Annotated in this window: 58 protein-coding genes and 14 pseudogenes (1 of these 72 cut by a window edge); 23 read left to right on the top strand and 49 right to left on the bottom strand. The window is 67.5% G+C overall.

From position 1 onward, the window contains the following. On the top strand, positions 1–70 hold the final stretch of the coding sequence (locus tag GNX96_RS14175; RefSeq protein ID WP_163568438.1) for a DUF4352 domain-containing protein. Its footprint begins 383 nt before the window's first position; only the last 70 of its 453 coding nucleotides appear in the window; its start codon lies off the left edge, out of view; it ends in the stop codon at positions 68–70. Between the two features lie 126 nt (positions 71–196). On the opposite strand, the gene GNX96_RS51700 is transcribed toward GNX96_RS14175, so the two are convergent. The 3 genes from GNX96_RS51700 to GNX96_RS51690 are packed head-to-tail and all read right to left on the bottom strand — an operon-like array spanning position 197 to position 1,751. Then, positions 197–565, bottom strand: coding sequence for a family 20 glycosylhydrolase (locus GNX96_RS51700; RefSeq protein WP_279580314.1), 369 nt, complete (start codon positions 563–565; stop codon positions 197–199). Beyond that, positions 532–1,296, bottom strand: coding sequence for a family 20 glycosylhydrolase (locus GNX96_RS51695; RefSeq protein WP_279580313.1), 765 nt, complete (start codon positions 1,294–1,296; stop codon positions 532–534). The genes GNX96_RS51700 and GNX96_RS51695 overlap by 34 nt, the downstream gene beginning before the upstream one ends. After that, entirely contained in the window at positions 1,212–1,751 is a 540-nt protein-coding gene (locus GNX96_RS51690; protein ID WP_279580312.1) for a glycoside hydrolase family 20 zincin-like fold domain-containing protein, read from the bottom strand. Before GNX96_RS51690 ends, GNX96_RS51695 begins: the two co-directional genes overlap by 85 nt. Here GNX96_RS51690 and GNX96_RS14165 point away from each other — a divergent pair. Continuing rightward, positions 1,735–2,004 (top strand): hypothetical protein, encoded by a 270-nt coding sequence (locus tag GNX96_RS14165; protein WP_163568405.1) that lies wholly within the window; start codon positions 1,735–1,737, stop codon positions 2,002–2,004. The genes GNX96_RS51690 and GNX96_RS14165 overlap by 17 nt on opposite strands. A 99-nt stretch (positions 2,005–2,103) precedes the next feature. Here the strand turns inward: GNX96_RS14165 and GNX96_RS14160 are convergent, their stop codons facing one another. The 11 genes and pseudogenes from GNX96_RS14160 to GNX96_RS14110 form a co-directional block, all read right to left on the bottom strand. After that, complete coding sequence (locus tag GNX96_RS14160; RefSeq protein ID WP_163568437.1) at positions 2,104–2,337, bottom strand: hypothetical protein; 234 nt, start codon at positions 2,335–2,337, stop codon at positions 2,104–2,106. 108 nt (positions 2,338–2,445) lie between these two features. Further along, positions 2,446–3,024 (bottom strand): TetR/AcrR family transcriptional regulator, encoded by a 579-nt coding sequence (locus tag GNX96_RS14155; protein ID WP_279580311.1) that lies wholly within the window; start codon positions 3,022–3,024, stop codon positions 2,446–2,448. Next, positions 3,024–3,719: a YqeB family protein gene (locus tag GNX96_RS14150; protein ID WP_163568436.1), complete on the bottom strand. Its 696-nt coding sequence runs from the start codon at positions 3,717–3,719 to the stop codon at positions 3,024–3,026. Before GNX96_RS14150 ends, GNX96_RS14155 begins: the two co-directional genes overlap by 1 nt. A gap of 39 nt (positions 3,720–3,758) precedes the next feature. Continuing rightward, positions 3,759–4,589 carry an SDR family NAD(P)-dependent oxidoreductase gene (locus tag GNX96_RS14145; RefSeq protein WP_163568435.1) on the bottom strand — a complete coding sequence of 277 codons (831 nt, stop codon included), beginning with the start codon at positions 4,587–4,589 and terminating at the stop codon, positions 3,759–3,761. 136 nt (positions 4,590–4,725) lie between these two features. Further along, positions 4,726–5,070 carry a hypothetical protein gene (locus tag GNX96_RS51685; protein WP_279580310.1) on the bottom strand — a complete coding sequence of 115 codons (345 nt, stop codon included), beginning with the start codon at positions 5,068–5,070 and terminating at the stop codon, positions 4,726–4,728. A gap of 753 nt (positions 5,071–5,823) precedes the next feature. Continuing rightward, positions 5,824–6,683 (bottom strand): annotated as a pseudogene (gene mmuM / locus GNX96_RS14135) (homocysteine S-methyltransferase). A gap of 22 nt (positions 6,684–6,705) precedes the next feature. Further along, positions 6,706–7,452, bottom strand: a complete 747-nt coding sequence (locus GNX96_RS14130) for a cupredoxin domain-containing protein (protein WP_163568433.1) — start codon at positions 7,450–7,452, stop codon at positions 6,706–6,708. A gap of 83 nt (positions 7,453–7,535) precedes the next feature. Next, a complete protein-coding gene (locus tag GNX96_RS14125) occupies positions 7,536–8,531 on the bottom strand; it encodes a cupredoxin domain-containing protein (RefSeq protein WP_279580309.1) in 996 nt (331 codons plus the stop codon). Next, complete coding sequence (locus tag GNX96_RS51680) at positions 8,525–8,806, bottom strand: hypothetical protein (RefSeq protein ID WP_279580308.1); 282 nt, start codon at positions 8,804–8,806, stop codon at positions 8,525–8,527. The genes GNX96_RS14125 and GNX96_RS51680 overlap by 7 nt, the downstream gene beginning before the upstream one ends. Beyond that, complete coding sequence (locus tag GNX96_RS51675; protein WP_279580307.1) at positions 8,775–10,730, bottom strand: copper resistance D family protein; 1,956 nt, start codon at positions 10,728–10,730, stop codon at positions 8,775–8,777. The genes GNX96_RS51680 and GNX96_RS51675 overlap by 32 nt, the downstream gene beginning before the upstream one ends. A gap of 180 nt (positions 10,731–10,910) precedes the next feature. Then, positions 10,911–11,234, bottom strand: a complete 324-nt coding sequence (locus tag GNX96_RS14110) for a helix-turn-helix domain-containing protein (protein WP_163568431.1) — start codon at positions 11,232–11,234, stop codon at positions 10,911–10,913. Between GNX96_RS14110 and GNX96_RS63475 the strand changes: the two are divergent. Further along, positions 11,176–11,448: pseudogene (locus GNX96_RS63475) on the top strand (helix-turn-helix transcriptional regulator); the annotation flags it as partial. The gene GNX96_RS14110 and the pseudogene GNX96_RS63475 overlap by 59 nt on opposite strands. Here the strand turns inward: GNX96_RS63475 and GNX96_RS14100 are convergent. From GNX96_RS14100 to GNX96_RS14080, 5 genes and pseudogenes are all read right to left on the bottom strand, one after another. After that, positions 11,416–12,465, bottom strand: coding sequence for an ABC transporter permease (locus GNX96_RS14100; protein ID WP_390624011.1), 1,050 nt, complete (start codon positions 12,463–12,465; stop codon positions 11,416–11,418). The pseudogene GNX96_RS63475 and the gene GNX96_RS14100 sit on opposite strands and share 33 nt — an antisense overlap. Positions 12,466–12,733: 268 nt before the next feature. Next, a pseudogene (locus GNX96_RS14095) lies at positions 12,734–13,526 on the bottom strand (ABC transporter ATP-binding protein). Then, a complete protein-coding gene (locus GNX96_RS14090; protein ID WP_279580305.1) occupies positions 13,523–14,578 on the bottom strand; it encodes an ABC transporter substrate-binding protein in 1,056 nt (351 codons plus the stop codon). The pseudogene GNX96_RS14095 and the gene GNX96_RS14090 overlap by 4 nt, the downstream one beginning before the upstream one ends. A 499-nt stretch (positions 14,579–15,077) precedes the next feature. Beyond that, positions 15,078–15,500 carry a nuclear transport factor 2 family protein gene (locus GNX96_RS14085; protein ID WP_163568429.1) on the bottom strand — a complete coding sequence of 141 codons (423 nt, stop codon included), beginning with the start codon at positions 15,498–15,500 and terminating at the stop codon, positions 15,078–15,080. 77 nt (positions 15,501–15,577) lie between these two features. Beyond that, positions 15,578–16,518, bottom strand: a pseudogene (locus GNX96_RS14080) (AraC family transcriptional regulator). A gap of 96 nt (positions 16,519–16,614) precedes the next feature. Here GNX96_RS14080 and GNX96_RS61130 point away from each other — a divergent pair. The 5 genes and pseudogenes from GNX96_RS61130 (at position 16,615) to GNX96_RS14060 (ending at position 21,408) form a co-directional block, all read left to right on the top strand. Next, on the top strand, positions 16,615–17,091 hold the full coding sequence (locus GNX96_RS61130) for an SDR family oxidoreductase (RefSeq protein ID WP_313885666.1): 477 nt from the start codon (positions 16,615–16,617) through the stop codon (positions 17,089–17,091). Continuing rightward, entirely contained in the window at positions 17,054–17,443 is a 390-nt protein-coding gene (locus GNX96_RS61125; RefSeq protein ID WP_313885665.1) for a Rossmann-fold NAD(P)-binding domain-containing protein, read from the top strand. The genes GNX96_RS61130 and GNX96_RS61125 overlap by 38 nt, the downstream gene beginning before the upstream one ends. 437 nt (positions 17,444–17,880) lie before the next feature. Next, the gene (locus tag GNX96_RS14070; protein ID WP_163568428.1) at positions 17,881–18,282 is read left to right on the top strand and encodes an anti-sigma factor antagonist; all 402 of its coding nucleotides are present in this window, start codon (positions 17,881–17,883) and stop codon (positions 18,280–18,282) included. A gap of 27 nt (positions 18,283–18,309) precedes the next feature. Then, positions 18,310–18,951, top strand: a pseudogene (locus GNX96_RS14065) (HAD-IA family hydrolase); the annotation flags it as partial. Between the two features lie 111 nt (positions 18,952–19,062). After that, positions 19,063–21,408: pseudogene (locus GNX96_RS14060) on the top strand (glycoside hydrolase family 65 protein). A 60-nt stretch (positions 21,409–21,468) separates the two neighbouring features. Here the strand turns inward: GNX96_RS14060 and GNX96_RS14055 are convergent. Next, positions 21,469–22,545 carry a glycoside hydrolase family 3 N-terminal domain-containing protein gene (locus GNX96_RS14055; RefSeq protein WP_279580304.1) on the bottom strand — a complete coding sequence of 359 codons (1,077 nt, stop codon included), beginning with the start codon at positions 22,543–22,545 and terminating at the stop codon, positions 21,469–21,471. A gap of 181 nt (positions 22,546–22,726) precedes the next feature. Here GNX96_RS14055 and GNX96_RS14050 point away from each other — a divergent pair, with 181 nt between their 5' ends. Next, on the top strand, positions 22,727–23,662 hold the full coding sequence (locus GNX96_RS14050; protein ID WP_163568426.1) for a DNA-3-methyladenine glycosylase family protein: 936 nt from the start codon (positions 22,727–22,729) through the stop codon (positions 23,660–23,662). On the opposite strand, the gene GNX96_RS51670 is transcribed toward GNX96_RS14050, so the two are convergent. From GNX96_RS51670 to GNX96_RS14030, 5 genes and pseudogenes are all read right to left on the bottom strand, one after another. Continuing rightward, positions 23,647–23,910 (bottom strand): hypothetical protein, encoded by a 264-nt coding sequence (locus GNX96_RS51670; RefSeq protein WP_279580303.1) that lies wholly within the window; start codon positions 23,908–23,910, stop codon positions 23,647–23,649. The two genes, GNX96_RS14050 and GNX96_RS51670, sit on opposite strands and share 16 nt — an antisense overlap. Then, positions 23,864–24,223, bottom strand: coding sequence for a TetR/AcrR family transcriptional regulator (locus GNX96_RS51665; RefSeq protein WP_279580302.1), 360 nt, complete (start codon positions 24,221–24,223; stop codon positions 23,864–23,866). Before GNX96_RS51665 ends, GNX96_RS51670 begins: the two co-directional genes overlap by 47 nt. 11 nt (positions 24,224–24,234) lie before the next feature. After that, positions 24,235–25,253, bottom strand: a pseudogene (locus GNX96_RS14040) (aldo/keto reductase). 52 nt (positions 25,254–25,305) lie between these two features. Next, positions 25,306–26,096, bottom strand: a pseudogene (locus GNX96_RS14035) (isocitrate lyase/PEP mutase family protein). A gap of 57 nt (positions 26,097–26,153) precedes the next feature. Continuing rightward, positions 26,154–26,450 carry a putative quinol monooxygenase gene (locus tag GNX96_RS14030; RefSeq protein WP_163568425.1) on the bottom strand — a complete coding sequence of 99 codons (297 nt, stop codon included), beginning with the start codon at positions 26,448–26,450 and terminating at the stop codon, positions 26,154–26,156. 142 nt (positions 26,451–26,592) lie between these two features. On the opposite strand from GNX96_RS14030, the pseudogene GNX96_RS63470 reads away from it, so the two are divergent. Continuing rightward, positions 26,593–26,988, top strand: a pseudogene (locus GNX96_RS63470) (Ada metal-binding domain-containing protein); the annotation flags it as partial. Positions 26,989–27,121: 133 nt separating this feature from the next. Continuing rightward, positions 27,122–27,763, top strand: coding sequence for an AlkA N-terminal domain-containing protein (locus GNX96_RS51655; protein WP_313885672.1), 642 nt, complete (start codon positions 27,122–27,124; stop codon positions 27,761–27,763). Here GNX96_RS51655 and GNX96_RS14020 read toward each other — a convergent pair. The 13 genes from GNX96_RS14020 to GNX96_RS67205 form a co-directional block, all read right to left on the bottom strand. Then, positions 27,699–28,832 carry a glycosyltransferase gene (locus GNX96_RS14020; RefSeq protein WP_279580300.1) on the bottom strand — a complete coding sequence of 378 codons (1,134 nt, stop codon included), beginning with the start codon at positions 28,830–28,832 and terminating at the stop codon, positions 27,699–27,701. The two genes, GNX96_RS51655 and GNX96_RS14020, sit on opposite strands and share 65 nt — an antisense overlap. Before the next feature lie 29 nt (positions 28,833–28,861). Next, the gene (locus tag GNX96_RS14015; protein ID WP_163568424.1) at positions 28,862–29,044 is read right to left on the bottom strand and encodes an alpha/beta fold hydrolase; all 183 of its coding nucleotides are present in this window, start codon (positions 29,042–29,044) and stop codon (positions 28,862–28,864) included. Next, positions 29,029–29,517: an alpha/beta fold hydrolase gene (locus GNX96_RS14010; RefSeq protein ID WP_163568423.1), complete on the bottom strand. Its 489-nt coding sequence runs from the start codon at positions 29,515–29,517 to the stop codon at positions 29,029–29,031. Before GNX96_RS14010 ends, GNX96_RS14015 begins: the two co-directional genes overlap by 16 nt. Next, positions 29,463–29,771, bottom strand: coding sequence for an alpha/beta fold hydrolase (locus GNX96_RS14005; RefSeq protein WP_163568422.1), 309 nt, complete (start codon positions 29,769–29,771; stop codon positions 29,463–29,465). Before GNX96_RS14005 ends, GNX96_RS14010 begins: the two co-directional genes overlap by 55 nt. Next, positions 29,768–31,993 (bottom strand): glycosyltransferase, encoded by a 2,226-nt coding sequence (locus tag GNX96_RS14000; protein WP_163568421.1) that lies wholly within the window; start codon positions 31,991–31,993, stop codon positions 29,768–29,770. Before GNX96_RS14000 ends, GNX96_RS14005 begins: the two co-directional genes overlap by 4 nt. A gap of 441 nt (positions 31,994–32,434) precedes the next feature. Beyond that, positions 32,435–32,824 carry a hypothetical protein gene (locus tag GNX96_RS13995; RefSeq protein ID WP_163568404.1) on the bottom strand — a complete coding sequence of 130 codons (390 nt, stop codon included), beginning with the start codon at positions 32,822–32,824 and terminating at the stop codon, positions 32,435–32,437. A 153-nt stretch (positions 32,825–32,977) separates the two neighbouring features. Next, a complete protein-coding gene (locus GNX96_RS13990) occupies positions 32,978–33,289 on the bottom strand; it encodes a type II toxin-antitoxin system VapC family toxin (RefSeq protein WP_279580299.1) in 312 nt (103 codons plus the stop codon). Between the two features lie 2 nt (positions 33,290–33,291). Continuing rightward, on the bottom strand, positions 33,292–33,492 hold the full coding sequence (locus tag GNX96_RS13985) for a hypothetical protein (RefSeq protein ID WP_163568420.1): 201 nt from the start codon (positions 33,490–33,492) through the stop codon (positions 33,292–33,294). A 19-nt stretch (positions 33,493–33,511) separates the two neighbouring features. Next, entirely contained in the window at positions 33,512–34,678 is a 1,167-nt protein-coding gene (locus GNX96_RS13980; RefSeq protein WP_279580298.1) for a sensor histidine kinase, read from the bottom strand. Beyond that, positions 34,665–34,958 carry a hypothetical protein gene (locus GNX96_RS13975; protein ID WP_163568418.1) on the bottom strand — a complete coding sequence of 98 codons (294 nt, stop codon included), beginning with the start codon at positions 34,956–34,958 and terminating at the stop codon, positions 34,665–34,667. The genes GNX96_RS13980 and GNX96_RS13975 overlap by 14 nt, the downstream gene beginning before the upstream one ends. Continuing rightward, on the bottom strand, positions 34,955–35,638 hold the full coding sequence (locus tag GNX96_RS13970; RefSeq protein ID WP_163568417.1) for a response regulator transcription factor: 684 nt from the start codon (positions 35,636–35,638) through the stop codon (positions 34,955–34,957). Before GNX96_RS13970 ends, GNX96_RS13975 begins: the two co-directional genes overlap by 4 nt. 22 nt (positions 35,639–35,660) lie before the next feature. After that, positions 35,661–36,890: a DUF1501 domain-containing protein gene (locus GNX96_RS13965; RefSeq protein ID WP_163568416.1), complete on the bottom strand. Its 1,230-nt coding sequence runs from the start codon at positions 36,888–36,890 to the stop codon at positions 35,661–35,663. After that, positions 36,796–38,097, bottom strand: coding sequence for a DUF1800 family protein (locus tag GNX96_RS67205; protein WP_279580372.1), 1,302 nt, complete (start codon positions 38,095–38,097; stop codon positions 36,796–36,798). The genes GNX96_RS13965 and GNX96_RS67205 overlap by 95 nt, the downstream gene beginning before the upstream one ends. On the opposite strand from GNX96_RS67205, the gene GNX96_RS51650 reads away from it, so the two are divergent. After that, a complete protein-coding gene (locus tag GNX96_RS51650) occupies positions 38,064–38,207 on the top strand; it encodes a hypothetical protein (RefSeq protein WP_279580297.1) in 144 nt (47 codons plus the stop codon). The two genes, GNX96_RS67205 and GNX96_RS51650, sit on opposite strands and share 34 nt — an antisense overlap. A gap of 268 nt (positions 38,208–38,475) precedes the next feature. Further along, on the top strand, positions 38,476–39,198 hold the full coding sequence (locus GNX96_RS13955) for a phosphatase PAP2 family protein (protein ID WP_163568415.1): 723 nt from the start codon (positions 38,476–38,478) through the stop codon (positions 39,196–39,198). Between the two features lie 42 nt (positions 39,199–39,240). Here GNX96_RS13955 and GNX96_RS13950 read toward each other — a convergent pair whose 3' ends face one another. The 6 genes and pseudogenes from GNX96_RS13950 to GNX96_RS51640 all read right to left on the bottom strand — a co-directional run. After that, positions 39,241–40,365, bottom strand: a complete 1,125-nt coding sequence (locus GNX96_RS13950; RefSeq protein ID WP_163568509.1) for an LLM class flavin-dependent oxidoreductase — start codon at positions 40,363–40,365, stop codon at positions 39,241–39,243. Between the two features lie 29 nt (positions 40,366–40,394). Further along, a complete protein-coding gene (locus GNX96_RS13945) occupies positions 40,395–40,931 on the bottom strand; it encodes a flavin reductase family protein (RefSeq protein ID WP_163568414.1) in 537 nt (178 codons plus the stop codon). Beyond that, entirely contained in the window at positions 40,928–41,491 is a 564-nt protein-coding gene (locus tag GNX96_RS13940; RefSeq protein WP_163568413.1) for an NADPH-dependent FMN reductase, read from the bottom strand. Before GNX96_RS13940 ends, GNX96_RS13945 begins: the two co-directional genes overlap by 4 nt. Continuing rightward, positions 41,488–42,850 (bottom strand): annotated as a pseudogene (locus tag GNX96_RS13935) (NtaA/DmoA family FMN-dependent monooxygenase). Before GNX96_RS13935 ends, GNX96_RS13940 begins: the two are co-directional and overlap by 4 nt. A gap of 216 nt (positions 42,851–43,066) precedes the next feature. After that, positions 43,067–43,525 carry an LLM class flavin-dependent oxidoreductase gene (locus GNX96_RS51645; protein ID WP_279580371.1) on the bottom strand — a complete coding sequence of 153 codons (459 nt, stop codon included), beginning with the start codon at positions 43,523–43,525 and terminating at the stop codon, positions 43,067–43,069. A 56-nt stretch (positions 43,526–43,581) separates the two neighbouring features. Then, positions 43,582–43,971: pseudogene (locus GNX96_RS51640) on the bottom strand (LLM class flavin-dependent oxidoreductase); the annotation flags it as partial. A 298-nt stretch (positions 43,972–44,269) separates the two neighbouring features. Between GNX96_RS51640 and GNX96_RS51635 the strand changes: the two are divergent. The 8 genes and pseudogenes from GNX96_RS51635 (at position 44,270) to GNX96_RS13890 (ending at position 51,594) form a co-directional block, all read left to right on the top strand. Then, complete coding sequence (locus GNX96_RS51635; RefSeq protein ID WP_279580296.1) at positions 44,270–44,590, top strand: SWIM zinc finger family protein; 321 nt, start codon at positions 44,270–44,272, stop codon at positions 44,588–44,590. Further along, on the top strand, positions 44,560–44,937 hold the full coding sequence (locus GNX96_RS51630) for a hypothetical protein (protein WP_279580295.1): 378 nt from the start codon (positions 44,560–44,562) through the stop codon (positions 44,935–44,937). Before GNX96_RS51635 ends, GNX96_RS51630 begins: the two co-directional genes overlap by 31 nt. Beyond that, positions 44,850–45,557, top strand: a complete 708-nt coding sequence (locus GNX96_RS51625) for a hypothetical protein (RefSeq protein WP_279580294.1) — start codon at positions 44,850–44,852, stop codon at positions 45,555–45,557. The genes GNX96_RS51630 and GNX96_RS51625 overlap by 88 nt, the downstream gene beginning before the upstream one ends. After that, positions 45,554–46,561, top strand: a complete 1,008-nt coding sequence (locus GNX96_RS13915; RefSeq protein WP_163568411.1) for a DUF5691 domain-containing protein — start codon at positions 45,554–45,556, stop codon at positions 46,559–46,561. The genes GNX96_RS51625 and GNX96_RS13915 overlap by 4 nt, the downstream gene beginning before the upstream one ends. Beyond that, positions 46,504–47,067, top strand: a complete 564-nt coding sequence (locus GNX96_RS67200; RefSeq protein ID WP_452124477.1) for a DUF5691 domain-containing protein — start codon at positions 46,504–46,506, stop codon at positions 47,065–47,067. Before GNX96_RS13915 ends, GNX96_RS67200 begins: the two co-directional genes overlap by 58 nt. Positions 47,068–47,101: 34 nt before the next feature. Next, positions 47,102–48,190, top strand: a pseudogene (locus GNX96_RS13900) (ATP-binding protein). Continuing rightward, a pseudogene (locus GNX96_RS63455) lies at positions 48,187–50,385 on the top strand (DUF5682 family protein). Before GNX96_RS13900 ends, GNX96_RS63455 begins: the two co-directional pseudogenes overlap by 4 nt. A 13-nt stretch (positions 50,386–50,398) precedes the next feature. Next, positions 50,399–51,594: pseudogene (locus GNX96_RS13890) on the top strand (VWA domain-containing protein). Between the two features lie 36 nt (positions 51,595–51,630). Here the strand turns inward: GNX96_RS13890 and GNX96_RS13885 are convergent. From GNX96_RS13885 to GNX96_RS13870, 4 genes are all read right to left on the bottom strand, one after another. After that, positions 51,631–51,960, bottom strand: coding sequence for a hypothetical protein (locus tag GNX96_RS13885; RefSeq protein ID WP_163568408.1), 330 nt, complete (start codon positions 51,958–51,960; stop codon positions 51,631–51,633). Between the two features lie 193 nt (positions 51,961–52,153). Further along, complete coding sequence (locus GNX96_RS13880) at positions 52,154–52,462, bottom strand: hypothetical protein (RefSeq protein ID WP_163568407.1); 309 nt, start codon at positions 52,460–52,462, stop codon at positions 52,154–52,156. 174 nt (positions 52,463–52,636) lie between these two features. Next, positions 52,637–52,924: a hypothetical protein gene (locus GNX96_RS13875; RefSeq protein WP_279580292.1), complete on the bottom strand. Its 288-nt coding sequence runs from the start codon at positions 52,922–52,924 to the stop codon at positions 52,637–52,639. A gap of 212 nt (positions 52,925–53,136) precedes the next feature. Then, a complete protein-coding gene (locus GNX96_RS13870) occupies positions 53,137–53,463 on the bottom strand; it encodes an SRPBCC family protein (RefSeq protein ID WP_163568406.1) in 327 nt (108 codons plus the stop codon). A 243-nt stretch (positions 53,464–53,706) separates the two neighbouring features. On the opposite strand from GNX96_RS13870, the gene GNX96_RS63450 reads away from it, so the two are divergent. Next, entirely contained in the window at positions 53,707–53,808 is a 102-nt protein-coding gene (locus GNX96_RS63450; protein ID WP_390624007.1) for an SEC-C metal-binding domain-containing protein, read from the top strand. A 321-nt stretch (positions 53,809–54,129) separates the two neighbouring features. Then, positions 54,130–55,146, top strand: coding sequence for an IS21 family transposase (locus tag GNX96_RS13860; RefSeq protein WP_279580291.1), 1,017 nt, complete (start codon positions 54,130–54,132; stop codon positions 55,144–55,146). 280 nt (positions 55,147–55,426) lie between these two features. Here the strand turns inward: GNX96_RS13860 and GNX96_RS51620 are convergent. Beyond that, a partial coding sequence (locus tag GNX96_RS51620) for a hypothetical protein (protein WP_279580290.1) occupies positions 55,427–55,657 on the bottom strand: 231 nt, incomplete at its 5' end.

Genomic DNA, 55,657 nt, shown 5'->3' with positions numbered 1-55,657 from the left:
CGGTCCCAGCCTGCACAAACCCGGCGGGGTGCTGGTGCGGATGGGGCCGGAAGACCGCTCTCCCAAGTAGCCCGCTGGCGTCACAATCGGATTCCGATTGTCACAACAGCAACCCGCTGACCAGCGGTTCTTCCGGCTGGCGCGACAATCGGACACCCTCGGCGTACGGGTGCCCGATTGCCAGTGCCCTGTAGTACTAGACCGACCAGGGGACCTGCGGGGAGCGGTAGTAGTTCACGCCGGCCGCGGCCCACCGCGGTGCCTGCGCACCGAGCCGCACCTTGTACGCGTCCCAGTTGTGCGAGGCGGCCGTCGACCAGCCGAGTTCGGCGATACCGGGCAGCCGCGGGAACGCCATGTATTCGATGTCGGACAGCGTCACCAGGGTCTCCGACCACAGCGGCGCCTCGACGCCCGCCACGTCACTTTCCTTGATGCCGTCGATCCGGGTCACCGGATCCCAGTTGTACGAGTCCTTGACCTCGACCAGGCCGGCCCAGTCCAGCCCGAGCGGGGTGCTCTCGGTGTATTTCATGTCCAGGTAAGCCACGTTCGCCGGCGACATGACCAGTTTGGCGCCCCCTGCGCGACCGCGTTCCGCGCCTTCTCGGTGCCTGGCTCGCTGCCGACGCCGGTGTCCCAATGCTGCGCATAACTGCCGGGCAGCAGGGTGGCCGCGTTGATCTCGTCCCAGCCGATGACGCGCTTGCCATGTGCCTTCAGGATCGGCTGCATCTTGTTCACGAACGTGACGTAATCGGCGTGCGAGGTGCTGTGCGCCTCATCGCCACCCAGGTGATAGAACGCGCCCGGGGTGATCGCCGCGATTTCCCGCACCACGTCGTCGAGGAACTTGTACGTCAGCGCCTTCCCGACACACAGCGAGCTGAAACCCACGTCGGTGCCGGTGTAGAGCGGCGGCGCGACGCCGTCGCAGTTCAGCTCCGCGTACGAGGAAAGGGCCGCGTTCACGTGTCCGGGCGAGTCGATCTCCGGCACCACGGTGATGTAGCGGGCCGCCGCGTACGCCACGATGTCCTTGTATTCCTGCTGCGTGTAGTAACCACCGGCACCGCCGCCAACCTCGGTGCTGCCGCCGTGCAGGGCGAGGTTCGGCCAGCTGTTGATGACGATCCGCCAGCCTTGGTCGTCAGCCAAGTGCAGGTGCAGCACGTTGATCTTGTAAAGCGAGGCGAGGTCGAGGTATTTCTTCACGGTGTCGACCGGGAAGAAGTGCCGCGACACGTCCAGCATCGTGCCCCGCCAGGAAAACCGCGGGTAGTCGGTGATGTGCACCGCCGCCGCGGTCCACGGACCCGGCTGATGGGTGGCGCTTTCCACCTTCCCGGGGGAAAAAGCTGGCGGAGCGTGGTGATGCCGCGGAACAGTCCTTCGGTGGTGTGCGCTCGTACGATCACCGCCCCGGCGGTCGAGGTGAGGTCATAGCCCTCCTCGCCCAACGACGACGCGCCGCCGAGCGCGAGCGCGAGCACGATCGCCGAGGTGCCCGGCCGGTTCACCGGCACCGGATAGCCGGTCGACCGGCGCAGCACGCCGGCGAGGAACTGGCCGACCGAAGCGGCCTGGCCGAGGGCGACGATCGACGACTGCCGGGTCAACTGGAACGCCGGTCCGGGCAGTTGCCTGAGCGACACCGGAGCCGGTACGAGCTGCGGCAGCGCGGCCGGCTTGTTCTGCGCTGCAGCCGGCGACACCGCCGAGGTCAGGCCGAGGGTGGCGGCGGCGAGCACCGCGACCACGGCGAGGAGGGTACGGGTACGGGTACGGGTACGGGTACGGGTACGGGTACGGGTACGGGTACGGGTACGGGTACGGGTACGGGTACGGGTACGGGTACGGGTACGGGTACGGGTACGGGTACGGGTACGGGTACGGGTACGGGTACGGGTACGGTTTGGCCATCTTGTCCAACAACCCCCCTGTTCCGGCGCTCGTCAGGATGATCGAAAATGCAGGAAACAGCGTCAGCGGGGACATCTTTGAACAGAATGAGAGCAGCCGTCAAGGCCTACGCCGATCTCGTCTTTGACCACGGAAGCCCCAAAAGCCACCTTTAGGCACTTGATTGCGAACGGTGCTCGCTCAGGCCGACGCCATCGACCGCCCGAGACCGGCTGACCGGTCCGCACAGGAGGGGCATCGATGCGGGCCGAGGACGTTCTCCGTCATTTCCCAGCCGGCATACGCGGCTGTCCGGCACAGTGCGTGCCATTCGTAACAGGAATCGTCATAGCACGTGAAAGGCGCCGCGCACCGGTCACATGCGACAGCGAAATAGGGAAGATCGCCGGCGATGTAGTAGGTATTCCGGGACATGCCGCTCACCTCTTGGAACCGACTTTTTCCTTCTAAGGCATGCATATTCCTCCCCTTGAGGAAAGTCAACCCCACGGTTCTAACGCGGTTCGGCCCGCAGGAACCTGGTCAGCAGCAGCCGCAGAATCCGGTTTTCCGCAACCAGGTCGAACCCGGGTTCCTGACCGGCCCGGGAGAACATCGAGTCGGCCAGCGTGGCGATCCACACCGCGGCCGTACGCGCGCGGGGATCGCGCCGTCGATCTGGCCCTTCGCGGCGGCCCGCTCCAGCAGGACCGCGAGGCCTTCGTGGAGTTGGCGGTCGTTGCGTACGAGCAGCTCGGCGAGCTCCGGGTCACGGCTCGCCTGCGCGGCCACCTCCAGCGCCAAGCCACCCAGCTCCGGCTCGGCGAGCGGGCTGACGATCCCGTCCACCAGCGCCAACACGGCACCCCATGAATCGTCCGAGCCGAGCGCGATCGTCAGCCGCTCAGCGGTTTCCCGGCCGTCCTGTTGGAAGATCCCCAGGAAGATCGACCGCTTGCTGGGAAAGTAGTGGAACAGGCTGCCGGAGCTGATCCCGGCGGCCGCGCACAGCTGGGCAGTGGTGGTGCTCTCGAAGCCTTTGCGGGCGAAACACCCAGCCGCGGCTTCCAGGATCCGCAGCCGCTTCGCCTCGTGTTTGACCGGGTCGACCGTGCGCACCATCAGCCCTGGACCAGCCGCCAGTATTGGCGCTTTTTCTCGTCCCGTACCACCACACCTATCTTGCCGAGGTCCGCACGCAACTCCGCCGCGTCGTCACCGTGGTCGCCAGAAAGCGCTTTCTCTCGCGCTGCCAACAAAGCGTTGGCGCCGAGTGGGAGCGTCGGCTCGTCCGGCACCCAGCGCCGGTAGTCGCCGGCGTACGGATCTCCGCCGTCTCGCCAGGGAAAGTCGTAGGCCACGAATGCCTCCTGGACGTTGCTGAGGTCATTCTTCTCGCGTGCGAGTTCGGCTCCGCGCGACCCGAGAATGACGATCTGCTTGCCGTCCAGGAAAACTGCCGATATCGCGGCCCGGTCGACGGACCGCTCGGACTCTCCGCGCTGGAAGGTCACCCGCGCGGTCGACACCGTGATGGTCAGCAGGTCCTTGACCCACAGATACGCCAGCACCAACCCGGCGGCCACTCCCAGCCCGATCACCGCGAGCAGGCCGTACGGCTGCGGAATGGAGGCGATCAGCTTGAACGGCCCCTGCAGCGGCACCCACGCGAGGCTCGCCACCCAGCCGGCGATCGCGTGCACGCCCCACCCGGCCAGCGCCCCCGCCAGCGGACATCCCAGCCAGACCGCGATCCGCAGCCATCCCGGATCGCTGACGACCGTGCTCGTACGTTCCTCCGCTCTTGGGACATCCATGGGCATCATTATTAGACCGCGCGCTCGGTTTATCAACCACTAGAGGCCGGTCATGCCGCTGTCGACTTGGAGGGTTTGGGCGGTGATGTACGCGCTTTCCTCTGAGGTCAGGAACAAGGTGGCGTACGCGACTTCCCAGCCAGTGGCCTGGCGACCAAAGGGCAGCCGGGTTTCCATCCGCGACGGGCGGCCAGCGGCGGCGGCCCGACCGATCGGCGTGTCCACCGCGCCGGGGCTGACGATGTTCGCGCGGATCCCGCGCCGGCTGGCCTCCAGCGCGACATGCCGCATCAGGCCGCCCAACGCGGCTTTCGAGGCTTCGTAAGCGGCCAGCCGCGAACCGGATTTATAGCCAGCGACCGAGGAAATGAACACGATCGAAGAGTCGTCGTCCAGCCGCGGCAGCGCGGCCCGGCAGCAGAGCATGGTGCCGCGTACGTTCACGTCGAAGGTCTTGTCCCACTCGTCGAGGTCGACACCGTCGAGCCCAAGGGCGCCGACACCGGCGGCGGCGTTGAGGACGAGCCCGTCCAGACCGTCGAGGCCTTCGCATGCCTCCTCGATCATCCGGGTGACATCGGCCGCACCGCTGATGTCCGCCTGGATCGGGAACGCCTTGCCGCCCTGGGCGTCGATCATCGCGACGGTCTCGCGCGCGCTCTCGATGCCCCGGTTCGCGACCGCGACATGCGCGCCCTCACGGGCGAAAAGCACCGCGATCGCGCGACCGTTGCCGATCGGGTCGGTGGCCGCGTCGTACGTCCGCTGGCCACCGCCGACGACCAGGATCCGGCGACCGGCGAGCCGTCCACGACCGGGCTCCAGGCCCGCCGAAACCGCGCCGATCGCACGTACGTGACGCTCGCTCATCTGCTCCCTCTCGCCCGGACGACCGTGATCAACTTGTACGGCGCAGAGCGGACAAGGGCCAGCAAGACTGTCCGGAGGGGCTGACCGTACGGCCCGATCAGGCGGCTCGTGGTCTGTCTGTGAGCTGCGTGGCGAGCTACGAACGACCGGCGCCTTGGTTGCCAGCCAAGATTGAGTCGAGCAGGTCGCGCGTGCCTGCCATACCCTGGGTTTCATACACGCTGTCAAGGGCGGCGGCTTCGGGGTCGGCTACGACCGCGTGATAGCTGCCTGCTAGCGCTCGGGCGTGGAGCGAATGTCCGAAGCCTGCTTTATTATCACCGGCCTCGGCCGCATCGTCGCTGAGCGCCTCGGCTTGCCGCCATTGTTCGCGTAGCCATGTCCGGAGTGGCGTTTCGCCGTACGTTTGGCCGCGTAAGGCATTGAGAGCTTCCCGAGCGCCGTGCTGGTGCGGTGACACGGTAAATGCGTATTCGACCACGGCGCGAGTGCTATCCGCCGTTGGACATCGGGATCGGCTGCACTGATTCGCGCCGCTAGCTCAGGTTCCGTACGGGTGAGGCGTCTGTTAGGACTGCCGCCCATTTTGCGTGCCAGCATGATGAGACGCATCTCCGCATGAATGGATGTCTCGCCCACTATCTCGTTGGCAGGTATAGCGTCGGGGCAGATGTCAGCTACTTCTTCCGGTATGGCCCAATGGAAGCCGCTTATTGCGATGACCGGAACCGGCTTGCCGTCCTTGCCGATGACGATACCTGCCGCCATGCATCTTCTTTTCATATGCGGCGGGAGCGCGTTCTATATCGCCTTGGAGGCCCATACCGTCCAGGCAACGCCATCGGTTCGCCAGTCAGGTGCCCCATAGCGAAGTCGGCCCGCGCCTGGTTGAGGAACGCGCGTGCCTGTGCCATTTTGTTCGCGGCATCTTGACGACGCCGATCACTGCCCGGAGGCATTGCCGCCTATCACTGTGCCTCACTGGGGGTTTTCAGCGTGCTGCTGGCCCGTGAATGCCGGGCAGGAACTTGCGCCCAGCGATGGAATCAAGAGCCCAAACCCGACGAAACATGATAATCCCTCCGTATCATGAGGGTAACCCTCAACAACCTCGGAGAGAACCGTATTTGGCGTTTCTGCGGTGTGCCGGAGGATCGCCCTCATACCTGGTCGTATGGGGGCGGTTCACCGGTGCGGCCAGCCGGCTCCTGGGCGCCGGAGCCGCCGTGCCACATCACAGACAGGCCGGGTGGCCGGCCAGTTGGGCGATCTCGGCCGGGCCGACCCGGCAGCAGCCGCCGACCAGCCGGGCGCCGGCCGCGATCCAGCGTTTCACCTCGGCGGGCTCGAAGACCGCCGGACCGGTCCAGCGATGGTTCGCCGAGTCCCAGTTCTCGCCGCTGTTCGGATACGCGACGACCGGTTTTCCACTCCGCGCGGCCAAAACCACCAGGTCGGCGACATCGGCAGGGGCCGTACAGTTGACGCCCACCGCGACCACGGACGGGCAGTCGCGGGCCATCGCGAAGGCTTCTTCGACTGGCTCTCCGGCGCGCGTACGAGTGCCGGCGCAGGTCAGCGACAGCCAGGCCGGAAACCCCAACTGGTCGAGCTCGGCCAGCACCGCCTCAACTTCGGCCAGGCACGGGATGGTCTCAATGGCCAGCACGTCCGGACCGGCGTCCGCCAGCACGGCCATCCGGCGGTGGTGGAAGCTGCGCAGCTCGGCCACGGTCAGCCCGTAGTCGCCGCGGTATTCCGACCCGTCCGCGAGCATCGCCCCGTACGGCCCGACGGACGCCGCCACCCAGCCGTCGCCAGCCTCTCGAGCCAGCTCGACACTGCGTCGCATCAGTTTCTCCGCGTCCTGCCCCAACTTCTGAAAGGACGCCTGATAGCTGGCGGTCGTCGCCACCTCGGCCCCGACCTCGAAGAACGCCCGGTGCGCCGCGACGATCTCGGCCGGCTCATCGGCCAGCAACCAGGCCGACCACAGCTCGGTGCTCAGGTCATTCCCCCGCGCCGCTCCAACTCGGTCGCCAGCCCACCATCCAGCACGACGACGACCGCGCTCCGTACCACCTCCGCGAACATCCCTCGGCTCTCCTTCCCACCCTCAACCGCCGCGTTTTCTTGTCCGCGACGCCGCATTGCGTGCCACTGGCGCAGGTGCAGAGGCGTCGCCACCAGCCTCCGGGAGAACGGCGGTGTCCGCCAGGTCGGAGTGGGCGGGAGAGAGCGAGTCCGTGAGAGGGGGCGGGGCGGAAACAGGTACGGGTACGGGACGGGAGGACATAAGCAGGAGACAGAAGACGACGACGGCGACAGAGATGCCGGCGACGACCAGGAGCGGGTTCAGGCCGGCGGACGACGTGTCGGCGGTGGCGGCGGGCATGGACATCTGGGGCGTCGCGGTGGCGGCTGGTACGACGGCCGCCGGCGGCGAAGCGCTCGCGGACGGGCGAGCCGCGGTGTTCGCGGACGAATGAGCCGTAGCCGCGGGCGAGACTCGGCCAGAAGATGGGGTTTGCTTGGGTCTCACGACCAGCTGGGCCGTCATGTCCGGGTGCACGCTGCAGACGTACGAGTACGTGCCGGGGGTACCGAAGGTGTAGGTCCACGACTGGCCCTTGCCTATCAGCGGGCCGTGGAACGACAGCGGTCCGCTGGTGATCATCACGTCATGCTGGGCGACGTCGTCATTGGTCCAGGTCACCGAGTCGCCGGCGACGACGGTCAGGGCGCTCGGGCTGAAGGCGTACTGCTTCATCTGGACGGTATGCCCGGCGGCGGCCACCGGCGCGGCCGGCAGGACCAGCCAAAGGGCGGCGGCGAGGACGGCGAGTACTGGCCACTTTCGCATGTGTTGCGCTCCTGGGGGCGACATACTGGGAGTGCCGGTGGTCCGGCCGACTGCGACTCGGCCGGACCACCGGTTTGGTGCGGTCAGCAGGAGCTGACGTTGCCGCCGGCCAGCGGCTGGATCATGTGCTCGATCAGCACGGTGTGCGTTTTGACGTACTGGTCGAGGTTCGCGATGTCGGCCACCTGTTGTCCGGGCGACGCCTCAAGATGCGCCGCGTAGACGTGCTCCAGGAACACCGTCAGCGCCTGGTTCGAGCCGCCGACGAGCGGCTGGATCAGGTGCTCGACCAGCACGGTGTGCGTCTTGACGTACTGGTCGAGCTGGAGAATGTCGCCCACCTGCTGGCCAGGGCCTTCCTCCAGGTGCGCCGCGTAGAAATGCTGCAGGAAGACGGTGACGGCCGCGTCCAGTCCCGTGCACGGACTTCCGCCGCCACCGGTCGGCGGCGCGGAAGCCGGCGGGGACGACGACGGCGGAGCTGAGGATGGGGGCGGGGACGACGGCGGCACGGGCGTGCTGCCGGTCACGGTCACGCTGGCCTTCATGTCCGGGTGTACGGCGCAGTAGTACGCGTACGTCCCTGGTTTGCTGAACGTGTACGTGAACGACTGTCCCTTCTGCAGGTTGCTGGAAGCGAACATCACCGGTCCGCTGCTCACCGTCACCGTGTGCGGCGCGGTGTCCTCGTTCGTCCAGGTCACCGTGTCGCCGACGGCGACCGTCAGGCTGGCCGGCGAGAACGCGTAGTTCATGATCATCACCGAGTGGCTGGCGGCCGCGTACGGCTGCGCCTGATCGCCGGCCACCGTGTTGGCGGCCGGTGCCACCGCCGGCACCGGTGCGAGACCGGCGTTCTGGGCGGCCAGCCCGGTCGGCATCGGCGCAATGTCGGCCTGCGCCTGCATGCTGGCCAGCGACAGCATCGCCACCAGCACCCCAACCCCGGCGACCAGCGCCGGCCATTTCCTGCGTACGTGCTGACCCATCCGAGCCTTTCCTTTCCCTGGTGGGAAACCTGGCGTGCCGGCCGGCTGCGACTCGGCCGGATCACCAGTCTTTCCCAGTGAGATCAACAAGAAGTGACGTTCGATCCGGACAGCGGCTTGAGCATGTTCTCGATCAACACCGTGTGGGTTTTCACATACTGGTCGAGATTGCTGAGGTCGGTGACCTGTTGCCCGGGAGACGTTTCCAGGTGTGCGGCGTAAACGTGCTGCAGGAAAACCCCGAGCGCCGCGTCCGATCCGCCCACCGACGGCTTGATCATGTTCTCGATCAGCACGGTGTGCGTTTTGACATACTGATCGAGATTGGTCAGGTCACCAAGTTGCTGGCCGAGTCCTTCCTCCAAGTGGGCCGCGTAAAAGTGCTGCATAAAGGCGGCAACGGCGGCGTCCAGGCCGGTACAGGGCGTCACGGCCGCCGGCGGCATGTCCACACTGTGCGCACCGGCCGCTGGTGCGGCCGGTGCCACCGCGGCCGGAGCGGCGCCGGTGACAATCTTCCCGACGCTGGACAACCCGGGGACCTGAGCGGCTGGCGCCGCTGGGAGGGCCGGCACCGCTGGTACGACCGCGGGCGCGACATTGTTGACGGCGGCGGCATTTTGCGGCATCGCGGTGGCCGACGCGTCCTGCGACAACGCGATCATCGACACAGCTGCGGCCGCGGCCGCCGCGGCCGCGACCAACAGCAGCCCGCGCCGCCGGCCGGCGCGTTTCGGTGAATTCCATGTGCATCTTTCCTTCCCCACAAACGTCAGTGGCCGGGATTGGCCGTGACGAGCACACTCGCCGCGACGAGCACGGCGACAACCAGAACGGTCTCGGCGCCAACCGACAGCGCGAACGACCGGACCGCTGGGCGGCGGCTTTCCAGGACCGCCACCTGCAGGCGTTTTTTTCCACCCAGTTCTTGCTTTTCATGGCGGCCAGCAAGACCAGCGCGAAGACCGACAGCTTGATGAGCAGCACGCGACCGTACGACGTCTCGAAAACCGCGCCGACAGAGCCGATGATCTGCCACCCGAGAATGACCCCTGAGGACACGATGGCCAGCACCGAAATCATCGCGAACTTGGAGAATTTCGGTACCACGTCGGCCAACTCAGCGGCCTTGCGGCGCGCGAGCAGACCGATCGACAGCACTGTGAGCCCACCCACCCAGGCGCTGACTCCGCCCAGGTGCAGGAAATCCGCGACCATACCCAGCGGGGCGTCCGCGGTTTCGGCGGAGTGGCCGTTCAGACCGGTGGTCCGCAGCAGGCCGACGGCGATCGCGGCCGTACCGACCCGCCACGGAATCGACCGTACGGCCTGCTCGCCGCGCTGCAGCACCGCGACCACAACCACCGCCGCAAGCAACCAGAGCAAGGCCATGGCCGCGGCCGTACGACCAAAAGGCGCCTCCAGTACGTCGACGACAGCGGAGCCGGCGACCGCGTACTGAGCGGACAACAGGACGGTCGCGATGGCGCCAACAACGCCCGCCAGCACCGAAACGACGAGGATCATCCGGGTCCGGCGGTCCTGCGCGCCGGCCGGCCAGAGCGCCGACACGAACAGCAGGCCGCCCAGCAGCACCGCCAACGCGAGGTAGTCGGTGACGTGGATCAGCACCGAACCCGCATGCAGCAAATCCTCCCGACTCATCGGCCGACTCCGGCCGCGGTCAGGCTTTTTCCGGCGGTTGTCGCGGTCGCGCAACAACTCTGACCAACCAGGAAGCCCACCGGACAGCTGAGCAAACCGGCAGGATGGTCGGGCGTGGCCGGCGCCACCAGCGGCCCAAGCACTGGCACCGGCCCCAGCAACGCCGGCACCGGCGCCGGCCGGGGCGAGCCGGACGCATCTGGCTCCCCAGCCACCAACGGCCCCACTACCGGCAACGAGCCGACCAGGCCAGGCGGGCACGTGGGTTGCGGCGTGGGTTGCGGCGACGACGACGGCGACGGTGTGCTGGGCGTGGGCTGACCGGTGACCGGGCCGCCGCCGGAAACCCCGCCGCTCACCCCGGAAGATCCGCCACTCACCCCCCCCCGCTGACCCCACCCCCGCCGGCCGCGGCACCGCTGGACGCCCCCTGCGGCGGCGCCTGGCTGCCGGGATCGGCGGGGGCCGCGGCGGCGGCGGTGGTACGGCTAGCGGCTCGGTCGTACTGCCGGGCCGAATGCCCGCCCCAGAAGCGAATCCGAGGATGACCACCACCGCGCCGGCCAGCACGGCGGCGACCGCCTCATCCCGGCGGTCGGCCAGCTGAAAGCCGAAAATCGTCATCCCTGTAGTCCTCCCCAGACCCGCCGGCGCGGCTCGTCTCCGGATCGAAACGACGCATGAGTGGCGGGCGTCCGTGACTGCAAACTGAGCGCTTTCACGCTGCTCTGCTGGGGAGGAATGCTGGACGTCCGAATCGTTCCGATCGTCACAGCGGGGGGTAAATCTCGGGTGTCGATCAGTTCACGCGGGCCCACCGGTCACTGTGAGAAGCGCCCAGGAGCTCCAAAGTTTGTCGATGACGTAAATCACCGCGGGCGTCGTTGGACTCCTCAGTGGTCCTTTTCCTTTTCCATAGGCGCGTACGTGATCGCGTCCAGTGGCACCCTGAGGCGACGAGAGCCAGCGCGACCGCGCGATGTCCGGTCGCGGCTGCTGGCTGCCGGACTCGATTTTGGTCAGGTAGCCGGGCGAGATTCCGACGGATTCGGCGAAGGATCCGTGACGGATGCCCAGCGCTTCTCGGAGTGCCCTTACGGCAGGTCCGAGCACCATACGGGTTCCCATGGCTGCAGAGTGTAGGGAGTCCAAACCGGGGAAACAAGCAGAGACACGTAGCTACGTCTTGTTGTTTCCTGGAGTTTCCTGCACAATGACCGGCATGTCTGAAGTCGGCGACTACGTACGCACCGCGCGCGTCAGCCATAACTGGACGCAAGAGCAGCTAGCCGTCCTCGTGGGGGTGTCCCTACGGACCCTCAGCAAGTGGGAGAACGGCGCCGACATCCCGCGCGGCCGGGTGCTGGTGTGCTGGGAAAAAGTCCTCGGCGTTTCGCTCGACACGGCGGTTTGGGAGCTGCACGAGGCCGCCAAAGCCGCCCACGCGTCGTACGTCGTGCAGGATGCGCTCGCGAAGGATGCCCGAACAGCGCTGGAGAGCCACGAAGAGCTGTTGGCGGCGCACGGGAACGCGCACGGATTCGACCAGGCATATGAGGCGCTGGCCGCGCAGGCCACCGAGCTGGCCGCCGCGGCGCAGGAAGCCACCAGAACGGCGGCTCAGGCCGAAAGGATGTGGCAGCACCGGGAAGACGCACTGCGGGCGCACAAACGCTATGTGCACCCGGACGCCGCCGACCTTTCCCGGATCAGCGACGGCGCGCTCCTGGAGGAGATCAGCCGCCGCCTCGCGGCCGTACGAGACTAGCGTCCCTCCGAAATCCCCCACCGGGCCCGGATCGTCCGGTCGGCAAAGGAAAACCCGGTGTCCCACCGCGATGCCGATGATCAGGATGATGATCAGCAACGCGATGACGATCTCGGGCTGAATCTGGTCGCGGGCATGCTGCAACTCGGCCCCGATGGACGGCCGGCCTTCGACAATCACCAGTAACTCGCCGGCCATCAGGCTGCGCCACGCGAAGGCCCAGCCCTGTTTCAACCCGGCCACGCAGGACGGCAGCGCGGCCGGCAGAATGACGTAGCGGAACAGGCTGAAGCCCTTCGCTCCCAAATTTTGGCCTACCCGCTTTAAAAGCGGCGGGACATAGTCGACGCCGTTGATGAGGCCGTTGGCGATCGAGGGGGCCGCGCCCAGCACGATGACGAAAAGAATCGCCTGCTCGGACAGCTGAAAAAGCAGGATCGCCAGCGGGAACCAGGCGATCGACGGCAACGTCTGCAGGCCGGTGATCAGCGATCCGATGGCCGCCCGCAAAGCCTTGACCCGTACCACAGCGATGCCGACCACACCACCGATCACCGTCGCCACCGCGAACCCGGTGACCGCCCGGGTCATCGTGATGCCGATGGCCTGCCAGAAGCCGGCGGTGAAAATGTTCTGCCACAGCCAGGAAAACACCTCCGGCGGCGCGGGCAACACGTACGACGGTTTCCAGCCGGACCAGACAACCAGCTGCCACGCCAGCAAAACCAGCACAATGGCCAGCACTTTTGGCCAGGTCGCGGCCCACAGCCGGGACCAGAATCCGGCCGTACGCCCGATGTTCAGCTCCAGCGCGTCCAGGCCGGCGAGCTCGGCCCGGCCAACGGCGGCTTTGTCCAGATCAGCGGCCATGGCGGCGAACCTCCTCGCGGAGCCGGTCGGTCACCTTCGCGGCCAGCTGGGACACTTCCGGCGAGTCGATCCGACGCGGCCGCGAGTAGTCCACCGCGAATTCCTCGACCACCCGGCCGGGCCGGCTGGACAGCAGCACGATCCGGTCGCCGAGGCGAGCCGCCTCCCTGACGTTGTGGGTAACGAAAAGAACGGTCAGGTTGCGCTCGGACCAGATGCGTTCGATCTCGTCGTGCAGCACGTCCCGGGTCATCGCGTCCAACGCGCCGAACGGCTCGTCCATCAGCAGTACGGGTGAATTCGACGCGAGGACGCGAGCCAGCGCGACCCGCTGGCGCATGCCGCCGGACAGCTCATGCGGCCGTTTTCCGGCGAAAATCCAGTAGATGTACGGTCTCCAGCAGCTCACGGGCGCGCGCTCGCCGCTCGTCGCGGCCGACTCCATGCAGCCGCATCGGCAGCTCGACATTGGCGCTGACCGTCAGCCATGGCATCAGGCCGGGCTCCTGGAACATCAGCGCGGCCGCCACCCCGCCGGTGTCGATCGTCCCGCTGGTCGGCTTGTCCAGACCCGCCACCAGGGACAACAGCGTACTTTTGCCACACCCCGAAGCGCCCACCAAACAGACGAACTCGCCGGGCTGGACGGTCAGGCTGATCCCGTCCAGGGCCACCACCCGTCCGGCACGGTTCCCGAACGCCTTCCCCACACCAGCGATGTGGACGGCCGGCGACGCGACTTTTTCGTCACGCGGCCTGACTTGGGTACTCGTCACGGTCATGTGCTCGGCTCCGGGATGGTGGTTTGGTGCGCCGCGGTGAGCACCTGGTTGAGGATCGTCAGGTCGTACAAACCCTTCAGATTCGGCTTCTCCAACAGTCCGACGTCAACAGCGTGATTGGCACCGGTCACCAGGGTGGAGGCGAGCGGATCATTGGTGAAGTCGATGGTCTTCCACGCCTCCGCGATCAGCGCCGCGTTCGGCTTCTTGCCGGTCAGCTTGCCCAGCGCGGTGACCACGTCCGCCTGCGCTTTGGCCGGGTTGCTGGCAATCAGCTGGTTCGCGGCCACCTGACCGGCCAGCACCGCCTTCACCAGATCGGGGTGCTTCTGCAAAAAGTCGGTGCGCACGATGATGTTGGTGATCACGAACTTGCGGCCCGGCCACAGGTCCCGCTCGTCGACCAGCACCTTGCCACCGGCCTTGACCAACGTGGACGCGGTCGGCTCCGGCACCCAGGCGCCGTCGATGGCGCCCGTACCAAACGCGTCCACGGTCACCGCGTTGTCCTGCGGGGTGATGTGTACGTCCCCCGCCCCGCCGTCCTTCGTGGTCGTGAAACCCTGCTGCTTCAGCCAGTAGCGCAGCGCCACGTCCTGGGTGTTGCCCAGCTGTGGCGTAGCGATCTTCTTGCCGCGCAGGTCAGCGGCCTTGGTGATGGACGGCTTGACCACCAGCTCAACCCCACCGGACGCTGATCCGGAGATGACCTTGAGCGCCTGGCCCTTGGATTTCACGTACGCGTTGACCGTCGGACTCGGCCCGATGTAGCCGATATCGATCGCGCCGGAGAACAGCGCCTCGATCTCGGCGGGCCCCGCGTTGAAACTCTGGGTGGTGAGTTTCGCCGCGCCGAGTTCCTTCTGGAAAAGGCCTTCCTGGACGCCGATGATGGCCGACGCATGCGTCAGGTTGGGGAAATAGCCGAGCCGTACGGCATCCGCGGACCCGCCGGAGCCGGACCCGCAGGCGGTCAGCCCGGTGGCAACGACCGCTGCCGCGGCTGCTGCCGTGAGGATGGTCCGCCAGCGGCGGCGAGGTGATGCTGACACAGAGATTCTCCCAGGGATTTACGCGGACCTATCGCGACAAAGGCGGATTTCAGGGGCGCTGACGAGAGCGCGCCGGGACGTCGTCGTCCTACGGCAGAGTCAGTGACAACATGCGGCGCTGAAGACACGGCACATGTCGATGTGCCGGCGGCTCACCAGCCGAAGCGAACGCATAACACGTGATGCTACGGACTCGACACCACCACGTCACCCCCCGTCCGCGAGCACCCCGTACCGAAATGCCCTATATGACGGCGTGACGTACACCGCAAAGTCCTTTGACGACCACCACCCCTCAGCGGCCGTCGTCGGAGGCCAGTGTTGTTGATCATGGGTAACCAGGTGCGGCGCGAAACTGTCGTACCCCTCCGGCAGATTTGCCCCCACCCAGTGACGGGTGGGGGGCGGGTTCGAGGACCAATGTCCAACTAAAAATTAAGGTCCACCTCTCAACCCACCCCCCGCCCGTTCAAAGGGAGGGGGAAAGAAAAACAGACACCTACGACAATTTCGCGCCCCATCGGTGTGTCGGGGTCGCGAGCTCGACGTTATTTCGCCCAGGGGATGGGGAGGCCGGCGCGGTCGTGGAATGCGGCCGTGTGTCGACGATGACGTGGTTCTCGTCGACGAGGCCTTCGACGGTGTGGATCCGGTCAATGCCGCTGATTTCGAAGGGTCCGCGGCGGCCGGTGGCCTGCATAATCCAGCGTACGAAGGAAAAATCGCCGCTCGACGCGGACTCGGCGACCGTCAGCCGTACGTCCGGCAGCGCCTCCAGCAATGCCGCGATGCAACCGACATAGTCCACTTTGCCGCGTACCGGCTCGGCTGTTCCGGCCCAGTGACCCACCACGTCGTCCGTCAGGATGGGCGCCACCAGCGTCGCGTCCGGGCGCGACCAGAATGCCTCGAAGCCCCGCACCGACCAACCTTGTTGATTTGTCATAAACCGCAGCCAAGCAAGCGGGCCGCGGAGTTGTCGATTACTTCGGAGGTAGGTCAGGCCGGCGCGAGCGAGCCGGTACGGAACTCCTGCGGGCTGACCCCGCGGACCCGCTTGAAAGCGGCGCTCAGCGCGAACGAACTGCCATAACCCACCTGGCGGGCGACCGCGCCGACGGTGGCGTCGGGTTCGCGGAGCAGGTCGGCGGCCAGCGCCAGCCGCCAGGCGGTCAGATACGCCATCGGGGGCTCACCGACCAGGTCGGTGAAGCGGCGGGCGAGCGCCGCGCGCGGAGACACCGACGGAGGCGGCGAGCCGCTCGACCGTCCAGGGCTCGGCCGGGTCGTGATGGAGCGTACGCAACGCGCGCCCGACCACCGGGTCGCCATGCGCGCGATACCAGGCCGGCGCCTCGGCACGGGCGAACCACGTACGCAGCACCGCGATCAGCAGCAGGTCCAGCAACCGGTCCAGGACCGCGTCCTGACCCGGCTCGTCCTTGCCGATCTCGTCGTTGAGCAGCGGAATCAGCGGGCAGCTCCAGCTGTCCGCGGTGAGCCACCAGCAGAGCGGGAAGCGCGTCCAGCAGCCGCCGGCTGATCTCGCCAGGCAGTTGGTACGCGCCGGTAAGCAGCATCGTCGAGCCGTCCGGGTTGTCGCCCCACGTACGTGTCCCGAGATCCCACGGGCCGCACAGATCGTCGCCGGTCAGCGTGGCGCTGTGGTTGCCAGGCAGGATCACCGTGCTCGGTTTGGTCGCCGGTTCGTCGGCCACCGTGTACGGCTCCGGCCCACGCACCACCGCGACGTCGCCGGGCCCGAGCCGCACCCGCTCGCCGCGGTCCGGCAACACCCAGGCGTGCCCGCGTACGACACAGATCAGGGTCAGCGGCGCCTCGTCCTGGATCCGCAGCCCGAAAGGTGGCTCCAGCACCGAGCGCATCAGGAAGGCACCGCGTGCCCGCGGCCCGTCCAGAAGCCCAGCCAACGCGTCCATAGGGCTAAGACTAGACGCTCGAACATGGAACTGAGCTGCTCAACCATGTTCCGTCTCACCGGACCGCATTTGACTGTACGTATGGAGAAAACAACTGTGGTCCTTGGTGGTACCGGGAAAACTGGCCGCCGGGTGGTCGACCGGCTGCTCGACCAGAACAGGCCGGTGCGGGCCGCGTCTCGTACCGGCACACCGCCCTTCGACTGGGCCGATCAACGAACCTGGCCGGCGCTGCTGGAAAACGCCGCCGCCGCGTACATCGCCTACTACCCCGACCTCGGCAGCCCGGAGGCGACCGCGACGATCGCCGCCTTCACCGAGCTGGCGGTCAGCGGCGGCGTCCGGCGGCTGGTGCTGCTTTCTGGCCGCGGCGAGGAGAACGTGCTGCCCAGCGAACAGGTCGTACGCGAATCCGGGGTGGAATGGACGATCATCAGGTCGAGCTGGCTGGCCCAGAACTTCAGTGAGGATTTCCTGCTGGAGCCGGTCGCCCACGGCGAGGTCGTGCTGCCGACTGGTCAGATCCGGGAACCCTTTGTCGACGCCGACGACATCGCCGACATTCGCCGTTGAGGCGCTGACCGGCTCCCGGCATGCGGGCGAGCTGTACGAGGTGACCGGCCCGCGGCTGATGACTTTCGCCGACACCGTCAGGGAGATCGCGCAGGCGTCCGGCCGGGATATTCGGTACGTGTCGGTGTCCATCGGCGAATTCGCCGCCGGACTGCGGCAGCAAGGCATGCCCGAAGAACACATCCCCTTCTTCGCCGACCTCTTCGAGCGCGTACTCGACGGCCGCAACGAACACCTCACCGACGGCGTGGAACGCGCGCTCGGCCGCCCACCCCGCGATTTCGCCGACTACGCGAAAAGTACCGCCGCCACCGGTGTCTGGGGCCTACCGTCGGACGCTTCACAAACCTGAGGAACAGCTGAGAATCCGTCCGGGAACCCGGCGAAACCGGCAGCTCGGACGGGATCCGACTGGCTCTGCGGGTTTCTTCTCGACCTCCCCTATTGCGTCCCGGCCGTGGCCGTGTCACGCTTATCACGCAGCGCAGCCCCGACCGCTCCCCCCGTGGCGGCCGGGGCTTTGCTGCATCTACGGCAGGTGTGTTTCCACCACCGCCGCTGCCTCCGCGCGGCGCCCTCGGCGACCAAACCCGGTGGCGTAGACAACCAGGGTATGGCGGCTTTTGCCACATAAATGCTTGATGAGTGGACTGTCGCCTATCAGCCGTTACAGCACGTTACCCCACAGCGAGCGAACGTCGGAGTTGGCGCGGGGTCACCACGGCGCTGGGTGGCCGAGTAGCCTGGCGCCACCAGAACAGAACGAGCGCCAAGGAGAGGCAGCAGACGATGACCGACGCGCCGCACTCGCCGCGGCTCGATGCCCCGGACTCCGGCATCGGCGGATCGGGACTCGCCGTGGCGGTCGCCGAGGACAGCCCCCGACTGGCCGTGGTCACGGTCTCCGGAGAGCTGGACATGGCCACCGAACCGCAGTTCTCCGCCGAAGTGGGGGCCCAGCTGCCGCCCGGCCGTGAGATCCTGGTGGTGCTGGACCTCGACGGCGTCAGCTTCATGGGCTCGGCCGGCCTTAAGGCCCTGGTGGAGTTGCAGCAGCTGGCCGATCGTCACGGCGCCCGACTGCGGCTAGTGCTCGGCCAGTCCCCGACCGGCCGGCTGCTGGAGCTGACCGGGCTGCGCACAACTTTCGCGCTTTTCGAAACAGTCGAGGAAGCCCGCAAGGCTGCCTGACGTCCGTACGAGCCGTAGCCTGAGCACGTGACCAGTCGCGGATTGGGCTTGCCCGACCATATCCAGGCCTGCCTGTTCGACCTGGACGGCGTGCTCACCCAGACCGCGAAGGTGCACGCGGCCGCCTGGAAACAGATGTTCGACGACTTCCTCCGCGGTTGGGCTGACCAGCACGGACAGCGGTTCGTCGGCTTCGATCAGGTTGACGACTACGACAGGTATGTGGACGGCAAGCCGCGCGACGACGGCACCCGGTCATTCCTCGCCTCCCGTGGCATCGAGCTGCCGGACGGCGGCCCGAACGACTCGCCGGACGCGCCAACCGTGCACGGCCTTGGCGTACGCAAGAACGACCTGGTGCTGGCGAAGATCCACCAGGACGGCGTCGAACCGTACGACGGCTCGGTCCGCTATTTGCGCGCGACGGCCGCCGCCGGACTGCGGCGGGCGGTGGTGTCATCCAGTACGAACTGCAAGGACGTGCTGGTCGCGGCCGGCATCGACGGCCTGCTGGACGTACGCGTCGATGGCGTGGTCGCGCGGGAGCGCGGGCTCGCCGGCAAACCTGCCCCGGACACCTATTGGGCGGCCGCGAAGGAGCTGGGTGTGCCGCCCTCGCGAGCCGCGGTGTACGAGGACGCGCTGGCTGGGGTCGAGTCCGGCCGAGCTGGCCAGTTCGGCTTCGTGATCGGCGTCGACCGTGTCGGACAAGCCGCCGAGCTGAGCAAACACGGCGCCCGACGTGGTGGTGAACGATCTCGCCGAGCTGATCGAGGGCCCGTGATCCGGCATCCTGCCTTCCAGGTCCGGCCCTGGAGCCTGGTGGAAAGCGCTCTGGACCTTGCGGTGCTGGCCCAGACCGAGTCACTTTTCGCGCTGTCCAACGGTCACATCGGCTGGCGCGGCAACCTCGACGAGGGCGAACCGCATGGCCTGCCCGGCAGCTACCTGAACGGCGTCCACGAGCTGCGCCCGCAGCCGTACGCGGAAGCCGGCTTCGGCTATCCGGAGTCCGGCCAGTCGATTCTGAACGTCATCAACGGCAAGGTGATGCGGCTGCTGGTCGACGACGAGCCCTTCGACATCCGGTACGGGGAGCTTCGCGCGCATCGCCGGGAGCTGGACTTCCAGACCGGGATTCTGGATCGTACGGTCGAATGGGAGTCGCCGGCCGGCCAGGTCGTCCGGGTCAGCTCGCAGCGGCTGGTGTCCTTCCCGCAGCGGGCGATCGCGGCGATCCGCTACCAGGTCGAGGCGGTCGACACGGCAGTGCGGATCGTGTTGCAGTCCGAGCTGGTCGCCAACGAGCAGCTGCCGGTCGCCGCGAACGACCCGCGATCGGCCGCGGCGCTCGGAAAAGCGCTGATCCTGGAGGACGGCGGCAGCCTGGACGCGGCGGGCTACCTGGTGCACCGGACCGAACGCAGCGGCATCCGGGTGGGTGCCGCGATGAACCACGAGGTCGACGGGCCGGCGGACACGTCGATGGAGTCGACCACGTTCCACGACGTGGCCCGCACGATGGTGTCGGCCACGCTCGCGCCCGGCGAGCGGCTGACAGTGGTGAAATACGTGTCGTACGGCTGGTCCGGGACCCGGTCGCTGCCAGCCATCCGCGACCAGCTGCAGGCCGCTCTCACGCTGGCCCGCAAGTCCGGCTGGCCGGGTCTTTGCGAGGCACAGCGAGAATTCCTCGCTGGCTTCTGGAGCAACGCGGACGTACGCCTGGATGGCGACCTGGAGTTGCAGCAAGCGGTCCGGTTTCGGACTTTTATGTTCTGCAGGCATCCGCGCGCGGCGAGGGACGGGCGGTGCCAGCGAAGGGGCTGACCGGTCCTGGCTACGACGGGCACACGTTCTGGGACGCCGAGACTTTCGTGCTCCCCGTCCTCACGTTGACCTATCCGGCGGCCACCAAACACGCCCTGCGGTGGCGGCACAGCACCCTGCCGGCCGCGCTGGAAAGGGCGCAGCAGCTCGGATTCGCCGGCAGCGCCTTCCCATGGCGGACCATCGACGGCGCGGAATGCTCTGGATACTGGCCGGCCGGCACGGCCGCTTTCCATATCAACGCGGACATCGCGGCCGCCGTACTGAACTACTGCCGGGTGACCGGCGACGCCGACTTCATGTCCAGCTACGGCATTGAGCTGCTCGTCCACACCGCGCGGCTCTGGTCGTCGCTGGGGCCATCGCGGCCGGGACGGCCGGTTCCGGATCGACGGGGTGACCGGCCCGGACGAATACAGCGCGATCGCCGACAACAACGTCTACACCAACCTGATGGCGCAACAGAACCTGCGCGCCGCGGCCGAGGTGGCTCGCAAGTTTCCGGTACGCGCAAAGGAACTTGAGGTCTCCGCGCTGGAGATCGCCGGCTGGGCGGACGCGGCGGCCACGATGTACGTGCCCTACGACGAAAAACTTGGGGTGCACCCACAGTCCGACGGCTTCACCGGCCACCAGCCGTGGGATTTCGAGAAAAACGACTGCTATCCGTTACTGTTGCACTATCCGTATTTCGACCTCTACCGCAAGGCCGTGGTGAAGCAGGCCGACCTCGTACTGGCCATGCAGCACCGGCCAGACGCCTTCACCGACGACGAAAAGACCCGGAATTTCGCTTACTACGAAGCGATAACAGTAAGGGACTCCTCTCTTTCGGCCGGCACCCAGGCGGTGCTGGCGGTCGAGGTCGGGCAGGTGGAACTGGCGTACGCGTATGTGGGCGAAGCCGCCCTGATGGACATCGACGACCTGGAACACAACACCGCCGACGGCCTGCACATCGCCGCGCTCGCGAGCGGCTGGACCGCGCTGGTCGCCGGTTTCGGCGGCCTCCGGGTGACCGACGACGGCGTGTGTTTCGCGCCACGGTTGCCACCTGGGCTGGACGGCTTCGCTTTTCGGGTGTGCATAAGGGAAACACCGATCCGCGTCGAAGTCGGCGCCGAGTCGGCCACCTACACCGCGCTGGACGGCGACCAGATCACTATCCGCCACCACGGCACGGTCCAGGACCTGCTACCCGACACCCCGGTCTCGCTGCCCATCCCACCCGCACCGCCCACCCGCCCAGTGCACCAACCCGCCGGCCGCTCCCCGCAGCCCCGCCACCTCCGGTAGCGCCTTTGTCCGCAACGCCCGTTGCTTGCGACTCGCGCAAGCAACGGGACTACGGCGAGGTCACGCGAGGCTGCCGCGGAGGGCGGTGATGCGGTCGACGGCGGCGGTGAAGTCGGCGGCCGGGAGTTGGCCGGACTGCAGGGCGTCGGCGAGTGCGGTGGTGGCCTGCTGGCCCTGGGTCACGTCCTGCGCCGAGCACAGCACCAGATCCATGCCGGCCTGCGCGGCCAGCACGCTGCGTTGCCCTGTCGTGCCGTACGACTTGAGGGCGCCGGCCTCGATCGCGTCGGTGATTGTCACGCCCCGAAAGCCCATGTGAGCACGCAGTTCGTTCTGTACGACGGTGGTCGACAAGCCGGCGGGTCGGTTCGCGTCAAGCGCCGGGTAGACGGCCCACGAGGTCATGATCAGCTTGACGCCGGCGGTGATGGCCGCACCGTAAGGCACCTCATCCGCGCCGCGCAGCGTCGACATCGGCACGTTGAGGGTGACCGGCCCGAGGTCGGTGTTCTGGCTCTGGGTGGCCGCGCCGAGCCCCGGGAAATGCTTCGCGGTGGCGGCGACCTTGAGCGCCTGCTGAGCGACGATGAAGTTCTTGCCGAGCGGCCCGACCTTCGCCGAGTCCTGGCTGTAAGAACGGCCATACTCGTCGATGAAGTTGCCCGGCGTACGGAAAACATCGAGCACCGGCGCGAGGTTCACGTTCATGCCGACGCCGTGCAGGGTGTTGGCCGCGCCGGTGCCGGCCTGGCTGGCCAGCGCGAGGCTGTTCGAGGACGCGCCGATCTGCTTTTCCGACAGCGACGGCTCACCGGGCAACCGGCGGACCTGGCCGCCCTCCTGGTCCGTCATCAGCAGCAACGGCTGCGAAACCGGACTTTGTTGCTGCGCCTGGACCAGTTGCGTGATGACCGAAGCGATCTGGCTGGGACTGGAGATGTTCGGCTTGAAGAAGATCACCCCGGCGGCCTGGCCGGCCTTGATCGCCTGCAGGAGCGCCGCGGGCGGAGTGAGGCCCGCGTACGAGTAGATGATCCGCTGACCAGCCTCCTGTTGAACTGTCAGATGGACCTTCGGACGTGTCGTGGCGCTTGCGTCGTGCGCCGGAGAACTGGCGAACGTACAGGCCGCGACCACCGTCAGGGCCGACGCCGATGCGATTACCCACCGTGCCCAATGCCGTGTCATGGGGCTATTAAAGCGGGTAATTGACTCACACAAAACCTGTGTCTGCCGAAATATACAAACATTTATTCACATTTTACTGTCCACATCGCCCCATCAGGGACAGCGCACGGACGGGACATACACTCCGGGAGTGACCGCTTCCGTCGTACGAACGCCTGTCGCGGTCACCACATGGCGGCCGGAGCTGCCGGTGGACGTACGGATGACGCTCGGCTCGATGGTGCGTGGCGGCGCGGACCCGTGCCATCGGTACGCGACCGACGGGTCGTTGTGGCGCACCAGCCGGATGCCCGCCGGGCCGGCGACTTTCCGGCTCACCCAGCGCGGCCTGCACGAGGTGACCTGTGAGGCCTGGGGCCTTGGCGCAGAGGAGGTCGTCGCCTCGCTGCCGGACATGCTGGGCGGCCGGGACGACCCGGCCGGCTTCGACCCGCGCCATCCACTCCTGCGTGACGCGTACGCGCGCCATCCGGGCCTGCGGGTGCCGCGGACCGGGCGGGTGATGGAAGCGCTGATCCCGGCGATCCTCGAGCAAAAGATCACCGGAAAGCAGGCGCACAGTGCTTTTCGTTGGCTGCTGAGAAAGTACGGCGACGCCGCGCCGGGTCCGGCGCCGGCCGGCATGGTGGTCATGCCCACTTCCGAGCAATGGCGGCATATTCCGTCGTGGGACTGGCACCGGGCCGGCGTCGAACCGCCCCAGTCGCGGACGGTGGTGACCTGCGCGCGGGTCGCGAACCGGCTGGAGGAATGCGTTGGTTTGCCGATGGAAGACGCTTATCGTCGAATGCGGTCCATTCCCGGGGTAGGGCTGTGGACGGCCGCCGAGGTGGCCAGCAGGGCGCTCGGCGACGCCGACTCGCTGTCCGTCGGTGACTATCACACCTGCAAAATCGTGGGATACGCCTTGACTGGCAAGCCTTTGGACGACGACGGCATGGTCGAGCTGCTGGAATCGTGGCGTCCGCATCGCTATCGGGTCGTACGACTGCTGGAACTGACGCCGGCCGCCCATCCGCCGCGCCGGGGGCCGCGGATGACCATCCAGGATCACCGACGGCACTGAACCAGGCCGTTGAGGATCACCTTTCGTACGGCGGCGAACTCGGCATCGATGGTGGGGATGGTCCACCGCCAGGAATGCAGTGGACTGCGGAAAACCACGGTCGCGTCGAACACCGCCTGCGCGGCGGTGGATGGATCCGTTTCGGCGAACTCACCGCGGCCGATCCCGTCCACGATGATGGTCGTCAGCTGCGCCACCAAATCACGCAAATGTTCGACGACGGTTTCGCTGGAATGGTCGGCCAACACCGCATAGGTCGCGAACAGTGCGGGGTCCGCTGCCGCTTTTTCCTTTCTTTGCCAAGAAGAGAGCGAGCAGCCAGCGGTCCAACCGGTCCGCCGCCGGACCATCTCGCTCGACGATCTCGGTGAGCCCGGCGCACGCGTGGTCCAGCCAGCGCCGGGTGACCGCCTCGCGCATCGCCGTTTTGCTGGGAAAATGCCGGTAAACACTGCCGTGGCTGACATTCAACTCGCGGGCCACGTCGACCACGGTCGCCTTTCCCGGCCCGTACCGGCGAAGCACGTCCTCAGTGGCTGTCAGGATCTGCTCCGCCGTCAACGCGGTCTCATTCACTTTTCGCTGTCCAACATGGCCATCGACGCCGTCGGGTAGCGGTCCCCGGCCGCCGCGCCGGCCGGGATGGCCTTCTCGATCCGCTCCAGATCGTTGGCGTCCAACGAAATGTCCAGCGCGGCCAGCGACTCGGCCAGTCGGATACGCCGGCGCGTACCGATCACCGGCACGATGTCGTCACCGCGATGCAGCGCCCACGCGATCGCGATCTGCGCCACCGTCGCCTCCTTGGCCTGCGCGACGACGCGGAGTTCATCGACCAGCCGGAGATTGTGGTCCAGGTTCTCGCCCTGGAACCGCGGGCTGTGAGCACGGAAATCGCCGGAGCTGCCGGCCGAATACTGCCCGGAAAGCAGGCCACGGGAAAGCACCCCATACGCCGTGATGCCGATGCCCAGCTCCCGGCAGGTAGGCAGGATCTCGTCCTCTATTGCGCGCGACAGCAGCGAATACTCGATTTGCAGGTCCACGATCGGGTGCACCGCCTGCGCCCGCCGAATCGTCTCGACGCCGACCTCGGAAAGCCCGATGTGACGGATGTAGCCAGCGTCCACCAGTTCGGAAATGGCGCCGATCGTCTCCTCGACCGGCACCGCCGGGTCCAGCCGGGCCGGCCGATAAATGTCGATGTAGTCCACGCCGAGCCGGTTGAGGGAATATGCCACGAAATTCCGGACCGCGGCCGGCCGCCCATCGAACCCTCCCCAGCCGCCGCCTGGCCTGCCCAGCATGCCGAATTTGACGCTGATCACCGCGTCTTCGCGGTGCCGCCCCTTCAGCGCCCGGCCGACCAGCAGCTCATTGTGGCCCCACCGTAAAAATCGCCGGTGTCGAGCACCGTCACGCCAGCGTCCAGCGCCGCGTGGATCGTGGCCACGCTCTCGTCGTCGTCAGCGGACCCGTAAACGCCGGACATCCCCATGCACCCGAGCCCGACCGCTGATACCCGCGGCCCATTCGTACCCAATCCACGCTTCTGCACAGCCGCCTCCTGGTGATGATCTGTCACCAGCATCGCATAACAACTGACAGATTTCAATCTCTGTCAGTTGTCACGCGGCGGGATGTCAGAAGAGGGCGTTGAGAGTGGCGTACGGGAGGCCGTCGGCGAGAGTGTCGTACGTGCCGGAGGTGACCAACTCGGTGGCGGCTTGGCTGGTCAGGGCATACGCGGCCTGGGCGATCGCCTGGCCGACGCTGACCCTGGCCACCCCGAGGTCGGCGAGTTCGCCGACGGTGAGCGCGCCAGGGCCGACCATCACGTTGAGCGGCCCGGCGATGCCGTTGACGAGCTTGCCAATGGTGGTCGCGTCGGCGGCTCCCGGCACGAAGATGCCGTCGGCGCCGGCGGCCAGGTAGGCCTGCGCCCGGTGCAGGGTCTCGTCGACGGTGCCGGCGCCGAACAGGTAGACATCGGTACGGGCATTGACAAAGAGGTCCGATCCGGCCGCCTCTCGGACGACCGCGAGGCGAGCGCTCTGGTCCTGGACGCTGAGCAGCGCCCCCCCGAGGCGCTGTCCTCGAAGTTCACCCCGACGGCACCGGCCGCGACCACCGCGCGTACGACCGCGGCCAGCTCGTCGAGGTGCTGGCTGTAGCCGCCTTCGATATCAGCGGTGACCGGCACGTCGACCGCGTCGCTGATGCGCGCGATCGCCTCGATCGCGGACGTACGGTCGAGGTTCCCACCGTCCGCCGCGCCCAGGCTCCAGGACACCCCGGCACTGGTGGTCGCGACCGCCGCCGCGCCGGCCCGTTCGACCAGCCGGGCGGACGCCACATCCCATGCGTTGGGCAGCACCAAAACCGGCCCGCTGTGCAGGTCGCGAAAAATCCTGGCTTTGTCTCGCTGATTCATTTCGTGGTTCTCCGGTCCAGAAAAGGCACCGCGCTTTCCAGCGCGGTGCCAAGTTTTTCAGAGACTGACGAGTAGTTCGTGGTCGATTTCCACAAACTCCACGATCAGGTCGGCGAACTGGCCGGCGATCAGCTCCTTGTACGCGGCCGAGCCGGTGTGGGCATCGTACGCCGCTTGGTCGGCGAAATGCTCAACGAAGAGCAAATAGTCCGGCCGGGCCGGATCCCGGTAGACCCGGAACGACCGCAACCCGGGCTCCTGCGCCGGGCCCTTGGGCGCGAACTCCTGGACGATGGCCTCGGCCGCGGCCTGGTTACCGGGCTTGAGTTCGATGGGAAACACCTTGATAAGCACGGAAATCCTTTTCGGTTTGGCGAACTGCTGACAGCGAGAAGCATCGTCTCGGGACCGGCCGAAGTCTCGCCACATTCGGACACGATGACGATGTCCGAATACGGCTAGCGCGCCGGCCGTCGTACGCCTATACCTGAGAAACGTGACGACATATTCGGCGGTGGTGACCACTGGGATCTACTGCCGGCCCGGGTGCGGCGCGAAGCCGCTGGCCGAGAACGTGCGGACCTTCGAGCTGGCGGCCGCGGCCGAGGTGGCCGGTTTCCGGGCCTGCCTGCGCTGCCGGCCCTATCGAGTGGCCGGCCCCATCAGCACCGATTCGCCGGAGTTGGTGTGCCGCGCGGTGCAGCTCATCATCGACGGCGCACTGGACGACGGCACCGAGGCGGATCTGGCTGCCCGGCTCGCCTTGTCGGCACGGCATTTGCGGCGGATTTTCCTCGCCCACCTCGGCGTCACGCCCGACCAGCTGGCTCGCTCCCGACGCGCCCACTTCGCTCGCCGAATGTTGGACGACTCCGACCTGACCGTCGCGGAAGTGGCTTTCGCGTCCGGTTTCGGGAGCCTACGCCAGTTCAACCGGGACATTCGCGAAGTTTCGTTCCTCACCAAAAGAACTACGCAACCGCCGACGCCGGTCCGACCGGCTCGCGGCCGATGGCGGACTCACCCTGCGGCTGCCCTTCCAGCCGCCGTACGACTGGGACAACGTCCAGGTTTTCCTTGCGGAGCGGGCCATTCCCGGAGTGGAGTCGGTGCAGGACGGCGTCTACCGACGTACGATCAGCCTCGACGGCGGGCCAGGTGTGCTGGAAGTGCGGCCCGGCAACGAAAGTTGTCTGTTGTTGCAGGCCCACCTGCCGTACTGGGAAGGCCTCATCCACGTCGTCGAACGCGCTGGCCGGATGGTGGGGCTCGCCGACCCGACGACCGGCCCGGGTGCTTGGGGCGCGTTCGAAATCGCCGCACATGCGATCGTCGCGCAGCACTGCGGCCTCGCGCGGGCACGTACCCGGATGGGCACCCTGACCCGGCACCTCGGCCAGCCGGTCGGCGGCCTCACGCACGGCCTCACGCACCTCTTCCCGTCCGTCGCCGACCTGGTGGCCGGCGCCGACCTCACCGCCGTCGACCTCCCCCGCCGTACGGCGCAGACGCTGCGGTCCCTCGCCACCGCGGTCGCTGCCGGCACGGTGGTGCTTGACTGCGCCCTGCCGCTGCCCGACCTCGTACGTACGCTCACCGCCGTCAGCGGCCTCGGCGTACCAGCCGCCCACCACATCGCCACCCGCCTCGGCCACCACCTCCCCTAACCCGTCCCACTCTCGCCGTGGTTACGCGAGCAGAGGTCAGTCGCTGAGAGTGGTGATGAGGGACAGGAGGTGCTGGGCGGAGGAGTCCCACGAGAAGGCGGCGGCGCGGGTCCGGCCGGCGATAGCGAGGGCGGCGGCGGGCGGGCCGGTGCAGTGACGGATTGGACGGCCGAGGCGTACGAGCGAGGTGAGTCCGGGTCGAAGAAGGCGGCCGCGTCGGCGGCGACCTCGCGGAAAAAACTGGGAGCTCGCTGCAGACGACCGGGGTGCCCAGCGCCATCGCCTCGATGATCGGCAACCCGAAGCCCTCGTCTTTGGAGGCGGTGACCAGCGCGGCGGCGGATTTGAGCAGCTGGTGATAGTCCTGATCGCTGATGCCATGCCAGAAAACCACCTCGGCACCGGCGGGTACGAGTGCGCGCAGCTGCGCTTCGCGCTGCGGCTTGATCCGGCTGACCAGATGCAAAGTGTGGCCGGGCAGAAATTCCAGGCCCGCGACCAAAGTCTCGACATTCTTGTATTCCATGAAAGACCCCATGTAGACCAGGTCTTTCGTCGGCTCTACCGCGGCCGTGCCACCCAACCCGGGCTGCGGCGCGTTGTAGACAACCTCGACTGGGCGGCGAGTCAGCCGGTGCTCAAGAATGAGATCGCGGCTGGTCGAGGACACCGTGGCGACCGCGTCCGCGCGGTTGAGCAGCAGCCGTTGTGGCGTGTACGTCAGGTGATAAAGCCGCCAAATGAGCTGCACCGGCAGCGGAAGGAAACCCGGCGGCTGACGATGCCGGTAGTAGATCAGGTCATGCAGGGTGAGGATAAGCTTGAAGCGCCGGCCGAGGCTGCCGATCACCTGCATGGGACTGAAAACCACGTCGGCGCCGAGCTTGTTCAGCTTGCTGGAAAAGAAAAACTCGCGGACCGAGATCGGGTTGTTGAGCTGCACGTACGGCACATCCGGCAACAGCGCGAGCTGTCGCTGGTCGTGGATGATCATGGTCACTGGGTGGATCCGGCTGAAAGCCTCCAGCAGGCTGGCACCATAACGGCTGATGCCGTCGTGGGTGTCCATCCGCGTCCACCGCGCGTCAAAGAAGACATTCACGATGATGCCAGGAATTCACGGATCAACGCGGCCGCGGCGGCTGGCTTTTCGTAGTGGACGAGGTGACCGACCCCGGAAATCGTACGCAGCTGGCCATCGGCCAACTGCGGCAACAACCAGCGTTGGCCAGCCGGCGGCGCCATCCGGTCCCGCTCGCCGGCGATCAACAACGTCCGCATCGAAATGCGGCGGCATAATCGCCGACGCCCGCTTCGCCGACCTCGGAAAAGGCCTCCACCAACAGCTGGCGATTGTGGAAATCGCTGAAATGCAGTAAATGCCGGCGGTGAATGTCCTTGCGTAGCTCACGATCGCGGGTGACCGCCATCGCCGCGCTCATCGAGAGCGTGAAAGCCTTGCTGGCCAACAGAACGTGACCGGCACGGGGTGGCGCGGCGGCCGCGAGGCGATAATACGCGGAAGCGAGCCGCAACCCGAGCCGACCCGGTCCGCCACGCGCCGGCACCGGCGTCGCCAACGAATTGACCAAAATCAACGAACTCACCAGCGATGGCTCGGTGGCCGCGATGCGAGCGGCCACGATGGAGCCGAAGGAATGTCCGAGCAGCACCACTGGCCCGACCGCCAGCTGCCGGATCAGGCCCGCGATGACCGTCGCATAGCCGGCGACATCGTGCTTGCGGCCCGGCATCGGCGGCGAGGCACCAAAAAAACTGGCAGGTCCGGGCTGACCACCTGGAATTCCGACAGGTTTCCGGCGATCAGCTCCAAACCCTGGTGGGTGCCGCGAAAACCGTGCACCATCACGATCACCGGCGAATGACCGTCCAGGCGCGGAGTCGGATAATACGTCCAATAGCGCACCTGCGCACCATCCACGACCGCGGTCGCCGGCACCGAGGCCCGTACGCCATCCGCCCTGGGCACAGCCGGGACGGTGGTCACCTGGCCCGGCCGGACAGCCGGGCCAGCTGGCTGCGCAGGCTGATCCGGGCGGCCGGCTGGAGCGCGGCACGGGAGACACCGGAACCGGCGATCAGCTGCTCGACCAGGTCGGCCGGCGAGCCGTCGATGACCGCGCGGTAGATGTCTTCGAAGGTGCTGAGCACGGTGGCGATGTCGTGGCTGGCGATGATCCGGCTGCTGGCGGCACCGAAGGTGGCCCGCAGCAGGGGGTCGCCGAGCAGCTCCTGCAACCGGCGAGCGAGGCCGTCCACGTCACCGGGCTCGAAGAGCCAGCCGTTCTCGCCCGGGCGTACGAGGTGCGGCAACGCCATCGCGTCGGCGGCGACGACGGGCTTGCCCGACGACATCGCCTCCATGGTGGCGATGCTCTGCAGCTCGGCGATGCTCGGCATGCAGAACACGTCGGCCGCCGCGTACGCGTCACGGACTTCCTCGTCGGTCACCAGGCCGGTGAAGTGCACCCGGTCGGCGAGCCCCAGCTCGGCGGCCAGTGCCTGCAGCGGCTGCCGGCAGGCACCGCTGCCGACCACGGTCAGGTGCGGCGGCTCGGGCAGCTCGATCCGGCCGAGCGCCCGGATCAGCTCGTCGATCCGCTTTTCCTCGTCGAGGCGACCGACGAACGTCACCATCGGCGGCCGCGGCTCCGGATGTGCTGCCTTGAACTCGTCGGCGTGGCGCTTATAGACATCGACGTCGATGCCGCAGGAGACCGGGATCGCGATCGCCGGGAAGCCGTTGTCGTGCAGCAGCTCGACCGCCCGCGCGGTCGGCGCGGTGACCACCTGCGCGCGGATGTAGCGCCGGATCACCGACCGCCACAGGTGCCGGCCGGCCATTCCCCGTACGAAATGGGGCAGGTGCAGCGAACCGTAGAGGTTCTCCGGCATGAAGTGGTTGGTGGCGACCACCGGGATGCCGCGCTTGGGCCCCTGGCTCAGCAGCGCGCTGCCGAACAGGAAGTGCGACTGGATGTGGACCACGTCCGGCTTGACCGTGTCCAGCAGCCGAGCGGTGGCCGGATGGATCCGCCAGACCGGGGTGAGCCGGAAGGTGGGGTGGAACCAGGTCGTCGGGTACGAGCCGATCCGATGCACCGTGACGCCGTGGTAGTCGGTCACCTCGTCGTGGATGGTCCGCGACGGGCACACCACGTGCACCTCGTGGCCGCGCTCGACCATGCCGCGGGCCAGCCGGGAACCGAACCGGGCGGCGCCGTTGATGTCCGGCGGGAAGGTGTCGGCGGCGGCGATCAGGATCCGCAGCTTGCGTTCGGTCAGCCCGAGCAGCGCGGCGGTCGCCAACGACGACGATCCGGTGGGCTCGTCCTTGTGCTCCAGCCGGCGCAGCCGCTCCGGGTGGTAGCGGGCCAGGATCGCCACCCCGACGCAGGCCGCCAGCGCGCCGACGACCTCACCGGTGATGATCCACACGTTGTTGCGTACGCCTTCACCGAGCACCCCGATGCCCAGGCCCACCGCGACCAGCGGGTCGACCACGGTCAGGCACGCGACGACCAGGTCGGGCGGACCGCTGGAATACGCCAGCTGCAACATGATCACGCCGACGACCACCAGCGACAACACCAGGAAGAGCACGGACAGCAGCGGGATGCCGGTGATGCCCTCGGTGCCGAACCCCTGCATGATGCTGCGCATCTGCAGTGACACATAGCCGTATCCGATGCCGGCGCCGGTGGCCAGCGCCACGCACCGCACGTTGCCCTTGGCCAGCAGACTGACCAGGCAGAGCACGCCCAGCCCCAGGCCGACCAGCTGGGTGGCCCGGGTCTCGGCGTCCGCACCCACCACGGTGGAGGTCGCGCCGTTGGCCGCGACCAGCACGAACAGCAGCAGGCCGGCGACCGTGGCCACCATCCCGGCGGTGGCCCGGTGACCGAGCCGGCCGCGGCTGGATCGCGCGTACAAAAGCACGGTCAACGGCAACGCGAGCGCACCGACCGGCTGCACGATGGTCAGCGGCGCGAACCCGAGCGCGAGCAGATGCGAGACGACCCCACCGACGATCACCGTGAGACCGAGCAGCCACCGTGGTGTCCGCAAGAGGTGCAGGAGACCGGCGGCACCAAGCTTGTTCTCGCCGCTGACCTCCCCGACCGCGCCGTGCTGCAACCAGGCGCCGGCCGCGTAACAGCACGCGCCGAAGGCGGCCAGGAGAATGGCGACACCAGTGATTGCGGTCATCTGCGGCTACATCCGTACCGGGCGGCGGTCGTCATCGTCGACTTCATGTTCACTGCCCCAACTTTGCCTGGTTATGAACAACCGGTGACAACCTAAGGTCGCCATCGGTCGGGACTTCACGTTGGCGACACCTAAGGCGCGAATTAACCTTATGCCCGGGACGCTGAGACGTAGCTGAGCGACTGCTGAGAATTCGCGCCACGGCCAGCCTCCCCACTGCCCGGCCGTTCAGCGGTGAATCGGCTACATCGCCGAACCGGCTCTACAACAGAGAATAGGCCAAACCACCCCCGGTCTCGCCACCCGGAGGTGCTACCCCGCACTACCCCTAAAGGTGGAGAGTCCGCTGGTCAATCATCCTTGAGACTAAGTATGTCCACTCTGGACGCCGGCCGGGAATGAGGTTAACGACGAATTCACCAGCATTCCCCAACAAAATTGTCAGCTGCGATCAACGGACTCCGGCGGCAGCGGTTGGCGTTCCATGCCCCGGCGGTGGAAGAACGCACCCATCGAGCCGGCTACCGTGGCGACCACGGTGATCGCGTAGAACTCCAAGATGAGGTCGATCACCCGGGCCGCCGGGCTGATCGGGTTGGCGAGGTTGGACGACACCGTCAGCAGCTGCCCGGTCGTCCAGAACAGCGCGTCACCGTACGAGTGGATCTGGCTACCCTGCGCGCCCATCTCGACAAACATGATCGGCACGCTCGCGACGAGGTCCACCACCACACTCAGGATGAGCAGGAAGCCGAGCCGCTCGCGTAGATGCAGATGCGTCGGGCTGGTCCCCCGGATGACGTGGTAAATCTCCCGAAACGCCCGTCCCATCAACCCCACCACCGGCATCCGCCCAGTATGGACTTCGCCGCGGCCTACTCCGGCAGCAGCGTAACGCCTCAACGTGTTGCGGCAGTACGACCGTGAAGTGACGCAGGTCAAGGGTGGCGACTTCACGCACGCCGAGTCGCTCGGCCAGTGCGATTACGGAGGCATCCGTGGTGCCCAGCGGCAAGTCGCCATACTGCGCGACCAGCTCAGCCATCCGCGCGTAGTACTGCTGCGCAGTTCAGCTGTTTCGAAGTCCCCTTCAGACAAGGCGCCCAGAAACGCGGCCTCGGCCCGCGGCCCGGCTTTGGTTGCCAAGAGATATCCCACCTCAGCAACTACGGTCGTCGGCATGATTAGCCTGCGGTTGGCCAGGTGCATGCCGGTAAACAGTTCGACACATCGATGATGATCCGCGTCTTTGAACAATGCGGCCGCCACCAGCGGGCCGGTGTCGCAGATGAGCACACTTACCGACCGAAGCCCTCAGCAAGGACGTCTTCGCTGCGGGCTGCGATGTCGGTGCCGTCACCGGGGGCTATACCGAACCAGGCCGGCGGCCATTGGCGCGCGGGACGCAACCGCCCGCGGACCTCTTCAAGCGCCTTGGGTACCTGCTCGTCCGGCAACTCCTGGACCAGGCGAGCCAGCTCGTCGCGTTCGCCACTCATATTCGCGAGTTTACCGCCTTCAGCCCTGATCCGGGGTGAAGGTATGGACGACGCGAGGGCGACGTTGTGGGGTGAGAAACGGGGCATTCCGACCCTGAAACGTCACCCTCGCGAGGGTGGTCAGGGGGTGGGGAGGTGGATGGTGAAGCGGGCGCGCCGCCTTCGGGGGCGGTGCTGGCGGTGATGGTGCCGCCGCCGAGCGTACGACGAGGCCGCGGACCAGGGCGAGACCGATGCCGGTGCCGCCGGGGCGTTGTCCGCGGTAACGCTCGGTCAGCACCGACTTCTCGAAGGCCACCGCGAGGTCTTCCGGGTTCAGGCCGGGGCCGCCGTCGCGGACTTCCAGCACCGCGGAACCCGGTTCGACGCGCAGCGCGATGACCATCATGGCGCCGGCGGGGGTGGCGCGCAGGGCGTTGTCGGCGAGGCCGTCGACAATCTGCCGGACACGGCCCGGATCGGTGCGTACGACGACAGGTGAATCGGCTGCCTCCAACCGGAAAACCAGCCCGGCGGCAGTGCAGCGAGCGGACCAGACCTGGGCGGCGGCGCGGACGACCTCGGCGAGGTCGGTGGGCGCGTGGTCGATCCGGAAGTCCTGGGCCTGCAGCCGGGCGAGGTCGAGCAGGTCGCCGATCAGCCGGTCCAGCCGCTGCGCCTCGGTCAGCATGATCTGGCCGGTGCCTACCGCGTCGTCAGCAACGCCATCGGACAGAGCCTCGGCGAACCCGCGGATGGTGGTCAGGGGCGTACGCAGTTCATGTGATACGGAAAGCAAAAAGTCGCGCTGCCGGCGCTCGCTCACCTCCAGCGCACCGGCCAGCGAATTCACCGCTTCGGCCACCGAGGCGACCTCGACCGGGCCGCTCGGCGTCACCCGTACGGACCGCTCGCCAGCCGCCATCCGGCGGGCGCCAGCTGAGGTCAACCGCAGCGGTCTTGCCAGTCTTCGGGCCAAAAGTACGCCGGCGGCGACGGCCACCAACAGGCCGGCGAGGGCGGCGACCAGCTCTCGCCACAGGAACTCGTCCTGATCCTTTGGCGCGAGGCTTGCCACTTGTACGAGCGCGAGCCCGCCGCCGTCGTCCAGCGGCCGGCCTTCCACGTACGAGCGCTCACCATCGACCGTCTCGACCCGGGAAAATGCCTGCCCAGCCAGCAAAGCCTTCATGTCAGCGGCCGGCAACACCTCGCGCGCGCACCTCGCCGCCGGGCAACGCGATCGTCAGTTTGGTGCCAGCCTTGGACAACAGCTGGCGCACCTTCGCCGAGGCGGTGCGCTGCGGGTTCAGGCCGGCGACCAGGGTGGCCTGGCGGGCCAACTGGCGGCGGGCCTGAGTTTCCGCGGCGGACCGGATCAGCGGGTACGAGACGATCGCGGCGACCAGCAGGCACACCACCGCGACGGCCGTGGTGACCAGGCCGATCCGGAAACCGAGCGTCTTCAGTGTGGGCAGTGTCCTCATGGGCGGTCGACGCCGTAGCCGACGCCACGGAAAGTACGGATCGGGCACGCGTCGCCGAGTTTGGAGCGCAGCTGGGCGACATGCACGTCGACCGTACGACTGCCCGGCCCGGCGTGCCCCCAGACCTGCGCGAGCAGCTGCTCGCGAGAGAAGACCTGGCCGGGCCTGCGGAGCAGGTGCGCGAGCAGGTCGAACTCGGTCGCCGTCAGCTCCACACCGGCCTCCCCGACCCGCACTCCCCGACCGGCCACATCCGTGCTGACCAGGCCATTCGTCAGGATGGGCGGCGGCCAGGCGTCGGCGCCGCGCCGCAGGACCGCCTTGACGCGGGCGACCAGCTCCCGTGGCGAGAACGGCTTGGTCAGGTAGTCGTCGGCGCCCATCTCCAGGCCGAGGATCCGGTCGGCCTCGTCGTCACGCGCGGTGACGAACAGGATCGGCGTCCGATTGCCATCCGCGCGTAGCGCTTTGCAGACCTCCAGTCCATCCAGCTCGGGCAGCCGGATGTCGAGCACGATCGCGACCGGGTGCAGGGTACGAGCCGCGGACAGCCCGGACCGGCCATCGGCGCAAATGTGCACACCGAATCCGTCCCGGCGCAGATACATCCGCTGCAGGTCGGCGATCGGCCGCTCGTCCTCGACCAGCAGGACGAGCCCCTTGCTGGACTCCGTGGTCACGGCGTGAGCGTACGCACGGCCGTCACAGGAACGCGAGCTGTTGCCGGCCGGCGCCCAGGATCTGGCCCGGATCGGTGCCCAACACCTTGCCGACCAGCGTCGCGTACACATCCCGGAAGTCCGTCGTCGCGGCCAGGTCACCGTCGTCCAGTTTCGCGAGGCTTGGTTCGTCGCCGTAGAAGCCGCCGGCGACTGGTTCGCCAGCAATGAAAACCGGGCCGGCGGTGCCGTGATCGGTGCCCTGGTTGGCATTCGCGGCCACTCGGCGGCCGAATTCGGAATAGACCGCGACCACGACCTGCTTTCCCTTGACCTTGCCGAGGAATCCGTTGACCGCGCTGTCCAACTCACCGAGCAGCTTGGACTGGGTGCCTTTTTCGTTGGAGTGCGTGTCAAAACCGCCCAGGCTGCTGACGCTGTACGCACGAGTGGGCGCATTCGCCGCTATACATCGCGCCACCACGTCGAGTTGCGCGCCCAACGCGCCCTGCCCGCCGCCGGAGTTGCCATCGGTGGGCCGCTCCGGGTCGTCCGGCGGCTCCGACTTCGCGGTGTGTGCGGCGGCGAAAGTTTGTTCCACCCGGAGAAGATCCGTCATCGAGCCGGCGGCCCGGGCTTCCAACGCCGGGTCGGCCGGGTCGGTCCGACCCATCGACTGCACCGGCGAATGCAGGGCTGACGGGATGGTGATGCCACCGAGCGGCAGCGCCGCACCGGCCACCTCGGCGCCGGCGAGCAGCGGCGGCGGCAGCGTCGACCCGATCGCGATCGCTTTCAACGGATCCCGGCCGTTCGCGTCCAGCCACCGGCCCAGCCAGCCGGTGGGCAGCGGGCTGGTCGGCGAGGCGGTCTGCCAGATCGCCATCGAGCGAAAGTGGCTGTGATCCGGCTTCGGATAGGACACTCCACGTACGATCGCCAGCTTTTTGCTGTCCCACAACGTTTTGAACCCCTTCATCGACGGGTTCAGACCGAGCCCGTCGGCGAGCGGCAACACGTCCTTCTCCTCGTACGCGAGATCCGTCCGCGAGCTGTGATAAACCGGATCGCCGGCCGGTATGACCGTGTTCAGCCCGTCATTTCCGCCGTAAAGCGTGACAAGAACGAGCACCGAAGCGTCGCCCGGCAGTGGATTCGCCTCCGCCGCGGCCATCACCTCATGCAGCGTCACCGCGGTGGCGCCGCCCACCAGCGCGACACCGGCGGTCACTCCGCTCGCGAGCAGGAACTTGCGGCGTGTCAACGTGTCCATGGTTCCCCTTCAGCGACTGACGATGTATTCGGGCGCGGCCAGCGCCAGCGTGAGAAGCTCGGCCGGATCGCTGGCAGCGCTGGAAAGCACGCCCTGGGTACGAGCGGTCCAGGCATCGACGCCGAGCATCGCGGCCACGTACGCGGGCCGCTGGCTGACGCTTTGCGCCGACAGCGCCTTGAGATCGGCGGCCTTGGCCAGCGACTCGGCGAGCTTGATCCGAGCCTGCGCGGCCGACGTGGTCAGCCAGGCGCCACCGGTCGGCCAGCCGCCGACATTCGGCGGATCGAACGGCACCTGTCCCAGCCCGGCCAGCCCCCGAAGCAGGCCGGACTGGAGCTTCTTGTCCCACTGTGGACGGACGCAGTTTCAGGTCACGGAACATCCCCACGGCGTAGTCGATCGGTTGTTTTTCGATCACGCTGTCCGCATCGAGAAAGGCCGGATCGCTGAAGATCGCCCGAAACATCGCGGTCAGGTCGCGTTTTGGCCCGTACGCACTGGTGATCCGGGCCAGGCTGGACGCGCTTGGCGGGGTAGGAGCGACCAACCACCCCCACATCCGAGTGGCCAGATAAGGCGCCGAATCGGGCCTGCTGACCAGCAGATCCACCAGGGTCTGGTCGGTGAAGTCCGCGGTCGTGCCGAGAATCGTCTGCGGCCCGCTGGCGTGTCGCTGCGCGGCAAAAGTCGCGGTCATGATGGCGGCCTTGCGATCCACTCGCCACCCGGTCAGCGCCTGCGCGGCCTGCCGCACGTCATTTTCCGAGTAGTGCCCGACTCCGAGCGTGAAAAGCTCCATCAGCTCGCGGGCGAGGTTCTCGTTTGGCGCCTTCGCGGTGTTGCCGCTCGCGTCCAGCCAGATCATCAGCGCCGGGTCGCGTACCATTTGCTTCGCGAAAGCCCCGAAATCCGCGCCACCGAGCTGCCGCTCGGTCTGGTTCTGTGCCACCATCGCGGCCGGCGACTTCACCTTCTTCACCGAGGTCGCCCAGTGCCCGTGCCAGAGCAGCGTGCGCTTCTCCACCCACGGCTGGTCGGCGGCCACCATCCGATCCAGCCACCACAGCACCAGCTGCTCGGTCTGCGCCTTCAGCTGCTTCGCGTACGTCTGCCGAGCCGCCTTGTCCCCCTTCCCCGGCGCGGTGAGTGCGGCGAAAACTCGGAGGCTGCGTGCCGGTCGATGGTGGGGCGGCCAGCACGCGATCCACAGTCGCCGCGAACCCGCTGGTCACCGCCGCATCGACGGCCTGGCCTGGCGCGTTGAAGCCGGTCCGCCGCAGCAACCGGCTGACTGCCGCTCTCGCGCTGATCTGAGCTCCCATGCCGCCCACTCTGGCGCCCGAATGTTCGAGGAATGCAAAGAACGGATTCGTGCCAGGTCTGGGTTTGGACGCAACCTCCCACCTACCGTCGTGCGTCTAGACGATGAGGGGCCAAGGCCCTGATCCCAGCCGGCCGCGGGTACCCCAACCCCAACCCGCGGCCGGCTGGCAGAACCTGGAGTGCGCAAACACGACCCAAGAGTCAGGCAGCCGTGGGTCTTGGCGACCTGGGGTTGGGAAACGCGACCTAGAGTCGAACCATGCAGCACCTCGTCGTCAAGGGCCGGCGGCCCGAACCCGGGCAGGTGGTCGCGGCCGGCATCATCGCGGCGGTGGTGGTGTTCGCCGGCGGCTTCGCCGCGGTGCTGCTGCACTCGATCCGCCAGGCCAGCGGGATAGCGGACTGGGACCGGCCTGTTCTCGGGTACGCGCTGGGCCACCGGACCGGCCCGCTGACCAGCGTGTTCGAACTAGCCACCAGCCTCGGCGCGGGCGTAGGGCTGTATGTGGTCGCGCTCGTGGTAACGGCCCTCGCGAGCTGGCGGCTGCGCTCGCTGTGGCCGGTCGCGCTGGTGGCGGCTACCCTGACCGGTGCCGAGATTTCCAGCAATATGGCCAAACTCCTGATCCACCGGGCACGGCCGCCGGAGCTGGACTGGCTGACTCAGGTGACTGGGTATGCGTACCCGTCCGGCCACACGCTGCTGTCGGTCGCGACGTACGGCGTGCTCGCCTACCTCGGGTGCCTGATGGTACGGGCGCGCTGGGCCCGGATCGCGGTGGTGGCGGCCGCCGCCGCGCTGGTGCTGATGATCGCCACCAGCAGGCTCTACCTGGGCGCGCATTTGGCTGACCGACGTGCTCGGCGGCTTCCTGTTCGGCGCGGCCTGGCTGACCGTCATCCTCGCCGTCGTGTTCCTCACCGTGCGCGACTGACCCCGAAAACGTCACCCCCGCAAGGCTCCATCCCCACGCGAAGGTGACGTTCCCGAGGCCGGTTACCCGGCGGCGCGAACGGCGAAAACTCAGCCGAGCCATTCTTCGGCGATCAGCTGGTGCGAGCGGACCCGGTCCGCGTGGTCGTACGTGATGGTGGTGATCAGCAGTTCGTCCGCGCCGGTGGCGGCTCGTACGACCGCCAGCTTCGCGGCGACGGTCGCCGGCGAGCCGACCAACTGGGTGTCGACTCGGTCGGTGACCAGCTCGCGGTCCTCGTCGGTCCAGTTGTACGCGGCGGCTTCGGCGGCCGACGGATACGAGCGAGCGCCCTTGCCGCTGCGAATCGCCAGCACCCACAGTCCGTACGGCGCCGCCAGCTCGGCGGCCTTCGCGTCCGTCTCTCGGGCGACGACCACGTCCGCGGACACCACCACATACGGCTCGGACAGCCACTGGGAGGGCCGGAACGCCGACCGGTAGGCATCGATCGCGGCCAGCACCCCAGCCGGCGCCACGTGGTACGCGGCCGCGAACGGCAGGCCGAGCTTGCCGGCCAGGATCGCACTTTCCCCGCCGCTGCTGCCCAGAATCCACGGCTGCACGTCGGCGCCCTCACCGGGAACCGCATGCGCCTGCACGCAGTCGCCGGATTTGTACGTACCAGCAAGGAAAGCGAGAATGTCGTGCACCGAGTCCGCGTAGTCGACCGGGGTCGAGCCGGGCAGGTGCAGCAGGCTGTTTTCCAGCGCGAGCTTTCCCGACCGGGCCGCCCGGCCGATCGGAAAAGGTCCCGGGACCAGCAGTCCGTCGATGACTTTCGGCTCCTGCTTGGGCGGTTCCGGGATTTTGACACCTGGCGGTGGCGGCTTGCGATGGCCCGAACGCCCGAGGCCGAGGTCGATCCGACCGGGATAGAACGCGGCCAACGTGCCGAATTCCTCCGCCACCGACAGGGCCGTGTGGTGTCCCAGTTGAATGGCGCCGGCGCCGACCCGGATCCGGCTGGTCGCGGCCGCCACCTGGCCGATCAGCACCGCGGTCGCCGAAGAAGCCACGCCGGTCGCGATGTGGTGCTCGGCGAGCCAGTAGCGGTGAAAGCCAGCTGCCTCGGCTTTTTGGGCCAGCTCAACGCTGTTGCGGACGGCATCGCGGGCAGTCCCGCCAGCCGGCACCGGCGACAGATCGAGAATGGACAGTGGAGTACGGGTCATCGGACTCTCCCCGCTCATGGGTTTGCGTTTCATCGCAGCCCTTTCCAGATGCCCTGGTGGGCGACCAGCGGAGCCGCCTCGGGGTGCGGGCCGTCGATTCCAGCGCCTGCTGGCACCGCGCCATCGACCACTGCGGCGATCACCACGACGTGGTCACCGGCCTCGATCCGAGTGTGTACGCGGGCCACCAGGTGAGCCAGCACGTTGGGCAGCAGCGGCACCTGGTACGGCCCGTGCCGCCAGCCCGGCACCGCGGCGAAACGGTCGATGCCGCTGGTCGCGAAGACCCTGGCGAGGTCGCCCTGGTGCTCGGCAAGCAGGTGCACCGCCACGTACTCGCTACGGCTCAGGGTCGGCCAGCTCGACGCCGTACGAGAGATGTTGAAGCTGAGCAACGGCGGATCGGCGGACACCGACACCAACGAAGTGGCGGTGAACCCGACAGGTTTGTCCGCGCCGGCGGTGATAACCGCGACCCCGACCGCGTGCTGGCGAAAGACCTCCCGGAAAAGCGGCTCGACACCTGCCGAGCATGAATCAGTCACCAGCGCCGAAACGGTGCTCATCCCACACCCACCTTTTCCAGTGCCGAAGCCAGAACTTTCGCGTGATCGTCGACCCACTGGGAGGCCACCGCCTCGGCCCGCGAGAGATCTGACTCGGGCACGCCCAAAGCCGGCGCCGGCACTGTCGCGCCCACCTCCAGCAGCACCGCACTCAGAGTGTCCGATGTGGACCGTACGTGTGCTGGCGAGCCGGCGACGGCGACCGGTACCACGACGGTGTCGGCGAGATGCCCCGGCGGCAGCAGATCCAGAAAGGCCTTCAACAACCCGGTGTAAGTGCCCTTGAAAGACGGAGTCGCGACCACGATCAGGTGGGCATTTTGGACCAACGCAAAGGGATCATCGCCGGTGGTCGGCGGCGGCGGCCGGTCGTCGGGTTGGCCGGCGATCCGGATCTGTACGACGTCCGCAAGCTCCACCGTCCGCCAGCGGGGCTGCCACCAATCAGCCTCCCATCGGGCGCCGAGGGCCGCTGCCACAGCGGCGGCCAGTCCGCTCGTACGAGACCCCGCCCGTGGGTGCCCGACCAGGATCACCGCATTGATTTGCGCCGCTGTCATACCGAAACCACCGCGCTCGACGGGCTTTGCTCGCGTTCTTCGACGGGGGCCAAGCCGAGATGCTCCCGCAGCGTCGAGCCGGCATACTCGGTACGGAAAACTCCACGTTCCTGCAGCTCTGGCACCACTTTGTCGACGAAGTCATCGAGCCCGCCGGGAGTCAGGTGGGGCACCAGGATGAAGCCGTCGGAGGCGTCGTTCTGGACGAAACTGTTGATCTCCTCGGCGACTTGGCGAGGCGTACCAATGAAAGACTGCCGGCCGGTGATCTCGATGACCACCTCGCGAAGGCTGAGGTTCCGCTCGGCGGCGAGCGCCCGCCATTTCTGCACGGACGCGAGCCGATCCCGGTGGGTACGAGCCCGGCCCTGCGAAATCGAGACGGCGTCCGGCTCCGGATCCACGTCTGGCAGCGGACCTTCCGGGTCGTAGCTGGAAAGATCCCGGTTCCAGAGTTGTTCGGCGAACGCGATCGCGGTCTGTGGACCGACCTGCTGGCGTCGTACGTCAGCGGCGAGTTCGTGTGCCTGCGCCTGCGTGTCACCGAGGATGTACGTGACGCCCGGCAGGATTTTCAGCTGGTCGCGATGGCGGCCGTATTTCGCCAGCCGCGACTTCATGTCCTGGTAGAAAGCCTGCCCCTCGGCCAAAGTGCCGTGCCGGGAGAAGATCGCGTCCGCGGTCGCCGCGCCGAATTCCCGGCCACTGTCCGAGTCACCGGCCTGGATGATGACCGGATGGCCCTGCGGCATCCGTGGTACCGAGAACTCACCGGCGATGTCAAACTGCTTGCCCTGGTGAGAAAACGGCCGCAGGCCACCAGCTCGGACGAACTGGCCGTCGGCCACGATCGCGTCCGCGGCCCAGGAATCCCACAACTCGCGGGCGGCCTGCACCATTTCGGCGGCTCGCTCGTACCGCTGCGAGTGGTCCAGAAAGCCGCCGCGGCGAAAGTTCTCGCCGGTGAAGGCATCCGAGGACGTGACGACGTTCCAGCCGGCCCGGCCGGCTGAGAGGTGGTCGAGAGTGGCGAACTGGCGGGCCAGCTCGTACGGCTCGTTGAAGGGTCGCGTTGATCGTGCCGGCCAGCCCGAGTTTCTCGGTCACCGCCGCCAAAGCGGCGAGCACGGTGAAGGTGTCCGGCCGGCCCACCACATCGAGGTCGAAGATCTTCCCGCGCTGTTCCCGAAGTCGCAGCCCTTCGGCCAGGAAGAAGAAGTCGAACTTGCCGCGCTCGGCGGTTTGCGCGAGGTGCACGAAACTGCGGAAGTCGACGTTGCTGCCCGAGCGCGGGTCGGTCCAGACCGTGGTGTTGTTGACACCGGGGAAATGGGCGGCGAGGTGGATCTGTTTCGGCATGGTCAGGTCCTTCCGGATCAGGCCGCGTAACGGCTGGCCGGCCGCGGCAGGCCAAAAAAACGGTCCCGCAGCGAGCCCGACGCGTACGCGGCCGGCAGAAGTCCACGGTCGGTCAGGATCGGTACGGCGTGGTCGACGATCGCTTCGAGTCCTTGCGGCAACACCGCGGCCGACAGCGTGAAACCGTCAACCACGTCGTGCCATTGCTCGATCAGATCAACCAAACCAGCGCCGGATCCGACGAAAGTCAAACAACTGGTGGAGGAACTGGCCCTTAGGTCCAGTCTTTCCTGCAGTGCGACCGCTTCCGGCTCCGACCCGGCGACCGTGGTGGCGACGTCGACGAGAAAAGGCCACCTGGTCCGGATCGCGGCCAGCGGCGGCCACCGCGGCCCGTACCCGCTGGCGAATGTCGGTTGCCTCGGCCAGTTGCCGGGCCGAGCTGTGCACGATATCGGCCCACTGCGCGGCAATCGGCAGCGCCGCGGGATCGTCCACCCGTACGGACACCAGTGGCTGGCCCTGCGGTGAGCGCGGGGTGATCGACGGGCCGCGGACGGAAAAGAACTCGCCGGCGAAATCGACGTAATGCAGCTTGTCCCGGTCGATGAAACGTCCGGTCGGCGCGTCCCGGATCTCGGCGCCGTCCTCCCAGCTGTCCCACAACCGGCGCACCACGTCGATCGCGTCGCCGGCCTCAGCCCACAGTCGACGGACGATTCGGCTGGGCGACGGCCGAAATGTGCGGCCTCGGCGGCCGTACGTGAGACATCGGCGTGCCAGCCGGCCCGGCCATTGCTCACATAGTCGAGCGTGGCCACCGATTTCGACACGTGGAACGGCTCGGTATGAGTGGTGGTCACGGTCGGCAGCAACCCGATGTGGTCCGTTGCCGGCCCGATGCGGGCGGCCACCAACAATGCGTCGAGCTGACCGCCAACCCCTTCGACAGGCGCGAAAGAGTCAGCGATGGTCAGGAAGTCGAAGCGGCCGCGCTCGGCCAGCTGGGCCAGCGACACGTAGTGCTGACCAGTGAACAGCGAGCGCGGATCGGCCGAGGTCTCGGCCCAGCCGGCCCGATGGTGGCCGGCCGCGGTCAGCGCGAACCCGAAATATGGCATGGGGAGGGATTTCCCTTTCGTACCAACACCAAGGGACCCGAGGGCCGCGAAAACAGCCGGTTGGGTGGGACGGACGGACGGCGGTTAGCCCGGGACAGACGGAGCTGTGCACGCGGCACAGGTCGACGTGCCGACGCTGGGTGAGCGCGAGCCGGCGCATCCATCGCCTCCAGTCCGTGGTGGGGCCGCGGGCATTGGGAGTGACAGCGTCCGGCGCCCCGGTTTCTATTCCCGCCCGGACTGTCGGCGGTGGTCGATACGCTTGGCGACCGTGGGACAGCGGTGGGATGGGGAGCAGGTGCTGGCACTGGCGCCGGACGAGGCGTCGGTGCGGGCCGCCAGAGGGCTGTCCACGGACAGCCCGTGGAGCGCGGCCGGCGCGGCCGACACTCAGACGTTCACGGCCATGTGGGGGCTCTGCGCGGGCAGCGGCAAACGGCCGTACCAAGTGATCGTGGACCTGACCGGGCCCGCCTACAAATGCACCTGCCCGAGCCGCAAGTTCCCCTGCAAGCATGCCCTCGCACTGCTGCTGCGATGGTCGAGCGGGCAGGTCGCAGACACCGAGATTCCGCCTTGGGCGGGTGAGTGCTGGAGGATCGCGCGGCCAAGTCACTGACCGTACGAGCTGAGCGGACCCCTGACCCGGTAGCCGCGGCCAAGCGCGCGGAGCAACGGGAGGCGCGAGTCAGCGCCGGGCTGGACGAGCTGGACCAGTGGCTCAGCGACCAGGTGCGGACCGGCCTGGCCGGGCTCAGCCGTGGCGGATATGCGCAGCTGGACGCGATGGCGGCCCGGATGGTCGACGCGCAGGCACCGGCCGTCGCCGGGACGCTGCGGCGGCTCAGCACGGTCGGGGGACCGGGTGGACGGACACGGTGCTCGCCGAATACGGGATGCTCCGGCTGCTGGTACGAGCGCATCGCCGCATCAGCGAGTTGCCGGCGCCGCTGGCCGCGACCGTAAAGGCGCAGGTCGGCTATCCGGTGAGCCGGGAGGACGTGCTGGCCACCGCGCCGGTCACCGACACCTGGCAGGTGCTGGGCTGGCGGGACACCGAGGACCCGCGGCTGCGGACCCGGCGGGCGTGGTTGCTCGGCAAACAGACCGGGCGGCCGGCGCTCGTCCTGTCGTACGCGGCCTCGGTGCAGCAGTCGCTGGACGCCTCGCTGATCCCAGGCGAAGAGGTGCGAGCGGACGCCCATTTCTATCCGGGCGCGGAAGGTTTGCGTGTCCTGATCGGGGAAAGGCACGGCGAACCGCAGCGGATCTCAGAGATAGCCGCAATGCCTCCGGGACCGGCGCCTCCAGGGACGATGGCCCAGGCGGCCAGCCAGTGGGCGGCCGGGCTGGCGGCCAATCCGTGGCTGGAGGCCTGGCCGGTCCTGCTCGCCGGGGTGACGCCCGTACGGCATGACGACGACTGGACGCTGGTCGGCGACGGCACTGTGCGGCTGCTGGGCGCCGATCCGTGGCCACTGGTGGCGGTCTCCGGCGGCCACCCGGTCGACGTGCTGGCCGAATGGACGGCCACCGGCGTAAGAGCGGTGTCCGTGCTGACCGAAACCGCGGTGATCCGGCTATGACCAGTTGGGACGACCTGGTCGCGGCGGCGACGGTGGGGACGGCTCGCCGCCAGGTCGACCTCGCGACGCTGCCGGCTGGCATCGCCCGGCCGGTCCGCCAACTGGTCGACGCACACCAACCTGCCGACCCGGCCGGGACGCTGCTCGACGCGGCTGCCTTCCTCACCGCGTACCGGCGGGCCGGCCAACCACTGGCCGCGCCCTCCACAAACCGGCCGCAGCCCTCCCCGCACGACCTGCGACCGACCGCGTCTTCGCTGGTCACAGCCGCTTTGGTTGGCGTTCTCGGGGGCGGCGACAGCGTCCTGCTCCAGGAGTTGGCGACCGCGATCACGGCGGCCGGCCAGCGGGTGCCGGAGGCCCAGATCCCGAGTCTGCTGGACCGCGCCGCCGGGCACGGCGACCTCGCGAAAGCCTTGCTGGGCGCGGTCGGCGAGCGGGGTCGCTGGCTGGCCGGACAGCGACCGCAGTGGCGGAAGCTGCGTGCGTACGGCGACACCGCCGCGCCGCTGCCGGCGGACGGCGGCTGGCGGCTCGCCGATCCGCTCAGCCGGCGGGACGATTTCGCGGCCGCTCGGCGGTATGACCCGGACGCCGCTCGCGAGGCACTTATGGCCGATTGGGATGACGAGTCGCTGCCAGACCGGCGAGACCTGCTGGCCGCCTTCGCCGACCAGCTGACTCCGGCTGACGAGCCAGCCCTGAACCTGGCCGCCACCGATCGCCGGCGCGAAGTCCGGGAAATCGCCTGGGAGTTGCTGCGCCGACTGCCCGACTCGGGCCGCAGCCAGCGGATGGCTGAGCGGGCCCGGACCCTGGTGATCTTCGAGAAACGGCTGCTCGGCCGGCCGAAAATGCTGGTCCTGACACCCTCGTACGACGCAGGCATGCGCGCCGACGGGATCGCCGAAAAGCCCGGCCGCCAGGGCGAGGGGCTGTCCGCTTTCTGGTTGCGCCAGATCATCACGGCCACCCCGCTGAAGACCTGGACCGCTCTGACGTAACCGCAGGCCTAACCCCCGCCGAGCTGCTCGCGCTGACCGACAACCAACCCTTCGGCGGCGAGCTGCGGACCGGCTGGACCGAGGCCGCGCAGCTGGAGCAGAACCTGGAGTGGGCCACCGCGCTGGTCGCCGCCCTCGGGCCGTACCGAGCGCAGCCACTGCTGACGATCCTGCCTCCACAGGCCCGTACGCGAGTGGTCGCGCAGGCCTTGCGCGAGGACGGCCAACGCGCGTTGTCGCTGCTCAGTGGGTGCCCGCGACCTTGGCCGTCGGCGCTGTCGGAGGCCGTGCTGGAGGCACTGGCCGAGGACCCGAAGTCGTACGTGCCAACGGCCACTATCGAGCTGGTTGGCTACCGCGCGGCCGCGGACGACAGCAGTCCGCGGATCGCTGAGCTGCTGCGACAGCTCGCTGACCGGTTCGCCGACAGCCGCGCCGAGCCGGCTCTGCGCCGGGCCGCACACTTGATCGACCTCCGCCGCCAGATGCTGGGGGGACTGCGATGACAGCCAGACCGAACCAGATGCCGGAGGGTTCACGTTGACCGAGTTGCTGCGGCCGCACGCCGAGCAGGAGTACGCGGACGAGCTGGCGGCGCTGGCGAAAGTCGACGACCGGCCGCGGCCGCCGCGCGCTGGCGGCTGTCGCCATGGGCGGTCGTCACGTACCTGCTCGGCGACACGCTGGCCGACGGCACGGTCATCTCGCCGAAATATGTCGGACCTCGCCGCCTCGTCGAGGTAGCGGTCGCGACCCTGGTCACCGACCGCGCGTTGTTGCTGCTCGGGGGTCCCGGGCACCGCCAAGACCTGGGTGTCCGAGCACCTGGCCGCGGCGATTTGCGGCGACTCGACGCTGCTCGTACAGGGCACGTCCGGGACGCCTGAGGAAGCCATTCGGTACGGCTGGAACTACGCCCGGCTGCTGGCCGAAGGGCCCACCGCAGCCGCCCTGGTCTCCTCGCCAATCATGACCGCGATGACCGACGGCCGGATCGCCCGGATCGAGGAGCTGACCCGGATCCCGAGCGACGTGCAGGACGCGTTGATCACCGTGCTGTCCGAGAAGACCCTGCCGGTGCCCGAGCTCGGCACCGAAGTTCAGGCGGTGCCCGGCTTCAACGTGATCGCCACCGCCAACGACCGCGACCGCGGCGTGAACGAACTGTCCAGCGCGTTGCGGCGGCGGTTCAACACGGTCGTCCTGCCGCTGCCGGCCTCCGCCGAGGAGGAAGTGGAGATCGTCGCCCGGCGAGTCGAGCAGCTCGGCCGGTCGCTGCAACTGCCTGAGGTGCCGGCCGCGGTCGCCGAGATCCGCCGGGTGGTCACGGTGTTCCGCGAGCTGCGCACCGGCGGCACCGAAGATGGGCGTACGAAGCTCAAGTCACCCTCGGGCACCCTCTCGACGGCCGAGGCGATCTCCGTTCTGACCAGCGGTTTGGCGCTGTCCGCACATTTCGGTGACGGGGTGCTGCGGCGTCCGTCCGACATCGCCGCCGGCATCCTCGGCGCGGTGATCCGCGACCCGGTCTCGGACCGGGTGGTGTGGGTGGAATACCTGGAGGCGGTCGTCCGCGAGCGGGACGGGTGGGCCGACTTCTACCGGGCCTGCCGTGAGGTCACCGGGTGAGCGTGACCATCCTGCCGATCCGGCACCACGGACCGGGCTCGGCCCGGGCGGTGCTGGCCGAGCTGGAGCGGCTGCGGCCGCAAGTGGTGCTGATCGAGGGCCCGCCGGACGCCGACGGGCTGCTGGAGCTGGCGGCGGACCCGGAGATGGAACCGCCGGTGGCCCTGCTGGCGTACCTGCCGGACCAGCCGCGCCGGGCGTCCTTCTGGCCGTTCACCGCGTTTTTTCGCCGGAATGGCAGGCAATCCGGTGGGCGCTGGACGCGGGCGTGCCGGTACGGTTCTGCGACCTGCCGGCCGGCGCCGGGCTCGCCCGCGAACCGTCCGATGACAGCCCCGATAGCGACCCCGACAGCGGCAACCTGCAGCAGGACCCGCTCGGGATGCTCGCCGCCGCGGCCGGCTACGACGACCCGGAGCGCTGGTGGGACGCGGTCATCGAAACCCGCGATCCCGCGGCGGACAGCCCTTTTCCAGCGGTCATCGAGGCGATGGCGGCGCTGCGCGAGGCCATGCCGCCGACCGATCCGTGGGAGCACCGGCGGGAAGCTCAGATGCGTACGGTCCTGCGCAAAGCCATCAAGGACGGCGCGGACCCGATCGCGGTGGTGTGTGGTGCGTGGCACGCGCCGGCGCTGCTCCCGCCGTACCCGACCGCGACCGCCGATCGTCAGCTGCTGACCGGGCTGGCCAAGCGCAAGGCCACCCTGACCTGGGTGCCGTGGACGCACACCCGGATCGCAGCGGCCTCCGGCTACGGCGCCGGCATCACCTCCCCGGGCTGGTATCACCATCTCTTCACCTCCGCCGACCGGCCGGTGGTGCGATGGCTGACCGCGGTTGCCGCCACTTTTGCGTGACCAGGACCTGCCGGTGTCGTCCGCGCATGTCATCGAGGCGACCCGGCTGGCCGAAACACTCGCGGCGCTGCGCGGCCGATCCCTGGCCGGGCTCGCCGAAGTGACCGAAGCGACCCGCTCGGTGCTCTGCGACGGCAGTGACATGCTGGTCGATCTGGTCACCACAAACCTTGTGGTGGGCGAAAAACTCGGCTCGGTGCCGGCATCGGCGCCGACCGTGCCACTGGAGGCGGACCTGCGGGCGCAGGCCCGCCGGCTCCGGCTGGCGATCGCGGCCACCGAGAAGACAATCACTCTTGACCTGCGTAAACCCAACGACCGCGAACGGTCTCGGCTGCTGCACCGGCTGCTCGCCATCGGCGTGGACTGGGCCGTGATGGCGGACTCGCAGGTCCGGCACACCGGTACGTTCGCCGAGACCTGGACACTGGCCTGGCGGCCCGAACTCGCGGTCGCGGTGATCGACGCGGCCCGCTGGGGCACCACCGTCGCGGCCGCGGCAGCCGCACTTTTGGTCGATGCGGCCGACAAAGCCGAAACCCTGACCGACGTAACCGACGTGGTCGAGCGCGCACTCCTTTCCGACCTGCCCGAGGCATTGGACGTCGTACTGTCCGCATTGGACGCCAAAGCCGCGGTCGACCTGGACATCGCGCATTTGATGGCCGCACTGCCGGCTTTGGCTCGGTCACTGAGATATGGGGACGTACGAGGCACCGACACCGGTGCGCTCGGTGCGGTCGCGGACGCCATCGGGATCCGGCTCTGCGCCGGGCTGCCCGCTGGCATCGGGTCGTTGGACGACGCCGGTGCGCAACAGATGAGTAAGCGCATCGATGAAGTTCATGATGCGATCGCGCTGCGAGACCAGACCGACGGCCGGGAACGCTGGCTGGATACGCTGGCCGGCCTGATCGACCGGCGGGATGTGCATGGACTGCTGATCGGTCGAATGGTTCGGCTGCTGCTGGACAGCGGCGCCGGGTTGCCGGTTGGTGACGCGGCCCGGCGGCTCGACGCGGCCCTCTCGATCGGCACCACCGCGACCGGAAAAGCCGCCTGGATCCAGGGATTCCTGGCCGGCGGCGGGCTGCTGCTCCTGAACGACCCGGAACTGCTCGGCATTCTGGACGACTGGGTGTCCACATTGGACGCCGATGACTTCGTCGCGGTGCTTCCGTTGCTGCGCCGCACTTTCGGAACGTTGCCCAGTGGCGAGCGGAGCAATCTGGCCGACAAGCTACGCAAGCGTACGAGTGTGCGGGCGGAAAGCGAGACCGACGACATCGACGCCGAGCGGGCCGCCGGTGCGATCGCTACCGTCGCGTTTTTTTGATGGGAGTGGCCGAATGAGCGACCCCGATATGAGTGATAACAGACAGCGGCGCTGGCGACTGCTGCTCGGCGACCCGGCCAGCACCGCGCTCGGCGGAGTTTCCGGTGCGGACGCGGCCATGGACGGCGCTTTGAACGCGCTTTATGAGCACCCGAACGTGGAAGTGGTGACCGGTCGGCCGGGCTCGGGGATTCCGCGCCGCGGGTGGCTCGCTGGCTGGCGGACATCCGAACGTACTTCCCATCCAGTGTCGTGCAGGTGATGCAGGCCGACGCGATCGACCGGCTGAACCTCGCGCGATTGTTGCTGGAGCCGGAAATGCTGGCGTCCGTCCAGCCAGACGTGCACCTGGTGGGCACTTTGTTGTCGCTGCACCAGGCGATGCCGGAAACCGCGAAAGCGACCGCTCGTCAAGTGGTCGGAGCAGTCGTCACCGAGGTCGAGCGGCGGATCGCCCAGGCCACCCGGTCGGCGGTCGCCGGCGCGCTCACCCGGGCCAGCCGCAGCCGTCGGCCGCGGTTGCCGGACGTGGACTGGAACCGGACCATTCACGCGAATCTCAAGCATTACCAGCCAGACCAGAAAACCGTCATCCCGGAGCGACTGGTCGGATACGGCAGGCGGCAGAATGCCGTTCAGCGGGACGTGATCGTGGCGATCGACGAATCCGGTTCGATGGCCGAATCGGTGGTCTACGCGGGAGTCTTCGGTGCTGTGCTGGCAAGCATCGCCGCATTGCGCACCTCGGTGATCGCCTTCGACACCAATATCGTCGATCTGACCGGTCGCCTGCACGATCCAGTAGAGGTTCTTTTCGGCACCCAACTCGGCGGCGGCACCGACATCAACCGGGCGATCGCGTACGCGCAATCCCTGATCTCCCGGCCGACCGACACGCTTTTCGTTCTTATCTCTGATCTTTACGAAGGTGGCGTGCGGTCCGAGATGCTCCGGCGGATGCGCGCGATGACCGCTGCTGGCGTACAAGTGGTGGCGCTGTTGGCGCTTTCCGACTCCGGCGCGCCGTCCTACGACCGGGAGAACGCGGCCGCTCTCGCCGCGCTCGGGGTGCCGGCCTTCGCCTGCACTCCAGACGCATTCCCGGACTTGCTCGCCGAGGCGCTGGCTCGCGGCGATCTCACCGGCGGGCGGACCGTTACCAGCTGCGCAATCAATAAACCACCGCGAGCCCGACAACTCCCCTTCTAGCAGAAGGAAAACGTCGAGCTCGCGGACGGTTTTGGCTCAGTTGTTGGGATAGTCCGGCGCGGTGCCGCCAGAGTAGTCGTAGTCGACCTTGCCGTCCTCGTTGTTGTCCGCATAGGTGTGGTCGACCGTGCCGTCTTCGTTGGTGTCGGTGTAGACGTGGTCGACCACGCCGTCACCATCACTGTCGTGCTCGATCGTGTCCACATAGCCGTCGCCGCTGCGGTCCTCATAAGCGGTGTCGAGCGTGCCGTTATGGTCAGTGTCCACCACGTCTTGCGACGTACCGTTGGAGAAGTCCTCGTGCACACCGTCAACATGCCCGTCGCCATCGTGGTCGATGTTGTAACTGTCGGTCTCGTACGTCATTTCACGGTGCCTTTCTGGGCTGAACCGCGGACCGAACCGCGGGTTGAACGTTTCGCCTGGGGAATCCAGTCCTGCTGTTGGCAATTACTTTAGGGCTCAATCGCCAGCGCACCATCCCATATCCGTGCCACCTCCGCAACGGATGGGAAAGGCCGGTCCCCGCACGGAGACCGGGCCCCTTCACAACCGGAATTCAGTTGCTGTTGTATTCCGGCGCGGTGCCACCGGAATAGTCGTAGTCGACCTTGCCGTCCTCGTTGTTGTCGGCATAGGTGTGGTCAATGCGACCGTCCTCGTTCGTGTCGGTGTACACGTGGTCGACCTGGCCGTCGCCGTCGGAGTCGTTGTAGACGGTGTCGACGTATCCGTCACCGCCAGTGTCCGCGTACACAGTGTCGACATTGCCGTCACTGTTGGTGTCAACGTAGTCGGCGGAAGTGTCGTCTGAGTAGCTCTGCGTGTAGCCGTCGACGTGGCCATCGCCGTCGTGGTCGAGGGACATGGGACTGATCCTTTCGTCAATTTCGCCGTGGTGCGAATTGACTATAACTTTACCTTCCGCCTTCCACCCCCCATCCATCCCCGATCCATGCCACCCCACAAAGCAGCGGGCCGGCCTCCACTGGGGGAGACCGGCCCGCTGGCCGTTCTTTGACCGCTCAATGTGACCGCTAAATCAGGTCGTGGTGTAGTCGACCTTGCCGTCATAGTTGGTGTCGTACGCGGCAGCGTCAATGTGGCCATCTTCGTTGCTGTCGACACCCACGGCGTCGACGCGACCGTCCTCGTTCGAGTCCACCTCGACGGTGTCGGCGACGCCATCGTGGTTGGTGTCCTCGTACGCGGTGTCGACGACACCATCGTGGTTGGTGTCGTAATACTCAGCGGCGTTCCCGTTGGAGTAGTCCTCGTGGACGCCGTAGTCTCCACCGCTCTCGACGCTGTAGCTGTCAACCTCAGACATGGTTCCTGCCCCTTCACGAATATGGTCTCGGTGCGGTACGACCATTACGCTACGACCCGCACTCACGCGCAGAATCCCATATTCGTGCCAACGACGCACCACCAGCAGGGGCCGGGTATCCGGCCAAGAAACTGTTGCCCATTACCGAAAGTTAATCGGACGTCACGTGACAATTGTCAGGTGATTAAAGTAGAGGTAAAGATCCATTAATCTTACTCTTGGGAGAGTGGCGATCCCTTGGGAGACACGAAAGTCACCACCTCGGGCGCGATCAGACCTGCCTGCGCGGCCGGATCCGCGGCGACCAGCTCGCCCAAGGCAGCCGCGGACCGCGCCAGAATCTGTTGCCAGCCGCGGACGTGCGAGCCACCCGCATAGCCGCCACCATCCGGCAGTGCGCACTCCTCGTGGGCCTGCGCGTCGGTAAGCGCCTCCCAGCCGCGATGCTCGACCGCGACCCGGGTGAGCGCCGGGCCGAGCACGCGGAACGACAGCTCCACCTTGGCCTGCCGGATCGGCGGCCGGCGCAGCGCCCGCACGGTTCTGTCGGTCGCGTCAACTGACGCTTGTCGGGCGCTCTTGATTCGGTGGCCCTTAATTCGGTGGCTCAGCCTTACGGGTGCGGTCTACCGTGGGCCGTCCTTACCAAGGAGGCAGTCATGGACCACGATTTCGACGCCCAGGCGTCCTTTTGAGCCCAGCAGCAAACGCCGCAGGGGGTTCCCTCTAGCGAGACCCACGTCAAGCGTGGTCACCGATTCGTCGGCGAAGACACCGAGCTGGTGGAAAAACTCGGCGGCAACGACCCCTGCCCATGTGGGTCCGGGCGGCGCTTTCAAACGCTGCTGCCGCACTGTTGGGCGGTACGACGACACGCTTGGTGACTACTACGTGCGCGATGATGGCGCTAGCTGAAATTCCCCACTTTTGCTAGATCATTTTCCCCAGTTGGGTGTCGTCCGGCGTGGCGTTCGCGCTGGTCAGGATGGTTCTACTGACAGTGCGTAGTGACTGTGTTCGCTATGTGACTTGTTGGGGGCCTCGATGCTCAGCGTGGAGGAAGAGGTGGATGCGCACGCGCTTCGCCGGCAGGGTTGGTCGATCTCTCGGCGATTGCTCGTCATCTGGGCCGGGACAGGAAGACGATCCGCGCGTATTTGAGTGGCGCTCGGGAGCCTGGTAAGCGGGTCCGGTCCGAGCCGGTGGTGATCGCGGAGTTCGTGCCGTATTGCCGGCAGCGGCTGGTTGATGATCCGCATTTGTGGGCGTCGACGTTGTTCGACGAGGTCGTCGCGTTGGGGTTCACTGGTTCGTATCCGTCGCTGACCGCGGCGATCCGCGACCTGGGGCTGCGTCCGCATTGCGAGGCGTGTGACCGGTCCAAGGGCCGTGACACCGCGGTGATCGCGCACCCGGCGGGCGCGGAGACGCAATGGGACTGGTTGGAACTTCCTGATCCACCATCGGCGTGGGGCCTGGGAAAGCACGCGCATCTACTGGTCGGCGCTCTCGCGCATTCCTCGCGGTGGCGCGGAGTTTTGGCTACCAGTGAGGATTTCCCGCATCTGGTCGAGGCGATGGACGCTGTCGTGGCGCGCCTGGGTGGGCTGACCAAGGTGTGGCGGTTCGACCGGATGTCCACCGTTTGCTATCCACCGACCGGTGCGGTACTGCCCAGTTTCGGTGAAGTGGCGAAACATTACGGAGTCACCGTCGTTATTTGCCCACCGAGGCGGGGAAACCGCAAAGGCGTTGTCGAAAAGGCGAATCATTCCGCCGCGCAACGATGGTGGCGAACATTACCGGACGAGACCACGCCGGCCCAGGCTCAGGCGTTGCTGGATCGACTCACCGCCCGGTTGGACACCCGCAAGCGGATGCTCGACGGGGCGCCGACCACGGTCGGCGCGCTGGCTGACGCTGAACCTTTGCGTCCCCCGCCGGGGGTGGTGTTCCCGGCCGAGCTGTCCGATGAGCGGACCGTGACCGCGCAAGGATTGGTGTCCTGGCGTGGAAACTCCTACTCGGATTGGCCTGTCCAGGGTGCTGCTCACGCACCGCACCGTGAAACACAAACCCGCCGACCACCATCGCCGCCCCGCTACCGGCGCGGTCGTGGCCGCGCACACGCGCGCCTGGACGGCGCGGGGGTGGTGATGGTCCGAGACGACGGCCACGTGGCCGGCCTTAGAGAAAGAAGGTCCTGGCCGGGTTCACGATAAGCCGCCCTGCAAACACAAAACCCGCCGACCACCGTCGGCCGCCGCGCTAGCCGAAGCTGATCGCCTACGCGGCCATTCGACCCCTGACCCGGCATCGAAGGTGGTGATCGATTTCTCCGTTTACGTCAATGCCGCTGACCGGCTCGCGACCCGCGCCGGCCAGAAGAAACAAGGAAATTCCTGACCAGAGAAAGGAAACTCGATCGTGAGCACACTCAACGCGCCGCAGAGTGAAAGGAAACCGAGCGTGAGCACACTGAGGATCGGCCTACGCGGCCATTCACCCCATGACCGGCATCGAAGGTGGTGATCGATTCTCCGTTACGTTCAATGCGCTGACCGGCTCGCGACCCGCGCCGGCCAGAAGAAACAAGGAAAATTCCTGACCAGAGAAAGGAAAACTCGATCGTGAGCAACTCAACGCGCCGCAGAGGAAGCGAAGCGCGCCGCTACAGCAGCTCAAAGCCAACTGTCCACTGAACTGGCCGACGCGCGATGCGTTACGCGGATC

This window comes from Fodinicola feengrottensis, from assembly GCF_010993775.1.
Classification (GTDB): Bacteria; Actinomycetota; Actinomycetes; order Mycobacteriales; family HKI-0501; genus Fodinicola; species Fodinicola feengrottensis.
Note: the sequence above shows the minus strand (reverse complement) of the source record. Positions and strands in the feature narration are given on the sequence as shown.

Excerpts from the sequence above, each read along its gene's own strand:
- GNX96_RS51700 (WP_279580314.1), bottom strand. The coding sequence starts at position 565 with ATGTCGCCGGCGAACGTGGCTTACCTGGACATGAAATACACCGAGAGC.
- GNX96_RS14160 (WP_163568437.1), bottom strand. The coding sequence starts at position 2,337 with ATGTCCCGGAATACCTACTACATCGCCGGCGATCTTCCCTATTTCGCT.
- GNX96_RS14155 (WP_279580311.1), bottom strand. The coding sequence starts at position 3,024 with ATGGTGCGCACGGTCGACCCGGTCAAACACGAGGCGAAGCGGCTGCGG.
- GNX96_RS14150 (WP_163568436.1), bottom strand. The coding sequence starts at position 3,719 with ATGGATGTCCCAAGAGCGGAGGAACGTACGAGCACGGTCGTCAGCGAT.
- GNX96_RS14145 (WP_163568435.1), bottom strand. The coding sequence starts at position 4,589 with ATGAGCGAGCGTCACGTACGTGCGATCGGCGCGGTTTCGGCGGGCCTG.
- GNX96_RS14130 (WP_163568433.1), bottom strand. The coding sequence starts at position 7,452 with ATGCGAAAGTGGCCAGTACTCGCCGTCCTCGCCGCCGCCCTTTGGCTG.
- GNX96_RS51675 (WP_279580307.1), bottom strand. The coding sequence starts at position 10,730 with ATGACGATTTTCGGCTTTCAGCTGGCCGACCGCCGGGATGAGGCGGTC.
- GNX96_RS14110 (WP_163568431.1), bottom strand. The coding sequence starts at position 11,234 with ATGGGAACCCGTATGGTGCTCGGACCTGCCGTAAGGGCACTCCGAGAA.
- GNX96_RS14100 (WP_390624011.1), bottom strand. The coding sequence starts at position 12,465 with ATGACCCGGGCGGTCACCGGGTTCGCGGTGGCGACGGTGATCGGTGGT.
- GNX96_RS14070 (WP_163568428.1), top strand. The coding sequence starts at position 17,881 with ATGACCGACGCGCCGCACTCGCCGCGGCTCGATGCCCCGGACTCCGGC.
- GNX96_RS14020 (WP_279580300.1), bottom strand. The coding sequence starts at position 28,832 with ATGGACACCCACGACGGCATCAGCCGTTATGGTGCCAGCCTGCTGGAG.
- GNX96_RS14015 (WP_163568424.1), bottom strand. The coding sequence starts at position 29,044 with ATGCGGACGTTGTTGATCGCCGGCGAGCGGGACCGGATGGCGCCGCCG.
- GNX96_RS14010 (WP_163568423.1), bottom strand. The coding sequence starts at position 29,517 with ATGCCGGGCCGCAAGCACGATGTCGCCGGCTATGCGACGGTCATCGCG.
- GNX96_RS14000 (WP_163568421.1), bottom strand. The coding sequence starts at position 31,993 with ATGACCGCAATCACTGGTGTCGCCATTCTCCTGGCCGCCTTCGGCGCG.
- GNX96_RS13995 (WP_163568404.1), bottom strand. The coding sequence starts at position 32,824 with ATGGGACGGGCGTTTCGGGAGATTTACCACGTCATCCGGGGGACCAGC.
- GNX96_RS13985 (WP_163568420.1), bottom strand. The coding sequence starts at position 33,492 with ATGAGTGGCGAACGCGACGAGCTGGCTCGCCTGGTCCAGGAGTTGCCG.
- GNX96_RS13975 (WP_163568418.1), bottom strand. The coding sequence starts at position 34,958 with ATGAGGACACTGCCCACACTGAAGACGCTCGGTTTCCGGATCGGCCTG.
- GNX96_RS13965 (WP_163568416.1), bottom strand. The coding sequence starts at position 36,890 with ATGGACACGTTGACACGCCGCAAGTTCCTGCTCGCGAGCGGAGTGACC.
- GNX96_RS13955 (WP_163568415.1), top strand. The coding sequence starts at position 38,476 with ATGCAGCACCTCGTCGTCAAGGGCCGGCGGCCCGAACCCGGGCAGGTG.
- GNX96_RS13950 (WP_163568509.1), bottom strand. The coding sequence starts at position 40,365 with ATGACCCGTACTCCACTGTCCATTCTCGATCTGTCGCCGGTGCCGGCT.
- GNX96_RS13945 (WP_163568414.1), bottom strand. The coding sequence starts at position 40,931 with ATGAGCACCGTTTCGGCGCTGGTGACTGATTCATGCTCGGCAGGTGTC.
- GNX96_RS13940 (WP_163568413.1), bottom strand. The coding sequence starts at position 41,491 with ATGACAGCGGCGCAAATCAATGCGGTGATCCTGGTCGGGCACCCACGG.
- GNX96_RS13915 (WP_163568411.1), top strand. The coding sequence starts at position 45,554 with ATGACCAGTTGGGACGACCTGGTCGCGGCGGCGACGGTGGGGACGGCT.
- GNX96_RS13885 (WP_163568408.1), bottom strand. The coding sequence starts at position 51,960 with ATGACGTACGAGACCGACAGTTACAACATCGACCACGATGGCGACGGG.
- GNX96_RS13880 (WP_163568407.1), bottom strand. The coding sequence starts at position 52,462 with ATGTCCCTCGACCACGACGGCGATGGCCACGTCGACGGCTACACGCAG.
- GNX96_RS13875 (WP_279580292.1), bottom strand. The coding sequence starts at position 52,924 with ATGTCTGAGGTTGACAGCTACAGCGTCGAGAGCGGTGGAGACTACGGC.